The 57671-nt window shown below is 54.0% G+C and carries 52 protein-coding genes, 6 tRNA genes, 1 other RNA gene and 1 pseudogene (2 of these 60 cut by a window edge); 29 read left to right on the top strand and 31 right to left on the bottom strand.

Going from position 1 to position 57671, the window contains the following annotated elements; all coding sequences use genetic code 11:
- The 4 genes from BM373_RS00810 to BM373_RS00795 form a co-directional block, all read right to left on the bottom strand.
- On the bottom strand, positions 1-236 hold the 5' portion of the coding sequence (locus BM373_RS00810) for a PTS mannose/fructose/sorbose/N-acetylgalactosamine transporter subunit IIC (RefSeq protein ID WP_090458333.1). The gene continues 544 nt to the left of window position 1, outside the view; 236 of the gene's 780 nt are visible here — the first part of the coding sequence; the start codon lies at positions 234-236; the stop codon falls past the left edge of the window.
- A 15-nt stretch (positions 237-251) separates the two neighbouring features.
- Positions 252-722: a PTS sugar transporter subunit IIB gene (locus BM373_RS00805; RefSeq protein WP_090458331.1), complete on the bottom strand. Its 471-nt coding sequence runs from the start codon at positions 720-722 to the stop codon at positions 252-254.
- A gap of 14 nt (positions 723-736) precedes the next feature.
- Positions 737-1159, bottom strand: a complete 423-nt coding sequence (locus BM373_RS00800; protein ID WP_090458328.1) for a PTS sugar transporter subunit IIA — start codon at positions 1157-1159, stop codon at positions 737-739.
- 103 nt (positions 1160-1262) lie between these two features.
- Complete coding sequence (locus BM373_RS00795) at positions 1263-4037, bottom strand: sigma-54-dependent transcriptional regulator (protein ID WP_090458325.1); 2775 nt, start codon at positions 4035-4037, stop codon at positions 1263-1265.
- Positions 4038-4554: 517 nt separating this feature from the next.
- Between BM373_RS00795 and ypdK the strand changes: the two genes are divergently transcribed.
- Entirely contained in the window at positions 4555-4626 is a 72-nt protein-coding gene (gene ypdK / locus BM373_RS21340) for a membrane protein YpdK (RefSeq protein ID WP_099458783.1), read from the top strand.
- 68 nt (positions 4627-4694) lie between these two features.
- Here the strand turns inward: ypdK and alaC are convergent, their stop codons facing one another.
- Positions 4695-5909, bottom strand: a complete 1215-nt coding sequence (alaC, locus tag BM373_RS00790) for an alanine transaminase (RefSeq protein ID WP_090458323.1) — start codon at positions 5907-5909, stop codon at positions 4695-4697.
- Positions 5910-6296: 387 nt separating this feature from the next.
- Here alaC and BM373_RS00785 point away from each other — a divergent pair, with 387 nt between their 5' ends.
- Positions 6297-7994 carry a sensor histidine kinase gene (locus tag BM373_RS00785; RefSeq protein ID WP_090458320.1) on the top strand — a complete coding sequence of 566 codons (1698 nt, stop codon included), beginning with the start codon at positions 6297-6299 and terminating at the stop codon, positions 7992-7994.
- A gap of 14 nt (positions 7995-8008) precedes the next feature.
- Positions 8009-8740 (top strand): LytR/AlgR family response regulator transcription factor, encoded by a 732-nt coding sequence (locus tag BM373_RS00780; protein WP_090458318.1) that lies wholly within the window; start codon positions 8009-8011, stop codon positions 8738-8740.
- 2 nt (positions 8741-8742) lie between these two features.
- Here BM373_RS00780 and glk read toward each other — a convergent pair whose 3' ends face one another.
- Positions 8743-9708, bottom strand: a complete 966-nt coding sequence (gene glk / locus BM373_RS00775; RefSeq protein ID WP_090458316.1) for a glucokinase — start codon at positions 9706-9708, stop codon at positions 8743-8745.
- A 243-nt stretch (positions 9709-9951) separates the two neighbouring features.
- On the opposite strand from glk, the gene mgrA reads away from it, so the two are divergent.
- Both mgrA and BM373_RS00765 read left to right on the top strand, forming a co-directional pair.
- Positions 9952-10950 (top strand): L-glyceraldehyde 3-phosphate reductase, encoded by a 999-nt coding sequence (mgrA, locus tag BM373_RS00770; protein WP_090458314.1) that lies wholly within the window; start codon positions 9952-9954, stop codon positions 10948-10950.
- A 122-nt stretch (positions 10951-11072) separates the two neighbouring features.
- Positions 11073-11414 carry a DUF2502 domain-containing protein gene (locus BM373_RS00765; RefSeq protein ID WP_090458311.1) on the top strand — a complete coding sequence of 114 codons (342 nt, stop codon included), beginning with the start codon at positions 11073-11075 and terminating at the stop codon, positions 11412-11414.
- An 81-nt stretch (positions 11415-11495) separates the two neighbouring features.
- Here BM373_RS00765 and BM373_RS00760 read toward each other — a convergent pair whose 3' ends face one another.
- Positions 11496-12731 (bottom strand): Nramp family divalent metal transporter, encoded by a 1236-nt coding sequence (locus BM373_RS00760; protein ID WP_090458309.1) that lies wholly within the window; start codon positions 12729-12731, stop codon positions 11496-11498.
- Positions 12732-13081: 350 nt separating this feature from the next.
- Between BM373_RS00760 and BM373_RS00755 the strand changes: the two genes are divergently transcribed.
- Positions 13082-14269 (top strand): NupC/NupG family nucleoside CNT transporter, encoded by a 1188-nt coding sequence (locus tag BM373_RS00755; RefSeq protein WP_090458307.1) that lies wholly within the window; start codon positions 13082-13084, stop codon positions 14267-14269.
- 75 nt (positions 14270-14344) lie between these two features.
- Here BM373_RS00755 and BM373_RS21905 read toward each other — a convergent pair whose 3' ends face one another.
- The 4 genes and pseudogenes from BM373_RS21905 to BM373_RS00740 all read right to left on the bottom strand — a co-directional run bounded on the left by BM373_RS21905 (position 14345) and on the right by BM373_RS00740 (position 16941).
- Entirely contained in the window at positions 14345-15556 is a 1212-nt protein-coding gene (locus tag BM373_RS21905) for a GGDEF domain-containing phosphodiesterase (protein ID WP_318392108.1), read from the bottom strand.
- Positions 15557-15610: 54 nt separating this feature from the next.
- Positions 15611-16528 (bottom strand): annotated as a pseudogene (locus BM373_RS21900) (MASE1 domain-containing protein); the annotation flags it as partial.
- Between the two features lie 221 nt (positions 16529-16749).
- A tRNA-Ala gene (locus BM373_RS00745) sits at positions 16750-16825 on the bottom strand.
- 40 nt (positions 16826-16865) lie between these two features.
- A tRNA-Ala gene (locus BM373_RS00740) sits at positions 16866-16941 on the bottom strand.
- A 217-nt stretch (positions 16942-17158) separates the two neighbouring features.
- Here BM373_RS00740 and BM373_RS00735 point away from each other — a divergent pair.
- Together BM373_RS00735 and BM373_RS00730 are read left to right on the top strand one after the other, a co-directional pair.
- Positions 17159-17512 (top strand): YfeC-like transcriptional regulator, encoded by a 354-nt coding sequence (locus tag BM373_RS00735; protein ID WP_090458301.1) that lies wholly within the window; start codon positions 17159-17161, stop codon positions 17510-17512.
- A 1-nt stretch (position 17513) separates the two neighbouring features.
- A complete protein-coding gene (locus BM373_RS00730; protein WP_090458299.1) occupies positions 17514-17909 on the top strand; it encodes a YfeC-like transcriptional regulator in 396 nt (131 codons plus the stop codon).
- Between the two features lie 52 nt (positions 17910-17961).
- Here the strand turns inward: BM373_RS00730 and gltX are convergent, their stop codons facing one another.
- On the bottom strand, positions 17962-19377 hold the full coding sequence (gltX, locus tag BM373_RS00725) for a glutamate--tRNA ligase (protein WP_090458297.1): 1416 nt from the start codon (positions 19375-19377) through the stop codon (positions 17962-17964).
- 257 nt (positions 19378-19634) lie between these two features.
- Here gltX and BM373_RS00720 point away from each other — a divergent pair.
- From BM373_RS00720 to BM373_RS00690, 7 genes are all read left to right on the top strand, one after another.
- Positions 19635-19710 (top strand) — tRNA-Val (locus tag BM373_RS00720).
- A 43-nt stretch (positions 19711-19753) separates the two neighbouring features.
- A tRNA-Val gene (locus tag BM373_RS00715) sits at positions 19754-19829 on the top strand.
- A 35-nt stretch (positions 19830-19864) separates the two neighbouring features.
- Positions 19865-19940: transfer RNA gene (locus tag BM373_RS00710), tRNA-Val, on the top strand.
- Positions 19941-19944: 4 nt separating this feature from the next.
- A tRNA-Lys gene (locus BM373_RS00705) sits at positions 19945-20020 on the top strand.
- Positions 20021-20049: 29 nt separating this feature from the next.
- Positions 20050-20175, top strand: a non-coding RNA gene (locus BM373_RS00700) — RtT sRNA.
- A gap of 175 nt (positions 20176-20350) precedes the next feature.
- A complete protein-coding gene (locus tag BM373_RS00695) occupies positions 20351-20692 on the top strand; it encodes a FlxA-like family protein (protein ID WP_090458294.1) in 342 nt (113 codons plus the stop codon).
- Between the two features lie 172 nt (positions 20693-20864).
- On the top strand, positions 20865-21869 hold the full coding sequence (locus BM373_RS00690) for a bile acid:sodium symporter family protein (RefSeq protein ID WP_090458292.1): 1005 nt from the start codon (positions 20865-20867) through the stop codon (positions 21867-21869).
- On the opposite strand, the gene BM373_RS00685 is transcribed toward BM373_RS00690, so the two are convergent.
- The 3 genes from BM373_RS00685 to zipA all read right to left on the bottom strand — a co-directional run bounded on the left by BM373_RS00685 (position 21866) and on the right by zipA (position 25132).
- Positions 21866-22081 (bottom strand): DUF3820 family protein, encoded by a 216-nt coding sequence (locus BM373_RS00685; protein WP_090458290.1) that lies wholly within the window; start codon positions 22079-22081, stop codon positions 21866-21868. The two genes, BM373_RS00690 and BM373_RS00685, sit on opposite strands and share 4 nt — an antisense overlap.
- Position 22082: 1 nt before the next feature.
- Entirely contained in the window at positions 22083-24098 is a 2016-nt protein-coding gene (gene ligA / locus BM373_RS00680; protein WP_090458288.1) for an NAD-dependent DNA ligase LigA, read from the bottom strand.
- A 71-nt stretch (positions 24099-24169) separates the two neighbouring features.
- Complete coding sequence (zipA, locus tag BM373_RS00675) at positions 24170-25132, bottom strand: cell division protein ZipA (protein ID WP_090458287.1); 963 nt, start codon at positions 25130-25132, stop codon at positions 24170-24172.
- 287 nt (positions 25133-25419) lie between these two features.
- Between zipA and cysZ the strand changes: the two genes are divergently transcribed.
- From cysZ to crr, 5 genes are all read left to right on the top strand, one after another.
- A complete protein-coding gene (gene cysZ, locus BM373_RS00670; RefSeq protein WP_090458284.1) occupies positions 25420-26181 on the top strand; it encodes a sulfate transporter CysZ in 762 nt (253 codons plus the stop codon).
- 141 nt (positions 26182-26322) lie between these two features.
- Positions 26323-27294 carry a cysteine synthase A gene (gene cysK / locus BM373_RS00665; RefSeq protein ID WP_090458283.1) on the top strand — a complete coding sequence of 324 codons (972 nt, stop codon included), beginning with the start codon at positions 26323-26325 and terminating at the stop codon, positions 27292-27294.
- A 385-nt stretch (positions 27295-27679) separates the two neighbouring features.
- On the top strand, positions 27680-27937 hold the full coding sequence (ptsH, locus tag BM373_RS00660; protein WP_002913505.1) for a phosphocarrier protein Hpr: 258 nt from the start codon (positions 27680-27682) through the stop codon (positions 27935-27937).
- Positions 27938-27980: 43 nt separating this feature from the next.
- A complete protein-coding gene (ptsI, locus tag BM373_RS00655; protein ID WP_090458281.1) occupies positions 27981-29708 on the top strand; it encodes a phosphoenolpyruvate-protein phosphotransferase PtsI in 1728 nt (575 codons plus the stop codon).
- 40 nt (positions 29709-29748) lie between these two features.
- Entirely contained in the window at positions 29749-30258 is a 510-nt protein-coding gene (gene crr / locus BM373_RS00650) for a PTS glucose transporter subunit IIA (protein ID WP_008803873.1), read from the top strand.
- A 64-nt stretch (positions 30259-30322) separates the two neighbouring features.
- Here crr and BM373_RS00645 read toward each other — a convergent pair whose 3' ends face one another.
- From BM373_RS00645 to BM373_RS00595, 11 genes are all read right to left on the bottom strand, one after another.
- Positions 30323-30976, bottom strand: coding sequence for a DsbA family protein (locus BM373_RS00645; protein WP_090458279.1), 654 nt, complete (start codon positions 30974-30976; stop codon positions 30323-30325).
- A 58-nt stretch (positions 30977-31034) separates the two neighbouring features.
- Entirely contained in the window at positions 31035-31883 is an 849-nt protein-coding gene (pdxK, locus tag BM373_RS00640; protein ID WP_090458276.1) for a pyridoxine/pyridoxal/pyridoxamine kinase, read from the bottom strand.
- Positions 31884-31893: 10 nt separating this feature from the next.
- Entirely contained in the window at positions 31894-32805 is a 912-nt protein-coding gene (gene cysM, locus BM373_RS00635; protein WP_090458274.1) for a cysteine synthase CysM, read from the bottom strand.
- A 112-nt stretch (positions 32806-32917) separates the two neighbouring features.
- A complete protein-coding gene (cysA, locus tag BM373_RS00630; RefSeq protein ID WP_090458272.1) occupies positions 32918-34015 on the bottom strand; it encodes a sulfate/thiosulfate ABC transporter ATP-binding protein CysA in 1098 nt (365 codons plus the stop codon).
- Positions 34005-34880 carry a sulfate/thiosulfate ABC transporter permease CysW gene (gene cysW / locus BM373_RS00625; protein ID WP_090458269.1) on the bottom strand — a complete coding sequence of 292 codons (876 nt, stop codon included), beginning with the start codon at positions 34878-34880 and terminating at the stop codon, positions 34005-34007. The genes cysA and cysW overlap by 11 nt, the downstream gene beginning before the upstream one ends.
- Entirely contained in the window at positions 34880-35713 is an 834-nt protein-coding gene (gene cysT, locus BM373_RS00620) for a sulfate/thiosulfate ABC transporter permease CysT (protein ID WP_090458267.1), read from the bottom strand. The genes cysW and cysT overlap by 1 nt, the downstream gene beginning before the upstream one ends.
- On the bottom strand, positions 35713-36729 hold the full coding sequence (locus BM373_RS00615) for a sulfate ABC transporter substrate-binding protein (RefSeq protein ID WP_090458264.1): 1017 nt from the start codon (positions 36727-36729) through the stop codon (positions 35713-35715). Before BM373_RS00615 ends, cysT begins: the two co-directional genes overlap by 1 nt.
- A 263-nt stretch (positions 36730-36992) precedes the next feature.
- Entirely contained in the window at positions 36993-37892 is a 900-nt protein-coding gene (locus BM373_RS00610; protein ID WP_090458262.1) for a Dyp-type peroxidase, read from the bottom strand.
- A gap of 92 nt (positions 37893-37984) precedes the next feature.
- Positions 37985-38560, bottom strand: a complete 576-nt coding sequence (locus BM373_RS00605) for an RpoE-regulated lipoprotein (protein WP_090458260.1) — start codon at positions 38558-38560, stop codon at positions 37985-37987.
- 64 nt (positions 38561-38624) lie between these two features.
- Entirely contained in the window at positions 38625-39074 is a 450-nt protein-coding gene (locus BM373_RS00600; protein WP_090458258.1) for a DUF2919 domain-containing protein, read from the bottom strand.
- A complete protein-coding gene (locus tag BM373_RS00595; RefSeq protein WP_090458256.1) occupies positions 39061-39486 on the bottom strand; it encodes a GNAT family acetyltransferase in 426 nt (141 codons plus the stop codon). Before BM373_RS00595 ends, BM373_RS00600 begins: the two co-directional genes overlap by 14 nt.
- A gap of 209 nt (positions 39487-39695) precedes the next feature.
- Between BM373_RS00595 and amiA the strand changes: the two genes are divergently transcribed.
- Entirely contained in the window at positions 39696-40568 is an 873-nt protein-coding gene (gene amiA, locus BM373_RS00590; protein ID WP_090458253.1) for an N-acetylmuramoyl-L-alanine amidase AmiA, read from the top strand.
- Positions 40568-41470, top strand: coding sequence for an oxygen-dependent coproporphyrinogen oxidase (gene hemF, locus BM373_RS00585; protein ID WP_090458250.1), 903 nt, complete (start codon positions 40568-40570; stop codon positions 41468-41470). Before amiA ends, hemF begins: the two co-directional genes overlap by 1 nt.
- Positions 41471-41691: 221 nt before the next feature.
- Here hemF and maeB read toward each other — a convergent pair whose 3' ends face one another.
- Complete coding sequence (gene maeB / locus BM373_RS00575; protein ID WP_090458244.1) at positions 41692-43971, bottom strand: NADP-dependent oxaloacetate-decarboxylating malate dehydrogenase; 2280 nt, start codon at positions 43969-43971, stop codon at positions 41692-41694.
- A gap of 281 nt (positions 43972-44252) precedes the next feature.
- Here maeB and tal point away from each other — a divergent pair, with 281 nt between their 5' ends.
- Positions 44253-45203 (top strand): transaldolase, encoded by a 951-nt coding sequence (tal, locus tag BM373_RS00570; RefSeq protein ID WP_090458242.1) that lies wholly within the window; start codon positions 44253-44255, stop codon positions 45201-45203.
- Between the two features lie 20 nt (positions 45204-45223).
- Positions 45224-47218 carry a transketolase gene (gene tkt, locus BM373_RS00565; RefSeq protein ID WP_090458240.1) on the top strand — a complete coding sequence of 665 codons (1995 nt, stop codon included), beginning with the start codon at positions 45224-45226 and terminating at the stop codon, positions 47216-47218.
- Here tkt and BM373_RS00560 read toward each other — a convergent pair.
- Positions 47208-48251, bottom strand: a complete 1044-nt coding sequence (locus tag BM373_RS00560; RefSeq protein WP_090458238.1) for a DUF1176 domain-containing protein — start codon at positions 48249-48251, stop codon at positions 47208-47210. The genes tkt and BM373_RS00560 overlap by 11 nt on opposite strands.
- Before the next feature lie 327 nt (positions 48252-48578).
- Between BM373_RS00560 and narQ the strand changes: the two genes are divergently transcribed.
- Together narQ and acrD are read left to right on the top strand one after the other, a co-directional pair.
- A complete protein-coding gene (gene narQ, locus BM373_RS00555; RefSeq protein ID WP_090458236.1) occupies positions 48579-50276 on the top strand; it encodes a nitrate/nitrite two-component system sensor histidine kinase NarQ in 1698 nt (565 codons plus the stop codon).
- Between the two features lie 169 nt (positions 50277-50445).
- Positions 50446-53562, top strand: coding sequence for a multidrug efflux RND transporter permease AcrD (gene acrD, locus BM373_RS00550; RefSeq protein ID WP_090458234.1), 3117 nt, complete (start codon positions 50446-50448; stop codon positions 53560-53562).
- A gap of 90 nt (positions 53563-53652) precedes the next feature.
- Here acrD and ypfM read toward each other — a convergent pair whose 3' ends face one another.
- The gene (gene ypfM / locus BM373_RS21335) at positions 53653-53712 is read right to left on the bottom strand and encodes a protein YpfM (RefSeq protein WP_100181659.1); all 60 of its coding nucleotides are present in this window, start codon (positions 53710-53712) and stop codon (positions 53653-53655) included.
- Positions 53713-54275: 563 nt separating this feature from the next.
- Here ypfM and BM373_RS00545 point away from each other — a divergent pair.
- Genes BM373_RS00545 through BM373_RS00535 form a run of 3 tightly spaced genes read left to right on the top strand, consistent with a single transcriptional unit; the run spans position 54276 to position 55985 of the window.
- On the top strand, positions 54276-54638 hold the full coding sequence (locus BM373_RS00545; RefSeq protein WP_090458231.1) for an ArsC family reductase: 363 nt from the start codon (positions 54276-54278) through the stop codon (positions 54636-54638).
- 3 nt (positions 54639-54641) lie between these two features.
- Positions 54642-55769: a succinyl-diaminopimelate desuccinylase gene (gene dapE / locus BM373_RS00540; RefSeq protein WP_090458228.1), complete on the top strand. Its 1128-nt coding sequence runs from the start codon at positions 54642-54644 to the stop codon at positions 55767-55769.
- Positions 55770-55796: 27 nt separating this feature from the next.
- Positions 55797-55985 carry a YpfN family protein gene (locus BM373_RS00535; RefSeq protein WP_090458226.1) on the top strand — a complete coding sequence of 63 codons (189 nt, stop codon included), beginning with the start codon at positions 55797-55799 and terminating at the stop codon, positions 55983-55985.
- 169 nt (positions 55986-56154) lie between these two features.
- Here the strand turns inward: BM373_RS00535 and ypfH are convergent, their stop codons facing one another.
- On the bottom strand, positions 56155-56853 hold the full coding sequence (ypfH, locus tag BM373_RS00530; protein WP_090458224.1) for an esterase: 699 nt from the start codon (positions 56851-56853) through the stop codon (positions 56155-56157).
- Positions 56854-56930: 77 nt separating this feature from the next.
- Positions 56931-57671: the final stretch of a tRNA(Met) cytidine acetyltransferase TmcA gene (locus BM373_RS00525; protein WP_090458222.1), read on the bottom strand. The gene runs 1275 nt beyond the window's last position; only the last 741 of its 2016 coding nucleotides appear in the window; the start codon falls outside the window, past its right edge — the gene reads right to left on this strand; it ends in the stop codon at positions 56931-56933.

Genomic DNA, 57671 nt, shown 5'->3' with positions numbered 1-57671 from the left:
GCCACGCCGAGAATACCGCCTGTGACCACATCGGGTGGAATGGATGCGCCGACGGAGAAAGAGCCGATAAATGCCAGCTCAAGCGTCGCCCCCATAATGACGCCGGTTTGCACATCGCCTAATACCAGCCCGGTGAGTAAACCGGTGACAATCGGGCGGGAAATTAAGGATGTGCCTAAGGCGTATTCGGACTGGGCAATAAAGGCCACCAGCCCCAGCAATAATGCTTCTAACATAATGTGTCCCTCACATTAAAAACACTCGGTAAATAATTGTTTTCTGTCGTTAGGCACCTGCCGGATTTCCACTTCCGTACCCGCTTTCACCAGTTCATTCAGTAAGGCAATTTCCTCTGGCAGGACATTTATTGCCTTCGAAATATTCTGGCTCCCCTCTTTGGCTTTAATACCGCCTAAATTAATGCTCTTTATTTCTGGTACTGCGCTGGCCAGACGCCAGGCGTCCTGAACGGATTCCACCACGATAAACAATTTATATTTATCGGTGACGCCGCTTTTGATGGCGGCAATGGCGTCATCAATATTTTTCATGACCAGTTTTACCGCCGGGGGTTTCGCAAGTTTGATGGTGGTTTTACGTAACTCGTCATTCATTACCGCATCGTTGGCAATTAAGATGCAGTCGGCACCGATATACTGGGTCCAGGAAAATGCCACCTGTCCATGGAGTAAACGGTGGTCAACGCGCAGGAGTGTTATCATTTTAATGTCCTCGGTTAAAAGTCTTTATCTGCCAGCAACGCGGCATCCAGCGTTTTATTGCAATACTGAATGCTCTCGCGGGCATTACTCAGGGAGTCGGTAATCAGTAACGGTAATGCTTCATCCTGGGGGGCAATCAGCATTTCAATAATCAGCGGCAAATTAAGTCCGGCGATCAGATGAAAACCGGGGCGCGTAATAAAACGGATAAATTCGTTATTCACGCTGCCGGCAAAAATATCGGTGATGACCACCAGTTCGTCCTGGGCCGGAAATGAGGCCATCAGATGATTAACCTGCTCGGTTAAATCGTCGTTGTCGCCAATATAGGCACAAAGCGTATGGATATTATTTTGCTTGCCGAGAATCAATTCGACGGAATTGAGAATACCGGTAGCAAAGGTGCCGTGACTGGCAAAGATATAGTGTCGTTTCATCCTGACCTCGAAATAAATTCCACCTGTTAACAGGGAAATTGCAACCGCCGTGCCAGAAATAGTGGCACAGGGCGGCGTCGGGATTTTTCAGGAGGCAGAAAGATTAAAACTGTTGATCGTACTGAAGAAATTCTGTTTCCAGATGCAGAATATCGTGGATATAAAACAGCTCCGCTTCGGGGATTTTGACACTATAACTGGCCTCAATGACACTAAAGGCTTCGCGCAGCGCCGGGAGGTGATTTCGTTGACACTGCAAGCGTGCGCCTGAATAGGTCTGAATGGCCGCCTGGCGGATGAGACGCTCAATCAGGCAACTGACGTGAATATAGAGCGCCACCTTGCGATCGTTCGGCACCGCAATCGCGGTCAGATGCTGGTAGCGGGTCAGAAATTGCTCCACCTGATTAATCACTTTGCTGGTATCAAGGATCGTGACCGATTCAATTACCCGTCGCAGGGAGAAGTTTTTAACGATCCGCTCGTTAATCAGGGTGATGTTTTCCGTGGATGTAATCGCGCCAAACAGCGCTAAAAGCGTGTCGTTACCCTGCCCGGAAATCAGCGTATCCAGCGAGATATACGGCACATCCGGAATGCCCGGATCGAGGGTGCCGATCAGCGCCAGCACCTCAAAGCGCGAGAAAATCGGCTCCCGGCGTTTGTTTTCCGCCAGGGTGTCATATTCATACGCCACCACTTCAATGCCCAGTTCCTGCGGAATGCTCGCTTTTAACAGGCTGCTTAAATTGCTGGCAGCGCCGATACCGGTGGCGCAGGTGGTAATAATCGCTTTGGGTTTGTTCAGTTCAGGCCAGATGATGTTGTGCTCAATGGGCAGATCGGCGGCGATTGCATCGGCGATGGTTTCCAGATAATCGCCCTGCAAAATGCGCTCCCCCACATACAGCGCCATACGCGTGGAGACGTTGTTGATGATCACCACCGGCATCGTCACCTGGCGGCTGAAATACTGATGAATGTCATTGAGCGATCCCATATCCACCAGAATCACCAGACTGCTGGCCTGGCTATTGCGCTCCACGTACTCCGTGACCTGCCGGGCGATGGCTTCCGGCGTGACGTCGAGCGGCATATCAAAGGATTCATATACGGTCTGTTTTAACAGCCGGTTGGCCACGTTGGCGATGCTGCTCGCAGTGGCATAACCGTGGGCCAGAATGACCGCTTTGGTAATTAACTGGCTGGCCTGGACGCCGGTTTTGTTGAGCCAGAGCAGCAGTAAAACCCGATCCATGGGCTGAATACGCAGATCCAGCCGCCGGGTGAGCGAGGCCAGCACCTCCTCGCAAAATAGCGTCAGCAGCGGATATTTCTGCGCTAAAAAGTGATCCAGAAGTTTGCAGAGATCGACGTTTAAGCGCGACGGCTCAAGGCTGGAACGATGCACCAGATAGTGCCCGATGGCGTAAATACAGTTGCCGTTAAACTGCACGTTGTAGCTTTTTTCCAGGCGATAAAATTCTTCCCGCACCTGGCTTGTCACCAGCAGCAGCATCTGCGAGCTGGCCTGGTCCTGATTATCGAAGATCAGGCGATCGAACAGGTTTTCGATCTCCTGGCCGATACGCTGCTCAACGTCATCCCACGAGGAGTGCGCCTGGCGATAGTGTTCAAATAGCGTCAGTACGTTCAACTGAACATCGTGAATCAGGTTCTGGGTGGCGTTCTGAGCCTGAAGCAACCACGGCAGGCGGGTGTTTTCATTGAGCACAATCTCCTCGTTATAGCCGCTCGCTGCCTCGTTGAGTACGGAGAGTTGCGCCATCACCGACTCCGGCAGATCGTGAATGGATACCGTCAGCGTCTCTCCCCCGCCCTGTTTGGCAAACGCAGACGCCACCACATATTTGACGACGTTTTTAAGCTCGCCCACATTGCCGCGAAAAACATAGTGCGTCAGCACAGAGAGCAGGCGCGGGCTGATGCGCAGGCCAAGTCCGACCTTTTTGGCTTCCAGCCAGAAGAATTGCAGGATCAGCGCCTCTTTCTCTTTGCGGCTGCGGCTTTCCAGATCCGGCAGCGCCACCTGGATGGGAATGCGGCGAATAAAGGTGGTCAAAAAGGTGCTGTGAATATCTTCGGTGGTGGCGAAAATCAGCCGTACCGACACCTTCCGCCCGGCGGCGGTTTCCCCCACGCGGTAGATTTCGCCCCGGTCGAGCCAGGTAAAGAGTTTCTCCTGCCCTTCCGCATGAAGCCGGTGCACTTCATCAAGAAATAAAATGCCGCCGTCTGCCGCCTCGAACGCCCCGGCTTTATCCTGGCTTGCGCCGGTGAACGCCCCTTTGACATAGCCGAACAGGTTGCTGGCCAAAAGCTCCGGGTTACTGGCGTACTGGGCGCAGTTCAGGCTGACAAAAGGCGCGCTGGCGTCGATCAGTCCGTGAGCGATGGCGTATTCGTGCAGCAGATGCGCCAGATAACTTTTACCGGTGCCGCTGTCCCCGGTGATCAACAGCGGTAGCCCGCCGTCGGGATAAAAAAGCGCAGTTTTGAGTTGTTCAATCGGCTTTTTCAGCGAGCCTTCGTGACCTATCAGCAACGAAAAATGATCCTGCTGTACGCGCTCGCCGTTATTTTCCGCCAGCAAATCGGTGATGCTGGCAAACTCATTTCGCGTGAGCGGGTAAAACTGCTGCTCAAAGCTGGCCTTATGCAGGAAGTAAACCGGGCGGGTATTGATTTTTATCAGCACCCCCTGCGCCACCTGCTGATTGAGGTAGTGGCTGACCGTATTGCGCTGTAGACCAAAACGCTCCGCGAGATGGCTGGCGGTGAAAATGGCGCTAACATCGTGCGGATCGAAAAAATCGGTCTGGTTGATCAGGAAGGTGAGCAAATCATCTTTACGCATCGGGCGGCCCTTTTACTGCAGTGAAAACATCAGCCCTCATGATGCCGCGAAAGGCCGCACGACGAGGATAAACAGCGGGAAGGATTTTGCTTTTGTGGAAGAAAGCACAATAATCATCGTCACTTTTTTGTCACTTCTTTTTCGCTTTGTTTTCGATGCCTCGGCCAAAAATGAGAGATTGCGCACAATTTAACCTTACAAATCAAGCGCAACAAAGGGGGGTTTAGCTTAGAGAAAAATCGTCGCTCAATGGAGATTAATTGATGGGCGAAATTAAACTGTCGCCGTTCCCCGACACTCGCTAAGTGACGGAAACTATTTAGAAAAACCCCTCTTGTACACCCTGAAAATTAAGCGTACATTAGCGCCGTCTGGTGTGACCCACACCCGAAATTCTGAGGTGCTGCTTTAGCAAAATGGGAGATAAATCTCATTTTGAATACCAAAGAGTGACACCTCTCTATACTCAGTCCTGATTGTTCATAATGCATACAGCGTGTGTGCGGAGCGATGAAACGTGAAATATTTTTTTATGGGCATTTCGGTAATGGTCATTGTTTGGGCCGGCACGTTCGCCCTGATGATCTGAGCAAAGTTAATGCAAAAAAACAGGAGCCTTTTGGCTCCTGTTTTTTATCGGCAAAGGGTAGTAAACGATCAGGACTGCGCAGGCAGTACCCCGTCGGCGCGGAACATCGCTTTGATGCCCCTTACCGCCTGACGGATGCGGTCGCGGTTTTCAATCAACGCAAAACGCACGTGGGTATCGCCGTACTCACCAAAACCAATCCCCGGCGAAACGCACACTTTCGCGTCGTTAAGCAGTTTTTTGGCAAACTCCAGCGAGCCCATTGCCGCGTAGTGATCGGGAATTTTAGCCCAGACGTACATCGACGCCTTCGGCATTTCCACCATCCAGCCCGCCTCGTGCAACCCTTTCACCAGCACATCGCGGCGGCGTTTATACTGAGCGGCAATATCAAGCACGCACTGCTGATCGCCTTCCAGCGCCGCAATCGCCGCGACCTGCAGCGGGGTAAACGTCCCGTAATCGTGGTAACTCTTGATGCGCGCCAGCGCATTCACCAGCGTCTTATTACCGACCATAAAGCCGATGCGCCAGCCCGCCATGTTGTAGCTTTTGGAAAGGGTGAAGAATTCAACCGCCACGTCGCGCGCGCCCGGCACCTGCATAATTGACGGCGCTTTCCAGCCGTCGTACACGATGTCGGCATAGGCGAGGTCATGCACCACCAGCACATCGTAGCGTTTTGCCAGCGCGACCACTTTCTCGAAAAACTCCAGCTCTACGCACTGCGCGGTAGGGTTCGACGGGAAACCGAGGATCATCATTTTCGGCTTGGGGTAACTTTCACGAATGGCGCGTTCGAGTTCGTTAAAGAAATCGACGCCTTCCACCAGCGGCACGGAACGCACCTGTGCGCCGGCAATCACCGCCCCATAAATATGAATGGGATAACTGGGGTTCGGCACCAGCACCGTGTCGCCGTGATCGAGCGTCGCCAGCATCAGATGCGCCAGCCCCTCTTTCGAACCAATCGTCACAATCGCTTCGGTTTCCGGATCGATATCCACCTCGTAGCGATCCTGATACCAGCGGGAAATCGCCCGGCGTAAGCGCGGGATCCCTTTTGAGGTGGAGTAGCCGTGAGTATCCGGGCGCTGCGCCACGGTACACAGCTTTTCGACGATATGCGGCGGCGTGGGGCCGTCAGGGTTGCCCATACTGAAATCGATAATATCTTCGCCGCGCCGACGCGCAGCCATTTTCAGCTCAGCGGTAATGTTAAAAACGTAAGGGGGGAGACGATCGATACGCGTAAAGCGACGTTCAGGACTGAATTCAGCCATAGATTCCTCGGATAACGTGAGCGCCCGGACCGTCCGAGCGACGCTGCCACTGTTGTGGCGAGCTATGAACATAGCCCGAAAATTTTCCTGCTGTCGAGAGGCAATAGAAAAAATTTTAACCAGCGGCAAAATGCGGAAGCGCTGTTCGCAGGGATTAAAGATAACGGACTCTATTTGGCTGTAATTAACAAAAAAGCTAACGTGTTGATAAAGTTGTTTTTACATCAACCACGCTATTTACGTTTAACTTCTTCAGACAATGGGCTGCTGGCAACAATCCCCTTTTGATAACAGGGTTTTTCCTCTTTAATTGACACAGAAGTTAACTGGTCATCCGGCGTCAGATTTTTTATCATCCCTTTTTCACGCCATTTACACGAGTTATCCGTGCACGAAATATTTAACATGCTGCTGGCGGTATTTGACCGGGCGGCGTTAATGCTGATCTGCCTCTTCTTTTTGATTCGCATCCGCCTGTTTCGCGAACTGCTGCATAAAACGGCCCACTCGCCAAAAGAACTTCTGGCCGTCACCGCTATCTTCTCCCTGTTTGCGTTGTTCAGTACCTGGTCCGGGGTGCCTGTTGAAGGCTCGCTGGTGAATGTGCGCATTATTGCGGTGATGTCCGGCGGGATTTTGTTCGGCCCCTGGGTGGGCATCATTACCGGCATCATCGCCGGAATACACCGCTACCTGATTGATATCGGCGGTGTGACCGCCATCCCCTGCTTTATTACCAGTATTATCGCGGGCTGTATGGCGGGCTGGATCAGCCGTAAAACGCCGAAAGCACAGCACTGGCGGATTGGCATTGTCGCCGGGATGCTGTGCGAATCCCTGACCATGATCCTGGTGGTTGCCTGGGCTCCTACCATGGATCTGGGGCTGGATATCGTCTCGAAAATCGGCATTCCGATGATCCTCGGCACGGTATGCATCGGCTTTATCGTTTTGCTGGTGCAAAGCGTGGAAGGCGAGCAGGAAGCCAGCGCCGCGCGGCAGGCGAAACTGGCACTGGATATCGCCAACAAAACGCTGCCGCTGTTTCGCCACGTTAACAGCGAGTCCCTGCGCCAGGTCTGCGACATTATCCGCCGTGATATTCACGCCGATGCGGTGGCGATCACGAACGTCGATCACGTGCTGGCCTACGTGGGGATTGGTGAAAATAATTACCGGGACTCCGATGACATCATCAGCCCGACCACCTTTGAGGCGATTAACTCCGGTAAAATCATTATTAAAAACAATGATGAAGCCCACCGCACGCCAGAGATCCACTCTATGCTGGTGATCCCGCTGTGGGAAAAGGGGGTGGTGACCGGCACGCTGAAGATTTACTACTGTCACGCGCACCAGATCACCTCGTCATTGCAGGAGATGGCGGTCGGGCTGTCGCAGATTATCTCCACGCAACTGGAGGTATCCCGCGCGGAGCAGCTACGGGAGATGGCGAATAAAGCCGAACTGCGCGCCCTGCAAAGTAAAATTAATCCTCACTTCCTGTTTAACGCGCTGAATGCGATTTCCTCCTCCATTCGCATGAACCCGGATACCGCCCGCCAGCTCATCTACAATCTGTCGCGCTATCTGCGCTACAACATTGAATTAAAAGACGATGAGCAGATTGATATCAAAAGAGAGCTGTATCAGATCAAAGATTACATCGCCATTGAACAGGCGCGATTTGGCGACAAGCTGACGGTGATTTATGACATCGACGAAGAGGTCACCTGCGTGATCCCAAGTCTCCTGATCCAGCCGCTGGTCGAGAATGCCATCGTGCACGGCATTCAGCCCTGCAAGGGAAAAGGTGTCGTGACCATTAGCGTCGCTGAGTGCGGAAACCGGGTACGGATCGCGGTGCGCGATACCGGCAACGGCATCGATCCGAAAGTCATCGCGCGGGTGGAAGCCAACGAAATGCCCGGCAATAAAATCGGCCTGCTCAATGTGCATCACCGGGTGAAACTGCTGTACGGCGAAGGGCTGAATATTCGCCGTCTGGAGCCTGGCACAGAAATCGCCTTTTATGTGCCGCACCAGCGCACGCCCCTGCCCGCCCCCGTCACGCTGTTGCAGTGATCAGGAGAGAAAAGATGAAAGTCATCATTGTTGAAGATGAGATCCTGGCGCAACAGGAACTGAGCTGGCTGATTAAAGAACACAGCCAGATGGAGATAGTCGGCACCTTTGACGACGGGCTGGACGTGCTGAAATTCCTCCAGCACAACAAAGTCGATGCGATATTTTTGGATATTAATATCCCGTCGCTCGACGGCGTGCTGCTGGCGCAAAATATCAGTCAGTTCGCGCATAAGCCGTTTATCGTATTTATTACAGCATGGAAGGAACATGCGGTGGAGGCGTTCGAGCTGGAAGCCTTCGACTACATTCTCAAGCCGTACCAGGAATCGCGCATTATTACCATGCTGCAAAAGCTGGAAACCGCCTCACAGCAGCAAACCGCCCTGAGCACCACCGGCACGGTAACGCGTGAAAATGACACCATTAACCTGGTGAAAGATGAGCGGATTATCGTGACGTCCATTCACGATATTTATTATGCGGAAGCACATGAAAAAATGACGTTTGTTTATACGCGACGGGAATCGTACGTCATGCCGATGAATATTACGGAGTTTTGTAACAAGCTGCCGCAGGCGCATTTTTTCCGCTGCCACCGCTCGTACTGCGTGAATTTAAATAAGATCCGCGAGATCGAACCCTGGTTTAATAACACCTATATTCTGCGACTGCGGGATCTGGAATTCCAGGTCCCGGTCAGCCGCAGCAAGGTCAAAGAGTTTCGCCAGCTCATGCACCTGTAAATTTACAGGATGTAGCCCAGCGTCTGGCGGATATGCGCCCCGGCACCCAGCAGGCCTGGGTTGTCGTGGACAATCAGATACACCGGGATATCCTGCACGTAGCTTTTAAAGCGGCCTTTATCTTCAAACCCGCCCCGGAAACCGGACGCGGTGAAGAAGTCGAGGAAGCGCGGCACGATGCCCCCGGCAATATAAACGCCGCCGAAGGTGCCGAGCGTTAATGCCAGGTTGCCGCCAAAGCGTCCCATGATCACGCAGAACAGCGACAGGGCGCGGCGGCAGTCAGTGCAGCTGTCTGCCAGCGCACGCTCGGTGATATCTTTCGGCTGTAAGTTTTCCGGCAGGCGGCCGTCGGATTTCACAATCGCGCGGTAGAGATTAACCAGGCCCGGGCCGGAGAGCACACGTTCAGCAGAAACGTGGCCGATTTCAGCGCGCAGTTCTTCGAGGATAATCCCCTCTTCTTCGCTGTTCGGCGCGAAATCCACATGACCGCCTTCACCCGGCAGGCTCACCCAGCGCTTATCGACATGCACCAGATGCGCGACGCCAAGACCGGTGCCTGCGCCGTAAACGGCAATCGGTTTACCTTCTACCGGCTCACCGCCGCCAAATTGCGTCAGATGCTCTTTTTTCAGCATCGGGATTGCCATAGAAACGGCGGTAAAATCGTTAATGATTTCCAGATGGGCAAAGCCGAGGTTCTTTTGCATTTCGGCAATGGAGAAAGCCCAGGTGTGGTTGGTCATTGCCACCCAGTCACCGGTAATCGGGCAGGCAATCGCAATGCTACCGTCTTCCACGCTGATGCCTTTCTCATCGAGATAAACGCGCACCACCGCTTCCAGACTGGGATAATCCAGGCCAGAGTAGGTCTTAGCGTGGGAAATTTCGCCGCTGGCGACGTCACACAACGCTAAGCGGGCGTTAGTGCCACCTACGTCTCCTACTAAAGCATACTTTGTCATTCTTTTACGGCTCCGCTAAAGTCAGAAAAAATCTTTGGCACACTGTAAATTCAAGGCGCTGTAACGACAATGACCATAGCACGAGTGCCCACGGATTATTGAACTTCATCACAGAATAACTTTACCGTTTCAGCAAAGTCTCAAAGATTCCCCCCGCACAGGAAAAGGCGGTGTAATCTTCCCGCTGGTTGCTAGTGTAAACGTATACACAGATTCTCACTTCGGGCTATTGAGGGTAATTGCATGGTTTATCAGGCCGATCCTGAACGTTACCAGAGTATGGAATTTCGCCGCTGTGGCGAGAGCGGATTAAAACTGCCTGCCATATCGCTGGGTCTGTGGCACAACTTCGGTGATGTGACGCTGCTGGAAAACAGCCGCCAGCTTTTGCAGCGGGCATTTGATTTGGGGATCACCCACTTCGATCTGGCCAATAATTACGGCCCACCGCCCGGCTCCGCCGAACGCAATTTTGGCCGCATTATGCAGGAAGATTTAAGCCCGTGGCGCGACGAGATGATCATCTCGACCAAAGCCGGGTACACCATGTGGGACGGACCTTACGGTGACTGGGGATCGCGTAAATACCTGATTGCCAGCCTCAACCAGAGCTTAAAACGCATGGGGCTGGAGTATGTGGATATTTTTTATCATCACCGCCCGGACCCGCAGACGCCACTTAAAGAAACCATGCGCGCGCTCGATCACATTGTGCGTCAGGGTAAAGCGCTGTACGTCGGACTGTCAAATTACCCGGCAGAGATGGCGCGTGAAGCGATTGATATCCTCAACGACCTGGGTACGCCGTGCTTAATCCATCAGCCTAAATATTCGATGTTTGAGCGCTGGGTTGAAGATGGCCTGCTGGATCTGCTCCAGGAAAAAGGCGTCGGCAGCATTGCCTTCTCACCGCTGGCGGGGGGTCAGTTGACCGACCGCTACCTGCACGGTATTCCGGCAGATTCCCGCGCCGCCAGCGGCAGCCGCTTCCTGAATCCCGATCAACTGACCGATGCGACGCTTGAAAAAGTGCGTCAGCTTAACGCCCTGGCGGAAAAGCGCGGTCAGAAGCTGTCGCAGATGGCGCTGGCCTGGGTACTGCGCGAGGATAAAGTGACCTCGGTGCTGATTGGTGCCAGTAAAATCGCGCAACTGGAAGATGCGGTGGGAATGCTGGCGAACCGGCATTTCAGCAAAGAGGAATGCGCGCAGATAGACGCTATTCTGAACGGCGCAAATTAACCGCACTTTTAGCAAAAAATGCTCTCGTTTGCGATTTAAGAGTTAAGCGGATTCGACGGGGCTTTACAGCCTCGTAATATACCGTTAACAGGCCGTTCGGCCCGATCGTGAAGGAGATAACTATGTTCAGGTCACTGATTCTGGCAGCCATTTTACTGACGTCTGCACCGCTGATAGCTAATGCGGGCGAAATCACCCTGTTGCCATCCGTTAAATTACAAATTGGCGATCGGGATAATTACGGTAACTACTGGGACGGCGGCCGCTGGCGTGACCGGGGTTACTGGCATAACCATTACCAGTGGCGCGACAACCGCTGGCGTCCACATGACCGCGGCTATCATCGCGGCTGGGATAAACGCAAAGCCTATGAACGCGGCTACCGTGAAGGCTGGCGCGATCGTGATGACCATCGTGGACGCGGTCCTCGCGGCCACGGTCATGGTCACGGCCATCACCATTAATCCCTTCCTGTGTCGGGTAGGCGCTGCGCTTACCCGACCGCTCTCATCAGCACCTTTTCCCTTTACCACGACGTAGCGTATTTACAGCCCCAGCGCGGTGCCCACCAGCAGCCAGAGATTCAGCACCACCACCAGCACGACAATAATCCAGCCGAGGGTTCTGACCAGTTGCGTGTTTACTAACTCGCCCATCAGTTTCTTATTGCTGGTGAAGACCAGCAGCGGGACCAGCGCAAGCGCAATGCCGAAACTTAACAGCACCTGGCTCATCACCAGAATGCGGGTGGGGTCGAGGCCCATCAGGATCACAATAAATGACGGCATCATGGTGACGACGCGGCGCACCCACAGGGGAATGTGGAAGCGAATAAAGCCCTGCATGACCACCTGCCCGGCCAGCGTTCCCACTACGGTTGACGACAAACCTGCCGCCACCAGGCTCAAACCAAACGTAGTTGCCGCCGCGTGACTCAGTAATGGTTCAAGCGTCAGATAGGCTTCATCGAGATCGGCCACGCCGGTATGTCCGCTGAAGTGAAACGCAGCGGCGGCGGTCGCCATCATCGCCAGGTTAACGAAGCCCGCAATGGTCATGGCGATGGCCACATCCCATTTGGTCGCCGAGTAGCGCTCGCGCGGACTGCCGCCATGCAGATGCTGCGTCAGGGACGAATGTAGATAGATAACGTGCGGCATAATCGTTGCGCCCAGCACCCCGGCGGCGAGAAACACCGCTTCCGTGGTCGGCAGACTTGGGATCAGCATTCCTTTACCGAGGGCCGCCAGCTTCGGCTGTGAGAAGATCAGCTCGACAATATAAGCCGCCGCCACAAACAGCAGTAGCCCGCCGATGACCTTTTCCAGCGGTTTTTGTCCGCGTCGTTGCAGCATAAGGATCAGGAACGTGGCGATGCCCGTAAGCACCGCGCCCTGTAACAGCGAGACGCCAAGAAGCAGCTTAAACCCTATCGCCGCACCGATAAATTCCGCCAGATCGGTCGCCATGGCGATGATTTCCGCCTGCACCCAGTAAAACCACACCAGGGGACGCGGGTAATGATCGCGAATTTGTTCGGCGAGGTTTTTTCCGGTAGCGATACCCAGTTTGGCGGACAGTACCTGAATGAGCATTGCCATCAGGTTAGCCCATACCACCACCCACAGCAGCTTATAGCCGAAACTCGCACCTGCCTGAATGTTAGTGGCAAAGTTGCCGGGATCGATGTAGCCAATGGCAGCAACGAACGCCGGGCCCATCAATGCGAACCGGAGTTTGCGCGCAGCGCGACCGCTGCTTTCAACGCGACTGTCGTTCATTTTTGCCTCAAATATAGCCTTTGCTATGTTTCATGCTAACAAAATGCGAATCATTATCAAGTGCGCCATAATGGTTAAAATTGATTGCTCTGATAGTCTGGAACGATAGCTGAAGTGAATGTTAAGAAAGGGATGAGGCTCGCCGCATTCATGACATCAATTTGTTAAAAGTGTAGCATCATCATGCTGCTTTATGCTTCTTTACTTAACATAACAGAAATGTATGTTTGATCACTATTTTTGAGTTCCGTCACAGGGTCTTACTATAGTGTGGATTTGATCTCGTTTTCTTTATGCTTGTTACATAGAATGTGCACGGAAATTTAACCTGCCTCATATTTGGAGCAAATATGTCCCGCGTTCTGCACTTTGTTCTGGCGCTTGCTGTTGTGGCGTTGCTGGCCTTGTTGTTAAGCAGCGACCGCAAAAAAATCCGCATTCGCTTTGTTGTTCAATTACTTGTCATTGAAGTATTACTGGCCTGGTTCTTCCTGAACTCAGACGTGGGCCTGGGCTTTGTTAAAGGCTTCTCCGAGATGTTCGAAAAACTTCTTGGATTCGCTAACGAAGGGACAAACTTCGTCTTCGGCAAAATGAATGATGAAGGCCTGGCATTCTTCTTCCTGAAAGTGCTTTGCCCTATCGTCTTTATTTCTGCGCTGATTGGTATTCTGCAACACATCCGTGTTCTGCCAATCGTGATCCGCGCTATCGGTACCGTACTGTCAAAAGTCAACGGCATGGGTAAGCTGGAATCCTTTAACGCAGTCAGCTCCCTGATTCTGGGGCAGTCAGAAAACTTCATCGCCTATAAAGATATCCTCGGAAAAATGTCCCGCAACCGCATGTACACCATGGCGGCTACGGCGATGTCTACCGTATCAATGTCTATCGTTGGCGCTTACATGACGATGCTGCAACCTAAATATGTCGTGGCGGCGCTGGTACTGAACATGTTCAGCACCTTTATCGTTCTGTCCTTGATTAACCCGTACCGCGTGGACGAAAGCGAAGATAATCTGCAGATGTCTAACCTGCACGAAGGTCAGAGCTTCTTCGAAATGCTGGGTGAATACATTCTGGCAGGCTTTAAAGTGGCGATTATCGTTGCTGCGATGCTGATTGGCTTCATCGCGCTGATTTCTGCGCTGAACGCCCTGTTCGCGACTGTGTTCGGCATCTCCTTCCAGGGTATTCTCGGTTATATCTTCTATCCGGTTGCCTGGGTGATGGGCGTTCCGTCTCACGAAGCGCTGCAGGTCGGCAGTATTATGGCCACCAAGCTGGTGTCGAATGAATTCGTGGCGATGATGGATCTGCAAAAAATTGCAGGCACCCTCTCCCCGCGCGCGGAAGGCATCCTGTCCATCTTCCTGGTTTCCTTCGCCAACTTCTCGTCTATCGGTATCATCGCCGGGGCGATTAAAGGTCTGAACGAAGAGCAAGGTAACGTGGTATCCCGCTTTGGTCTGAAACTGGTATACGGCTCAACGCTGGTAAGCGTTCTGTCAGCGTCTATCGCGGCACTGGTGCTGTAATCAGCCATAAAAAAACCGGGACTCTTCCCGGTTTTAATTTGCCCGGCGGCGCTACGTTTGCCGGGCATAAACGCCTCAATCTGCCAGCGGCTGCGGCCTGCCGATTAAATACCCCTGAAGATAGTCCACCCCCAGATCCAACAGTATTGCGCGCTGTTCTTCTGTTTCAACATACTCCGCGATGACAGCCAGTGATTTAGCTTTTGCCATCGAGCAAATCGCTTTAACAATCATGGCGTCCATAGATTCACGCGCTATCTCCTTCACAAAGCAGCCGTCAATTTTGACGATATCTGCATTCAGGCGCTTTAACCTTTCGAAGTTGGCGTAGCCAGTCCCAAAGTCATCGATCGCAATCAGGAAGCCGTAATCCTGTAATTGCTGAATATTGTGGAGGCTAATCTCAGCATGGGAAAACGCCTGCTCCTCGGTGATCTCAATGATGACGCTACAGGGTGAAACGCAATAGCGCTGAAAAAGCGCCATCAGTTGCTGGGCGGCATTTTTCTGCATCAGCGTCATGGGCATCAGATTGACGGAAAAACGCACCAGCGGTGAAGGCATGGGGTGTGCCTGTAACCATTGCAGCAGCGTTTCAACAACCTGCATATCAAAGCGAACGCTGAGATTAAACTGGGCGATGATGGGAATGAACTGATCGGGAGTAAGGATTTCGCCGTTACTGATAAGGCGGGTGAGGATTTCGTGATATCCACTGCCATCCGCTTTCTGAATCGGCTGGGCATAGAGTTTTAGCCCGCCCTCTTCCAGCGCCAGCTTTACTTTATGCAGCAACAGAACGCGCTCCGTGGTCTGATCGGAGACCGCGTCCAGACTGGTGGTCAGCGCCATAACGTGCTGCGTTTTGCAGGCCTGCTCCGAAAGCCAGCTCAACTGGCCGAGCATATGGTGCAGGCTTTCACCAGAGCCTTCAATGCGCCCCCAGGAAGCCCCAAATTCCATATCAATGGCGGTGCTGTGCCAGAGAATTTTTCGCCCGTTAAGGAAATTAACCATCTGTTGCAGGCGCGCCGTGGGGTCCTGTCCTTTCAGAACCAGCAGTAATTCGCTGCCGGGGAGCTGGAACAGCTTCTCATTTTTTAACATCATTGGCTGGAGTTCACGCGTGATGGTGCGCTTACAGTGCACGCGCATCATCATGCCGTAATGCCGGCTCAGAAACTCAAGGTTATTCAGGTGCAGACAGCAAACGATATTATAGTCGTGCTTAGCCAGGTGCAGTTCCAGCGCGCGTAAATTGGCTAATCCGGTTAACGGATCGGTCATAGCCTGCGATCGCCAGACCCGCTTCAACCATTCACTGTGATTATATATGTAGGCCATATAAAGAATACAGATGGTCACCGATATCAGCACCGACAGGATAAAAGCGAGGGAATACTCGGTTTGCACACCGTGAAAAAAGTTATGGTTATGGGAGATAAGGAAAAATGCAGTGACAGCCCAACTAAAACAAATCAACGGAGCAGTGAGATGACGAATACCAGACATAAATAAAATGAATATTACTGGTACAAGATATCCCGCTATATATTTCGATTCAAACGGTGCGCAAAGAATAATAACGACCGTGACGACTGCCAGTAACCAGCTTACCGTAAAAAGCCGGTTGTGCGCTGAGAAACTTAATTTAACGCTGCGACGCCAGAATGCACGGGCATAATGCGGATTAACCAGCATTCGCAACGGGTAATAAAACATCATGGAAAAAATGAGCGCTGCACAGATAAGGCTTTGAACGGAAATAATATTATATATAGTTGATGGTGAATCAAAAAAATCTGCAAATGTTGCCGGATATGCCACCCATATTGATGAAATAAACAGGGAGAGCTTAATCGCCGCCGGGGCAAAAAAACCTAACCAGAATATTCGCACGCCCATTTTTTTATTGGGCATACCGTGACGCCAGCGGTTGCCCAGCCGCCAGCGCACGATGGCGCACGCCAGGAGCACCGGAACGAACTGACACAATAACAGTAACGATGCCTGGCTTAACGTCAAATCCATCAGCCAGTTATTGACTAAAGCAAAACTGATTATGAGGGGTGCAATCGCGTGGCGTCCAAAAATAAAAATAAGAGACAGCATTGCGCTTAACGGTAACCAGGCAAGGAAAATATTGACGCCATCCACGCTGGATACGGGAGAAAGGTATTGAGAGAAAGAGACCGTCACCAGGCTCAGAATGAATACAGCAAGAAACACTCTTCCATGGTTGTATATTTTAATTTTCATTAAGGTTAATTATATGATCTCAATCGGCGAAATTTATCTGCCAGAAATAATAGGTTTATTTATGGTGTGAAGCAAGTTATCAAACCGTTCATTACCCTGCGGTGACAAAGGTGATAAACACGCCAGGATTTATTTGCGTTAAATACAGGAAAACTGACTAAGTATGTAGGGTTGAAAAGCAGGCATAAAAAAACCCCCGCCACTGGCGAGGGTTTGAATGTTGGTGGAGCTAAGCGGGATCGAACCGCTGACCTCTTGCATGCCATGCAAGCGCTCTCCCAGCTGAGCTATAGCCCCACAATTTACTTTACGGACCAAATCTGTTGGGTTCAGAATTTGGTGGAGCTAAGCGGGATCGAACCGCTGACCTCTTGCATGCCATGCAAGCGCTCTCCCAGCTGAGCTATAGCCCCATGCGTAAAGCTGTCGTGTTGACGGGCGGCATAATATGAATTCCCTGCTCAGGTGTCAACGGCAAAATCAGCCAGCCCCTGTCAATCGCTGAAAAAGCATGCAAATGAATGAGATTGCGAGCATCCTCGCAACCAGCCGCAGATCACGTCACACTTTCGCGTAAATTGATGGTATAAGATGTTCAACTAATTCCCCTACTTGTAGTCAGGAAATTACATGATCAAGGAACGGATGACGCCGGAAGAGTTAGCAAGACTCACGGGCTATAGTCGCCAGACCATTAATAAATGGGTACGCAAAGAAGGCTGGGTTACGTCACCAAAACCCGGCGTTCAGGGAGGCAAAGCGCGTCTCGTACATGTTAACGATAAGGTACGTGAATTTATCGATAGCGCCCACCGGTCAGCAAACATCAATTTTACCCCAGCGACGGATTCATCGCTCGATGTTTTGCTGACTACTCTGGCACAAGAAATGACACCCTCAGAGCAAAAACAGCTCACATCACTGCTACTGCGTGAGGGAATTAGTGGTTTATTACAACGGCTCGGCATTCGCGACCAACAATAATATGATGAAAATTCCTGAAAAAATGACCACCGAAGAGCTGGCAGAGTATCTCGGTGTGGCAAAGCAAACAGTAAATCGTTGGATCCGGGAACAAAATTGGCCAACAGAAAAATTACCCGGTGTGAAAGGCGGAAGAGCACGACTGATTCTCATCAACCGACCTGTTCACGATTTCATTATGAAAACGTCTATGATGCGCCAGCGTCATTCCCTGACATCGGCAGCGGAACCTATTGCTGAATACAATTACAACAACCTTTCTCCGGCCTTACGTCAGATCTGCACTGTGCTGCAAAATATGACGCCTGTGGAAGAAAAAATGTTGGAGCGGTTTCTGGCACGAGAAGGCCTGCGGGAATTTCTGAAGCGCCTCGATATTTCCGATAGCGAAGAATAAAAAAACGGCAGGGAATTCCCTGCCGTTTTGTTTTACCTGTAGCAGTTGATAATTACTGCTGATTTTCACGCGTGGCGACGTAATCCAGCGCTTTATTAATACGCTCAACGCTGCGGTTTTTGCCAATAGCATGAACGGTCACATCCAGTGCCGGGGACTGCCCTGCCCCCGTTACCGCAACGCGCAGCGGCATGCCGACTTTACCCATTCCCACTTCAAGTTCATCCGCAGTATCCTGTATTGCATGGTGTACGTTTTCTGCCGTCCACTCGGCGATCGCGGCCAGTTTGTCGCGCACGACTTCAAGCGGTTGACGAGCGACCGGGCGCAGGTGTTTTTTCGCCGCGTCGGCATCAAACTCTGCGAAATCCTGGTAGAAATAGTGGCAAGTTTCAGCCATCTCTTTCAGCGTCTTACAGCGCTCACCTAACAGCTTCACCAGATCGGCCAGTTGCGGGCCATTTCGGGTATCAATATTTTGCTGCTCAATATGCCATTGCAGGTGCGTAGCCACATATTCAGGCGCAAGCGTGTTGATATAGTGGTGGTTCAGCCACTGCAGTTTCTCAGTATTGAATGCACTGGCAGATTTACTTACCGCGCCGAGCGAGAACAGGTTGATCATCTCTTCACGCGTGAAGATCTCTTGATCGCCGCTTGACCAGCCCAGACGCACCAGGTAGTTCAGCAGTGCTTCCGGCAGATAACCGTCATCACGATATTGCATAACACTCACTGCGCCGTGGCGTTTAGAGAGTTTTTTGCCGTCGTCGCCGTTGATCATCGAAACGTGCGCATACACCGGTACCGGCGCGTTCAGCGCTTTCAGGATGTTAATCTGACGCGGGGTGTTGTTGATATGGTCTTCACCACGGATCACGTGGGTAATTTCCATATCCCAGTCGTCAACCACCACACAGAAGTTATAGGTTGGCGAGCCATCGGTACGGCGAATGATCAGATCGTCCAGCTCCTGATTACTGAATTCGATCGGTCCACGGATCTGATCGTCAAAAATAACGGAACCTTCCTGCGGGTTAGCGAAACGCACCACGCAAGGCTCATCATCAGCATGATGTTCATGCCCGTGGCGGCAGCGGCCGTCATAACGCGGTTTTTCGCCTTTCGCCATTTGCTCTTCACGCAAGGCTTCCAGACGCTCTTTCGAGCAATAGCATTTATAAGCGGTGCCGACTTTCAGCATGTCATCAATAACGGCGTTATAACGATCAAAACGTTTGGTCTGGAAATACGGGCCTTCGTCCCATTCCAGGCTCAGCCAGTTCATGCCGTCCATAATGGCTTCAATAGCCTCGGGCGTGGAGCGCTCAAGATCGGTGTCTTCAATACGCAGCACAAACTCACCATCATGGTGACGTGCAAAAAGCCAGGAATAGAGAGCAGTACGCGCACCACCGACATGCAGATAGCCGGTCGGGCTTGGCGCGAAGCGAGTTTTGATTTTCATTAAATGGCCTTACGTTGATAAAGATGCCGACAACCGGCAAATGCTGGAAAAGAGAATGGGCAATATTCTATCACCGTGGGCTGATTCCTCAATGTTGTTACTCTAAACGCGCCATCAAATCCGCTTTTTGTTTAGAAATCATGCATACGCGATGGTTTAACTGCCGCATTGTTTAATTTTACGACGAACAAACAAAATCTGTAGAAAAGGCGTTGACTCATTTTCAACTCTCCCTATAATGCGACTCCACACAGCGGGGGTGATTAGCTCAGTTGGTAGAGCATCTCCTTTACACGGAGGGGGTCGGCGGTTCGAGCCCGTCATCACCCACCATCTACTTTACGTAGACTCGCAGTGTAGATAAGAATTTGAGATTGGGCGATTAGCTCAGTTGGTAGAGCATCTCCTTTACACGGAGGGGGTCGGCGGTTCGAGCCCGTCATCGCCCACCATTCTCAAACACTCTTATTAGTGGCAGTACCGAAATGGGTGATTAGCTCAGTTGGTAGAGCATCTCCTTTACACGGAGGGGGTCGGCGGTTCGAGCCCGTCATCACCCACCATTTCGGGTCGTTAGCTCAGTTGGTAGAGCAGTTGACTTTTAATCAATTGGTCGCAGGTTCGAATCCTGCACGACCCACCAATGTAGAAAGGCACCCTAAAGGTGCCTTTTTGCTATGCGTGATATGCAGGATGAGAACCTGCCGCAGGTTCGTGTCGAACGCAGTGAGACAACGGAGCCGCCTGCGGCGACGGCCCGAAGGGCGAGCGAAGCGAGTCATCCTGCACGACCCACCAATGTAAAAAGGCACCCTAAAGGTGCCTTTTTGCTATCTGCAAAAGCCAAAAATTCGAACCTGCCGTTCACGACTCCAGCATTAATGCCAGTAGCGCTCATTTATATTCATTTTTCCCGACTCAAGCTCTGAAGCGTACTGCCGATAATCCTTATTTACGGCAAAAGGAGACATGAATGACCACGATTTCCGTATCCACACCCTCTGTCCAGAGCGGCTCCAGCAGCGACGCTGCATCCGGTGGTAACGATCTGGCCTCGCAGATTGCTCGCCTGACTAAGCAAATCAACAAACTTACTGCCCAGTTAAAAGATCTTGCTAACAGCAGCGGTACAACGGACGAAAAGCGTAAGCAGCAGGAACTGATCCAGAACCAGATCAAAATGCTGCAATCGCAAATTGCCCAGTTGCAACGTCAGCAGGCACAGGAAGCGCAGGCTAAACAAGAACAGAAGCAGGCCCGCACCGAAGGCGTAAATTCCCCTTCCGCCGAACATCAAATCGATATTTATGTCTGATTGCTCAGGCGGTAAATAAAATTCAGGCTTCGGTTAACCGCCGGGCCTGTTCTGTCCTTCCGCAATATCTTATTTCCTGCAAAGTTAAACATTTGTTAACTGACTTGATAAATCAGTTTTATTTCTCCGCCGTAAGAAAGCACAATGCGGTTATCTGCTTTCAGGAGACTTTATGAAATTTTTTCGCATCCTTGATCCCTTTACCCTGACGCTGATTGTCACCGTCTTACTCGCTTCCTTCTTTCCGGCACGCGGCGGTTTTGTGCCCTTTTTCGAAGGCCTGACGACGGCGGCGATTGCGCTGCTCTTCTTTATGCATGGCGCAAAACTCTCCCGCGAGGCCATTATTGCGGGTGGTAGCCACTGGCGGCTGCATTTGTGGGTGATGTGCAGCACCTTTGTGGTGTTCCCGGTACTGGGTGTGCTTTTTGCCTGGTGGAAGCCGGTAAATGTCAGCCAGGAGTTGTACACCGGTTTTCTCTACCTCTGTATTCTGCCCGCTACCGTTCAGTCAGCGATCGCTTTTACATCGCTGGCCGGAGGTAATGTCGCGGCGGCGGTCTGTTCAGCGTCAGCGTCCAGTCTGCTGGGGATATTCCTGTCGCCGCTGTTGGTGGGGCTGGTGATGGATATGCACGGCGCGGAAGGCAGCCTGGAACAGGTCGGTAAGATCATGCTGCAACTGCTGCTGCCGTTTGTCCTCGGACACCTCTCCCGACCGTGGACAGGAGCGTTTGTGGCCCGGAATAAAAAGTGGATTTCCAAAACCGATCAGACATCGATTTTGCTGGTGGTCTATTCCGCTTTCAGCGAGGCCGTGGTCAATGGCATCTGGCATAAAGTCGGCGTCGGTTCGCTGCTGTTTATCGTTATTGTCAGTCTGGTGCTGCTGACGATTGTGATTGCGGTGAATATTGTGGCTGCACGCAGTTTCGGTTTTAACAAGGCCGATGAAATTACCATCGTGTTCTGCGGCTCGAAGAAAAGTCTCGCCAATGGTATCCCGATGGCGAACATTCTCTTTCCGACGTCAGTGATTGGGATGATGGTGCTGCCGCTGATGATATTCCACCAGATCCAGTTGATGGTCTGCGCGGTGATGGCGCGTCGCTATAAGCGCCAGACGGAGAAATTACAGGCGCAGGAAGCCGCTGCTTCCCACGCTGCAAAGGGTTAAGGCCGCTTCAGGGGCTGCACCAGATGCGTCAGCCCCTCGCTTTTGATTAACAAAGTGAATGCCATTAACTGACCCAGATGCCCGGCAGGAAATTCATCTTTGCGGGCAAACCAGAGCAAATACTCCTCCGGTAAATCGATCAGCCTGCGGCCTTTATATTTACCGAACGGCATGATGGTATTGGCAATCTCAATCAGTTGCGCCTTATCCATATTACGCGCCCAGCAGCCGGAGCATCTCCGCCTCGTCGATAACCTCAATACCCAGTTCCTGCGCTTTGGCAAGTTTAGAACCTGCCGCTTCACCAGCAATGACCAGGTCGGTTTTCTTCGAGACGCTACCCGCCACTTTTGCGCCAAGTTCAATTAACCGCGCTTTGGCATCATCGCGTGACATCTGACTCAGGCTGCCGGTGAGCACCACGGTTTTCCCGGCAAACGGGCTGTCGATTTCGTCGGCGTTAACCACCAGCGGCGCAGGCCAGCGAATGCCTTCTTTAAGCAACTGCTGAATGACTTCACGGTTACTCTCTTCGGCGAAGAAGTTAAACACGTGCGTCGCCACGACAATGCCAACGTCAGGGACTTTTTGCAGATCGTCAATGGATGCTGCTTCCAGCGCCTCAAGGGTGCCGAAGTGCGCTGCAAGGCCAGCCGCTGTTGCCTCACCCACTTCACGGATACCCAGCGCGTAGAGGAAGCGGGCAAAAGTCGTGTCTTTGGCTTTATCCAGCGCATTGACCACGTTTTGCGCCGACTTCGGCCCCATGCGATCAAGCCCTGTCAGCTTACCTGCCGTGAGAGTGAAGAGATCGGCAGGCGTATGGACGTATTCTTTCTCAACAAGCTGGTCGATAATTTTATCGCCCATGCCGTCCACATCCATCGCCCGGCGGGAGACGAAATGCTTCAGAGACTCTTTGCGCTGTGCACCACAGATTAAGCCGCCGGTGCAGCGTGTGACCGCTTCGCCTTCCACCCGCTCCACGTCTGAACCGCATACCGGGCACTGCGCCGGGAAGACGATTTCACGCGTCTCCTGTGGGCGCTCCGATTCAATCACGTTCACCACCTGCGGGATAACATCTCCCGCGCGGCGGATCACCACTTTGTCACCGATACGCAGCCCAAGGCGGGCGATTTCATCGGCGTTATGCAATGTGGCGTTACTGACCAGCACGCCCGCTACCTGCACAGGCTCCAGCCGCGCTACCGGCGTTATGGCCCCGGTACGCCCGACCTGGAATTCCACATCGCGCACAAAGGTCATTTGCTCCTGTGCCGGGAATTTAAAGGCTACTGCCCAGCGCGGCGCGCGGGCGACGAAGCCAAGCTGCTCCTGTAAATCCAGCGAATCAACCTTGATCACCACGCCGTCAATATCAAAGCCCAGCGTCGGGCGGTCGGCGGCAACCTGATGATAAAAATCCAGCACCGCTTCCGGGGTATCGCAAATCCGAATGCGTTCGCTGACCGGTAACCCCCAGGCCCTGAATTGTTGCAAGCGCCCAAGATGGCTACGCGGCAGCTCTCCGCCTTCAAGAATGCCTACGCCGTAGCAGAAGAAAGTAAGTGGTCGTTTCGCCGTAATACGGGGATCAAGCTGGCGCAGTGAACCGGCCGCGGCATTACGAGGGTTTGCAAAGATTTTCCCCCCGTTGCGGCGGGCGTCTTCATTGATTTTCTCAAACCCAACCTGTGGCAAAAAGACTTCACCGCGTACTTCGAGGCGGGCCGGAATGTTGTCACCGTGCAGCTTCAGCGGAATAGCGCGGATCGTACGCACGTTGGTTGTGATGTCCTCGCCCGTTGTGCCATCACCGCGTGTGGCGGCGCGGATCAGCACGCCATTTTCATACAGAATACTGACCGCCAGGCCGTCGAGTTTCAGTTCGCAGCAATAGCTTAAGGCATCGGTACTTTTGAGTCTGTCCTGCACCCGTTTATTAAATGCCAGGAAACTCGCTTCATCAAAGACGTTGTCCAGCGACAGCATCGGGACTTCATGGCGCACCTGAGTAAATGCACTTAACGGCGCGGCCCCGACGCGCTGCGTGGGCGAATCCGGGGTAATCAAATCCGGGCGCAAGGCTTCCAGCTCACGCAGTTCGCGCAGCAGGCGGTCATATTCGGCGTCTGGGATCTCCGGCGCATCCATGACGTGATAGAGATATTCATGGTGGCGAAGCGTGGTTCGCAGTTCAGTCAGTTGTTGTTCGATTGATTCCATAACGCACCATCAATAATAAAAACCCCCGACAGGCGGGGGTTCAGGAGGGGTTTCAGACGCTCAGATGAAAATCAGGCGTTGGCGTCTTTTACTTCGCGAATTCTGTCCTGATACTCACGCAGCTTCTGCGGCGTCATCATGCGGCGTTGATCGTCAAGGACCATGCCACCGACTTCATCAGCGATATACTGCGCAGACTGAAGCATCAGCTTAAAGTTTTGCAGCTCGTCGCCATAAGACGGCACCTGCATAAAGATAGTCACACCCGGGGTGCTGAAGTTACCGGTCATTTCCGGATCGAACGTACCCGGGTTAACCATATTCGCCAGGCTGAACAATGCCGGTCCGCTACCGTCCGGGCTAAGATGACGATGGAAAATGTTCATATCGCCAAACATAAATCCGGCCTGCTGGATACTGTTAATCAGCAGTTCGCCATTAAGCTCAGTGCCCTGATGCGCCGCCACGCTCATAACAATAACCGTTTCTTTCGGCTTTGGTTTAGCGGCAACGGGCTCTTCTACGACAGGTGCTGGCGCAGGAGCAGGTTCGGGCTCTGGCTGATAAGAAGGCGCAGGTGCAGGTTGCGGCGCAGGCTGCTGAACAGGCTGAGGTTCAACTCGAGGCGTAACGGGCTGCGGTTGTGGCTGCTGCTGTTGCACTGGCGGCGATGACGGCGATGACGGCATGACAGGCTCTTCGCGCTGTACCGGTGCCGCAGGGCGCGGTTGTGCAGACGCATAAGGCGGCTGGTACTGGTGCTGAGGCTGGCGAGGAGCTTCTTGCTCCTGGCTGGCATGCTGGGCAGGGTTCACCCGGTGAACACGCACTTCACCCACGCCATCATCGACGTCATTTTCGCCTTCATCATCGAAGGATTCATCATCGTCACGACGCGACTTCATGCGCTTCAGTGGGCGATCGCGGAACATGGACGAACGCTCTTTCCTGCTGGTCCAGAAACCGTGAACCAGTAAAGCAAGTATGGCGATCGCGCCAACAATGATTAATATCAGACGCAAATCCTGCATCATTATATTCTCTGTTGTTCTAACACCTTGCCACCACGGCAAACATTTACTCACTAAGAGTATTTGCCGATTACCTCAAGTGCAAGTGTGCACATGACTTTCACCGCATAAAGATGAATAAAATCGTGCTTTTTGCTGTTTTTTCGAACATTTCCGAACGGGTCAGTGCAATTTACCGCTGAATGACATCAGGATGCGGCTACGCTTGCTGTCACTTGAAGGACATCGGGTATAAACGGATACTGTAGCCCGATACTTTCCAGGGCTTGATAAAAGGAGTATAGCCTCATATGGGTTTATCATCTGCAACCACACCGCGCAGTGGCGTCTGGTATTTTTCACAGGGCTGGAAGCTCATCACCCTGCCCGGCATTCGTCGCTTCGTTATCATGCCGCTGCTGGTCAACATCGTGCTGATAGGCTGCGCCTTTTTCTGGTTATTCAGCCAGCTGGATAGCTGGATCCCTTCCCTGATGAGCCATGTCCCCGACTGGCTGCAATGGCTGAGCTATCTGCTTTGGCCGATTGCCGTGGTGTCCGTGGTACTGGTCTTTGGCTACTTTTTTTCTACTATAGCGAACTGGATTGCAGCCCCCTTTAACGGACTGCTGGCAGAACAGCTTGAAGCGCGTCTGACCGGAGCCACACCGCCGGATACGGGTATTTTTGGTATCGTCAAAGATGTACCGCGTATTATGAAGCGTGAATGGCAAAAGCTGGCCTGGTATCTCCCGCGCGCGCTACTACTGCTGATCCTCTATTTCATCCCTGGAATCGGGCAGACGCTGGCCCCGGTGCTGTGGTTTTTATTCAGCGCGTGGATGCTGGCGATTCAGTATTGCGATTACCCGTTCGACAACCATAAAGTGCCGTTTAAAGAGATGCGCACTGCCCTGCGCGCGCAAAAGGCGACAAATATGCAATTTGGCGCGCTAACCAGCCTGTTTACGCTGATCCCGGTACTGAACCTGGTCATTATGCCGGTCGCGGTTTGCGGTGCGACGGCGATGTGGGTTGATTGTTATCGCTCAAAACATGCGCGCTGGCACTGAGTGGATTATTCCACTTCTTATTCCATACTTATCACCATTATTTCTCATCAGCATATAGATATGCGAAATCCGTACTTCCGCATATTCCTTAACCGCGTATGCTGATGACGTTCCCAAAATTCATACAGTTAAGGACGGGCTATGAGCAAGATTTTTGAAGACAACTCGTTGACTATCGGTCATACGCCGCTGGTCAGACTGAACCGCATCGGTAATGGACGCATCCTGGCGAAGGTCGAGTCCCGCAACCCAAGCTTCAGCGTCAAATGCCGTATCGGTGCCAATATGATTTGGGATGCCGAAAAACGTGGTGTGTTAAAGCAGGGCGTCGAACTGGTCGAGCCCACCAGCGGTAACACCGGTATCGCGCTGGCGTACGTTGCCGCCGCGCGCGGTTACAAACTGACCCTGACCATGCCTGAAACCATGAGTATTGAACGCCGTAAGCTGCTTAAAGCGCTGGGCGCAAATCTGGTGCTGACCGAAGGCGCAAAAGGCATGAAAGGCGCGATCCAGAAAGCCGAAGAGATCGTTGCCAGCGATCCGGCAAAATACCTGCTGCTCCAGCAATTCAGCAACCCGGCGAATCCGGAAATTCATGAAAAGACCACAGGCCCGGAGATCTGGGAAGATACTGATGGTCAGGTCGACGTGTTCATTTCTGGCGTGGGTACCGGCGGTACGCTGACTGGTGTGAGCCGTTATATCAAGAATACCAAGGGTAAAACTGACCTGGTGACCGTGGCCGTTGAGCCGACTGATTCTCCGGTGATCACCCAGGCGCTGGCGGGCGAAGAGCTCAAGCCAGGCCCGCATAAAATTCAGGGTATCGGCGCGGGCTTTATTCCGGGCAACCTGGATCTGAAGCAAATCGACAAAGTGGTCACCATCACCAATGAAGAAGCGATCAGCACTGCACGTCGCCTGATGGAAGATGAAGGCATTCTGGCCGGGATCTCCTCCGGTGCTGCCGTGGCTGCTGCGCTGAAATTGCAGGAAGACGAGGCCTTTACCAATAAGAATATTGTGGTTATCCTGCCTTCTTCTGGTGAGCGCTATCTGAGTACCGCACTGTTTGCGGATCTCTTTACCGAGAAAGAATTGCAGCAGTAACGCCCTCGCTTAAATCTGCGCAAAAAAGCACCTGTTAAGGTGCTTTTTTGTGGAGTACGTCAAACTTTCTACTCTCCCGCCATTGATCAGCCCCACAGGGTCTGGTATTTAAGCAGCACATTTATTTCGATGCGCGAAATTAATCGTTTTGTGACTTAACGCCAGCTGAATCGATTTAATGATTTGGTTGAAGTCTTGCTTTCGCGGCATAATGTTTGAAGGCGATACTTTCGCCATCGGCCAGAAGTTTTTCAGCTCCGGATTGCGTTATACAGGCTTCTGCGCCACGTTCCGTTACCGCCGGTGCTAACAATACAGGCTAAAGTGAAGCCGCCAGGCTAGACTTTAGTTCCACAACACTAAACCTATAAGTTGGGGAAATACAATGTTCCAGCAAGAAGTTACCATTACCGCTCCGAACGGTCTGCACACCCGCCCTGCTGCTCAGTTTGTTAAAGAAGCGAAAGGCTTCACATCTGAAATCACTGTGACTTCCAACGGCAAAAGCGCGAGCGCAAAAAGCCTGTTCAAACTGCAAACTCTGGGCCTGACTCAGGGCACCGTTGTAACCCTGTCCGCTGAAGGTGAAGACGAGCAAAAAGCAGTTGAGCATCTGGTTAAACTGATGGCAGAACTCGAGTAAGTTCGCGGTTCTTTTTAAAATCAGTCACAAGTAAGGTAGGGTTATGATTTCAGGCATTTTAGCATCCCCGGGTATCGCTTTCGGCAAGGCACTGTTGCTGAAGGAAGACGAAATCGTCATTGACCGGAAAAAAATTTCTGCCGACAAGGTTGATCAGGAAGTTGAGCGTTTTCTGAGCGGTCGTGCCAAGGCATCAGCGCAACTGGAAGCCATTAAGACTAAAGCTGGCGAAACTTTCGGTGAAGAAAAAGAAGCCATCTTCGAAGGCCACATTATGTTGCTCGAAGATGAGGAGCTGGAGCAGGAAATCATAGCCCTGATTAAAGATAAGCACATGACCGCCGACGCTGCGGCCCATGAAGTTATCGAAGGTCAGGCCACTGCTCTCGAAGAGCTGGATGATGAATACCTCAAAGAACGTGCGGCTGACGTGCGTGACATCGGTAAGCGCCTGCTGCGCAACATCCTGGGTCTGGCAATCATTGATTTAAGCTCCATCAAAGATGAAGTTATCCTGGTTGCAGCGGATTTAACCCCGTCTGAAACCGCACAGCTGAACCTGAACAAGGTGCTGGGCTTCATCACCGATGTTGGCGGCCGTACCTCTCACACTTCCATTATGGCGCGTTCGCTTGAACTGCCTGCGATTGTGGGTACCGGCAGCATCACCTCTCAGGTGAAAAACGACGACTATCTGATCCTTGATGCGGTTAACAACAAAGTTTACGTTAACCCGACTAACGAAGAGATCGAAACCCTGCGTAACGTACAGGCTCAGGTCGCAGAAGAGAAAGCCGAACTGGCGAAGCTCAAAGATCTGCCGGCCATCACGCTGGATGGTCACCAGGTTGAAGTCTGTGCAAACATCGGCACCGTGCGTGACGTTGACGGCGCAGAGCGCAATGGCGCTGAAGGTGTTGGCCTGTACCGTACCGAATTCCTGTTCATGGATCGCGACTCTCTGCCGACTGAAGAAGAGCAGTTCCAGGCGTACAAAGCCGTTGCTGAAGCCTGTGGCTCACAAGCGGTTATCGTCCGCACCATGGACATTGGCGGCGACAAAGAGCTGCCGTACATGAACTTCCCGAAAGAAGAAAACCCGTTCCTGGGCTGGCGTGCCGTGCGTATCGCGATGGATCGTAAAGAGATCCTGCGTGACCAGGTTCGCGCCATCCTGCGTGCCTCTGCGTTCGGCAAACTGCGCATCATGTTCCCGATGATCATCTCCGTGGAAGAAGTGCGCGTGCTGAAAAAAGAGATCGAAATCTACAAGCAAGAGCTGCGTGACGAAGGTAAAGCCTTTGACGAGAGCATTGAAGTTGGCGTGATGGTAGAAACACCTGCCGCCGCGACAATTGCGCGTCATCTTGCGAAGGAAGTTGATTTCTTTAGTATTGGTACAAATGATTTAACGCAGTATACGCTGGCAGTTGACCGTGGTAATGATATGATTTCACATCTTTACCAGCCGATGTCACCGTCTGTTCTCACACTTATTAAACAAGTCATTGATGCTTCTCATGCAGAAGGCAAATGGACTGGTATGTGTGGTGAGCTTGCAGGCGATGAACGTGCTACACTTCTGTTGCTGGGGATGGGTCTGGATGAATTCAGTATGAGTGCCATTTCTATCCCGCGCATTAAGAAGATTATTCGTAACACGAACTTCGAAGATGCGAAGGTATTAGCAGAGCAGGCTCTTGCTCAACCGACAACGGACGAGTTAATGACGCTGGTTAACAAGTTCATTGAAGAAAAAACAATCTGCTAATCCACGAGATGCGGCCCAAATTACTGCTTAGGAGAAGATCATGGGTTTGTTCGATAAACTGAAATCTCTGGTTTCTGACGATAAGAAAGATACCGGAACCATTGAGATTATTGCTCCGCTGTCTGGCGAGATCGTCAATATTGAAGATGTGCCAGATGTCGTGTTTGCTGAGAAAATTGTTGGTGACGGCATTGCTATCAAACCAACCGGCAACAAAATGGTTGCGCCTGTAGACGGCACCATTGGCAAAATCTTTGAAACCAACCATGCTTTCTCTATCGAATCCGATAGCGGCATTGAGCTGTTCGTTCACTTCGGTATTGATACCGTTGAACTGAAAGGCGAAGGTTTCAAACGCATCGCCGAAGAAGGCCAGCGTGTGAAAGTTGGCGATCCGGTCATCGAATTCGACCTGCCGTTGCTGGAAGAAAAAGCCAAGTCTACCCTGACGCCGGTTGTTATCTCCAACATGGACGAAATCAAAGAACTGATCAAACTGTCTGGTAGCGTGACTGTGGGTGAAACCCCGGTTATCCGCATCAAGAAGTAATTCGGACGGTTAACGTTGTTGTAAAACCCGGAAATGTTCTGCATTTCCGGGTTTTTTATGCATCTCATTTAGCAGTCAAAAAGTCCTGTAGCGTCTTTTTCCACGCATCAACATTTCCCAGATAGTGCCCGGCCTGAAGAACATGGTATTTCCCATGACGATCTTCCAGCACGAAAGTGGGAAATCCTGAACCGTTAACGCGGGCAAGTAACATTCGACTCTGAGTAATGTGCGTCTGCAACGCCCCATTGTTGACCGTTTTCATTTCTTCGCTAAATGCGACAGCATCCAGAACCATATCCGCTGCCAGCTTCTCAAGCACGGGCAGATCCGCAACGCGCAGTCCGTGCTGATAATGCGCGGTCTGAATACGATGCAGCATCGCAAGGCCCGCGCCCGCCAGATTTTCCGCCGCCAAAATCGCGCTGGTAGGTGGCGCTGAATCCATGATAGCGGACGTATCCAGCAGCAGACCGTTGATATAGGCGTCGCCAAAAAGTTGCCCGGTCATGGCTGCAATACGGGTATCCGATTTAACGACATGCTCCCGCCAGTGCGCATCAATCTTCCGACGGTTGCTGCCTGTTAACATGCCTCCCGCGTGCAGCGCGATGGATAAATCCGGGACCGTTTGCGCCGCATCCACCAGCGGCGCAGCGCCGTAGCACCATCCGCAAAGCGGGTCATAAATATAATGTAGAGTTGTTGTCGCCTTCATTGTTTCTCCTTAGCGGGGGGATCCCTGTTATCACTACAAAATTTTTCGTCTGTCGGGCTTAATCTATACGGCCAGTTGGCGGCAGAATCAATTCATCACAGCCACATTGCTGCGTCCAGCTCATCACTTCCAGTACGCGCTCTGCGGCATTGCGCGTTGCGGTCGCGAGCGCATTGCCTTTCACCAGCCCGCTCACCAGCTCGGCGCAGAAAAGATCGCCCGTTCCTTTTAAATCCGTTTTCACACGCGGGTGTTCAATCACGTCCACGCTTTCCGCGGTAACCACCGCAACGTTGATCGTCTCTGCCGTCTGACCGGGGGCACTGGTAATGACAATCCATTTCAGCGTATCGGAGAGCAGCGATTTTGCCGCCTCAACCGCTTCATTCAGCGTGTGACAGGATTTACCGCTGAGCACTTCCAGCTCAAACACATTCGGCGTCAGCCCCTGCGCCAGCGGCAGCAGATGCTGACGATAGGCTTCCGGCAGTTCAGGTTTCACGTAGATCCCGCTGTCCGTGTCGCCTATCACCGGGTCGACCAGGATAAGCAGTTCCGGGTGCTGCGCTTTCAGCGTCTTCAGCCAGCCTGCCAGCAGTGCAATCTGCTCACCGTTACCCATATAGCCCGTGGTAACCGCCCGCACCTGACGCAGCGCCTCGCGCTCGGTTAACGCCTGCAAATAGCCGCTGAACCATTCGGTTGGGATCACCCCGCCGTAAAAAGTGTCGTAATGCGGCGTATTGCTGAGCAACACCGTGGGGACGGCAATCACATTGAGATTATGACGTTTGATGGTCGGCACGCCGATGCTGTTCCCCACGCTGCCATACACCACCTGCGACTGCACGGCGACAATATCCGCCTGCATCGCTCTGCTTTTATCATTGAACAACACCATGTCCATCACAGCCTCCTTAAATACCCGCACCCTGAGAATAACTTTCCTCACCGAACACGCCGGTGGAGAGATACCGGTCGCCCCGGTCGCAAATGATTGCCACGACAACCGCGCCCGGCGTCGCCCGCGCCACGCGCAGTGCACCCGCGACCGCGCCGCCGGAGCTGACGCCGCAGAAAATGCCTTCACGGACGGCCAGCTCGCGCATGGTATTCTCCGCCTCGCGCTGATGAATATCCAGCACCTCATCCACCAGCGTGGCGTTGAAGATCCCCGGCATATATTCCGCAGGCCAGCGACGGATGCCCGGAATGCTGCTCCCCTCTTCCGGTTGCAGGCCCACAATGGTCACCGCTTTCGGCTGCTCGCGCAAAAAACGCGACACCCCGGTAATGGTGCCGGTGGTGCCCATGCTGGAAACAAAATGGGTGAGCCGACCGCCGGTTTGCTGCCAGATTTCCGGCCCGGTGGTGGTGTAGTGTGCATAGGGATTATCGGGATTATTAAACTGGTCGAGCAGCTTTCCTTCGCCGCGCTCCGCCATCGATAGCGCCAGATCGCGCGCGCCTTCCATTCCCTGCTCTTTGGTGACCAGAATGAGTTCCGCGCCATAGGCCCGCATCGCAGCCCGGCGTTCCTGACTCATGTTGTCCGGCATTAAAAGCTTCATGCGATAACCTTTAAGCGCCGCGATCATCGCTAACGCAATGCCGGTATTGCCGCTGGTCGCTTCGATCAGCGCATCGCCGGGTTTGATTTCCCCGCGCTTTTCCGCCTCAACGATCATCGAGAGCGCGGCGCGATCTTTTACCGATCCCGCAGGATTATTGCCTTCGAGTTTGACCCAGATTTCACTGCCGTTTTCTGGCCCCATGCGCTGGAGTTTGACCAGAGGAGTATTACCGATGGTGTGTTCTAATGTGTTCACAAACGCAATCCAATAAAAAGCCCGGCTGCGTTACGCTGACCGGGCCTACAGAGAGTATGTTGTAGGCCGGGCTGGCGAAAAGCCACCCGGCAAAAACCAGTCCTTTAACCTATCAGGCGCTCTGAGTGAGAGCAAGCTCCTCATCGCGCGTTTCGATGCGTTGATCGCCATGATATAAGCGGGCATTTTGCAGGCCGACAAACAGACGCTCGCCGCGCGCTGGCGCATCATCGCCGCGCAGGACTACCGCCAGCGGTTCGTCGTACCAGCCCAGCGGCTGCACCACTAGTTGAGTAAAGTGACCCTTCGGACTGGCTTCCAGCACCTGCACCGGCAGCGGTGAATCGAGGCTGGTGCGGCGGCTGATGTCCACTTCCCACGGACGCAGGAACAGATCGACCTCGCCCTGATGCGCCGGGGTGTACCCCAGCGGCCAGCGGTGTGCACCGACGTGGAACTGTCCGCCACGAATGGTACCCTTCAGGCGATTGACTTCGCCCATAAATTCCAGCACAAAGCGGGTGGCCGGTTCGCGCCAGACCTGTTCCGGCACATCCACCTGCTCAATATTCCCCTGGCTCATGACCACCACGCGGTCGGCCACTTCCATCGCCTCTTCCTGATCGTGAGTCACGAACACGCTGGTAAACTTCAGCTCTTCGTGTAACTGACGCAGCCAGCGGCGCAACTCTTTACGCACCTGCGCATCCAGCGCGCCGAAGGGTTCGTCGAGCAGCAAAATCTGCGGGTCGGGTGCCAGCGCACGGGCCAGCGCCACACGCTGTTTCTGCCCGCCGGACAACTGCGCCGGATAGCGATCCGCCAGATGAGCGAGCTGCACCATCTCCAGCAGTTTGGTAACTTTGGCTTTAATCGCGGCGGCGTTCGGACGCTCACGACGCGGCAGCACCGTCAGGCCAAAAGCGATGTTGTCGAACACCGTCATATGGCGGAACAGCGCGTAATGCTGAAACACGAAACCCACTTTACGATCGCGCGCATGCAGGCGGCTGACGTCAGTGCCCTGGAAGCGAATGCGCCCGCTCGACTGATGTTCAAGCCCGGCAATAATGCGCAGCAGCGTGGTTTTCCCGGAGCCGGACGGCCCCAGCAGCGCCACCATTTGACCGGAAGGAATATCCAGCGAGATATCATTCAGCACCTGGGTGCGACCAAATGACTTCTTAATATTGGCAATCTCAATGCTCATGATTTCCCTCCTGTTGCGCGCGTTTCTCTTGATTGTGCAAACGCCACTGCAACCCACTCTTTAAAAACAGGGTCAAAATAGCCATTAACGTCAGCAGGGCGGCAGCGGTAAACGAGCCGACCGTGTTGTAATCCTGCTCCAGCAATTCTATCTGTAACGGCAGCGACAGCGTTTCGCCGCGAATCGAGCCAGACACCACCGACACGGCACCAAACTCACCGATGGCACGGGCATTGGTCAGCACCACGCCGTAGAGCAGCGCCCAGCGGATATTTGGCAGCGTGACGCGCCTGAACATCTGCCAGCCCGACGCGCCGAGCAAAATCGCGGCTTCGTCTTCATGGCTGCCCTGACTTAACATCACCGGCACCAGTTCGCGCACCACAAACGGACAGGTCACGAAAATCGTCACCAGCACCATACCGGGCCAGGCGAACATCACCTGAAGATTGTGCTCATCCAGCCAGCCACCGAGCGGGCCGTTAGAGCCGTAAAACAGCAGATACACCAGTCCCGCCACCACCGGCGAGACGGCAAACGGAATATCCAGCAGGGTCAGCAGCAACTGGCGGCCACGGAAATCAAAGCGCGTCACCAGCCAAGCCAGCAGAGTGCCAAACACCAGGTTTACCGGCACGGTGATCAGCGCGATCAACACCGTCAGCCAGATGGCGTGAAGCATGTCCGGATCGGCGAGGTTTTGCAGCACCGGCATCAGGCCTTTGCTGAACGCCTGCACGAAGATATAAACCATCGGCACCACCAGAATCAGTGCCGAAAGCACCATCCCGGTGGCGATAAGAGCCCATTTACCCCAGTTAATCCGGGGCCTGTCATAGCGATTCAATTGCGTTACGTCCGCCATCAGTGACCTACCACACGTCGACCAAAGCGACTTTGCAATGTATTGATAGAAAACAGCAGGAGCAGCGAGGCCGCGAGGATCACCGATGCAATCGCGCTTGCCGCCGGGTAATCAAATTCCTGGAGGCGCACAAAAATCATCAGCGAGGTTACTTCTGTTTTCCAGGCGATGTTCCCGGCGATAAAAATCACCGCGCCAAATTCACCGAGGCTGCGGGTAAACGACAGCGCCACGCCCGCCAGCAGCGCCGGGGAGAGTTCCGGCATTACCACCTTCCAGAAACTTTGCAGACGCGTTGCGCCCAGCGTTTCGGCAGCTTCTTCATATTCCGGGCCTAACTCTTCCAGCACCGGCTGCACGGTACGCACCACAAACGGGATGCTGGTGAAGGCCATCGCCACGGCGATGCCAAGCCAGGTGTAGGTGACTTTAATATCGAACTGCGCCAGCCATTGACCGTAAAAGCCGTTCACCGAAAAGAGCGATGCCAGGGTCAGGCCGGCTACTGCGGTCGGCAGCGCGAAGGGTAAATCCATCAGCGCGTCTAACAGCGTGCGGCCCGGAAAACGATAGCGCGTGAGGATCCACGCCATCAGCAGGCCAAACACGCCGTTGAAAATCGAGGCCACGAACGCCGACAGCAGCGTGACTTTATAAGCCGCCACCACCTGTGGATTGGTCACAACTTCCCAGTACTGCGCCCAGCTCATTTCGGAAAGCTGCATGACCAGCGCGCTCAGCGGCAGTAATAAAATCAGGCAGACAAACAGCAAACTGGTGCCGAGGCTTAAGGTAAAGCCTGGCAGCACCCGTTTGGTGGTCAGAGCAAACATTAGCTACGCCCCGCCGCCAGCAGCTTGTCCAGTTCGCCGCCGCTGGTGAAGTGGGTTTTCATCACCTCAGGCCAGCTACCAAACTTATCTTCCACGCGGAACAGTTCGGTCTGCGGGAATTTGTCTTTCAGCTTTTCCATCACCTGCGGGTTGTTCACGCGGTAGTAGTAGTCAGTAATGATGGTCTGCGCCTGCGGGCTGTAGAGCCAGTTCAGATAGGCTTTGGCAGCTTTTTCCGTGCCGTTGGCTTTCACGTTTTTGTCCACCCATGCGACCGGGAACTCGGCGAGAATGTTCACCTTCGGCACCACCACTTCGAAGCCCTGCGCTTCATACTGCTTGCGGATGTTGTTCACTTCGGATTCAAAGGTGATCAGCACATCGCCCAGACCGCGCTCAACAAAGGTGGTAGTCGCACCGCGGCCGCCGGTATCAAACACTTCGACGTTTTTCAAAAACTGAGTCATGAACTGTTCGGTTTTGGCTTTATCGCCGCCGTCGGCTTTATCAGCTGCACCCCAGGCCGCGAGATAGGTATAGCGCGCGTTACCGGAGGTTTTTGGATTCGGGAAAATCAGCTTTACGTCGCTGCGTACCAGATCGTTCCATTCATGGATATTCTTCGGGTTGCCCTTACGCACCAGGAACGCCATGGTGGAATAGAATGGCGAGCTGTTATTCGGCAGACGGCTCTGCCAGTCAGCCGGGATCAGCTTGCCTTTGTCATGCAGGATCTGCACGTCTGTCACCTGGTTATAGGTCACCACATCGGCTTTCAGCCCCTGCAAAATCGCCAGCGCCTGCTTCGAGGAGCCCGCATGGGACTGCTTGATAGTCAGTTTGTCGCCACCGTTATCTTTCGCCCATTGTTGCTCAAAGGGCGTATTCAGGGCGGCGAACAGCTCGCGGGACACATCATATGAGCTGTTGAGCAGTTCAGTTGCCTGCGCCTGCGCCACCAGCAACACGGATGCTGCCAGCGTCAGATATCCTTTTTTCAGTAATTTAACGGCCATTGCGCACCCTTATAGTTGTGATGACGATCAGCACACAGTTTATTTATAAGCAGTACGAAAGGAGTAACGGTTTTATATACCGTTTGGTGATTTGCAAGTTGAAAAGGGAATAAGTGTGAGGGGGACCCTCACCCTAACCCTCTCCCTGAGGGAGAGGGAACGGATCGAGCGCAGACTTGCCCTTCCCCCTCTCCCTCAGGGAGAGGGTTCACCCACTTTTCCCCCTCTCCCTCAGGGAGAGGGCCGGGGTGAGGGTGAGAGCGTTACAGCGCCAGCAACCGCTCAAGCGACGGCGCAAAATAATACCCGCCGGTCACCGGGCGGGTGAAACGCAGCATAGCGTCGCGCTTGCCGTCGGTATCGCCGAACATACTCAGCAGTTGCTGTTCGATGTTATACAGTCGTGCGCAGTAGGCGCAGAAATAGAGGCCATGGGTGCCGCTCGCCGTGCCGTACGGCAGGCTCTGGCGCACAATCTTCAACCCCTTGCCGTCTTCTTTCAGATCAACACGCGAGAGGTGGGACGTTACCGGACGGTCATCACCGTCAATCTCTTCGTTGGCGACTTTGGTGCGGCCAATCATCATCTCCTGATCGTGCACGCTCATGCGGTTAAGCTGCTTGAGGTTGTGCTCCCAGCGCTGGACAAACACGTAGCTGCCACCCGCGTCTTCACCCTCTTTAATCACGGCCACGTCGGTGCGTTTCTCTACGCCCGCCGGGTTTTCGGTGCCGTCCACAAAGCCGCTGAGATCGCGATCTTCCACCCAGCGGAAACCGTGCACTTCATCTTTGACCTCCAGCGCATCGCCAAAGGCTTCCAGTGCGGCCTGCGCAACGGAAAAGTTCACGTCATGACGTAAGGAAAGAATATGGATCAGCACGTCGTACTGCGTGGCCGGAGCCAGGCCTTTGCCGTAAGGAACGAAATCTTTCAGTTCCTGCGCCCCGACACCGCCACTCAGCGCGCGCCAGGTCGTATGACCAAAGGCGACAACTGCACCGAGATTCGCCTCCGGTAATGCCGCCTGGAAGGTCGCCAGTTTATCGGCGAAAATTTTGCTGCCTTCGCGCAGGGCGTTAACGTCGCCCTTCACATTCGCTTCGATCCAAATCGCCGCACGGCAGTGTTCTGGCAAGATGCCGCTCTGACTCTGGGACATACGTTCTCCTGAAAAAAAGATGCCACGCAACCGTGGCATTGATGGGCGCATTGTACCCGCTTTTTTTCGCAGACTGGATGATCCCAGGCAAATTAACGACGCCAGATAATTTTGCTCAGCGTCCAGGTTTTCAGGGCGTCGTCGGCAGGCATTAATCCTTCCGGGCCGCTCCATTCGCCGGTAAACAGATAGCTGATATGCTGGCTGCCCTTCGCTTTACAGATCACGCCGTTATTGTCATCACCAGTGGCTTTTTCACAGTTGCCGTAGGCTTTGTCGTAGAGATCGCTGAATGGCAGGCCGATCTCCTCACCTGTTGCGGTAGTAATGTCACGGTCCATCACGTCGACGCGGCTGACTTTGCCCTCTTCCCCGTTAATGACCAGCGCGACTTTGTCGTCTTTCAGCGCTTCGTAATAGCGAACGACGGCACCGTTAGCGGTTTTCATGCCGCTGCGCAGACGATATTCGCCGTCGAGGGCATCGTTGATCGCCGCTTCTTCCAGGGCCGTTTCCGCCGTCAGGCCGCCAACGCCCTCTTCCGTCACTTCTGTTGATGAGCCAAACCAGCTCATGGGATTTGCCGCCGACCAGTTCACCGACGAGAGCGTGGAGCAACCGGTCAGCGCCAGGGGCAGAACGCATAAGAGTAAACGCAGCGATTTCATGAAGACTTCCTTCTTAATTAATTCAACGCCAGTTGGAGTGCAGGAACGGCAAAAAGTGCCCGTCTCATTCTGTGTCGGCACGAAAGCAGGCGCGCAGACGGCGGTTAGTGAGCAGCCACCACAGCGCAAACAGGTCAGCCATCAGCAGCGTAAGCCCAATGCCGGTGAGGCTCTCTCCCGTGAACCATAACAGCGGCTGCCAGAGTAATAAGATCGTCTGGGCGCTGATTAACAGGCTACGCAATACGCGCCACCCGCGCGGAAATTGCTGGCGGCGACCGCTAAAAATAAAGGCCAGCACCGCCGGGATACCGGGGATAAGACCGAGCCAGAAGTTATCGTGATCGGGATAGAACAGCGTTAACAGCGACGCCCCCTGCTCCCGTGACGATCCGGCAATAATAAACAGCACCCAGGTCCGCGCCTGAAGCAGCAGCAGGCACCAGAACAAAAACGGCAGCCGCAGCCGCCCGTGGTGGTCAAAATCAGAGGGAAAAAACTCAGTACTCTTCATCTTCGATCAGGCGCTTACCCAGATTCAGCACGTCCGAATGTTCATAGCCCAGACGTTCATACATGCCGAGCACCACATCATTATCTTCCCGCACCATAATCTGAATTTTCGGGCAGCCGCGGGCAATAAGCTTTTTCTCAAGGCGATTAAGTAAAGCATTGGCAATACCGCGTCCGCGATATTCCGGATGCACGCCCAGATAATAAGCAGAACCGCGATGGCCGTCATAACCGCCCATTACCGTTCCCACCACTTCACCGTTGACTTCAGCCACCAGAAACAGGCTGACATCGTGATTAACCTTACGCTCGATATCCATTTCTGGATCGTTCCAGGGGCGCAGGAGTTCACAGCGCTCCCACAGGGTGATGACTTCCTCGAAATCTGCCTGGCGAAATACGCGAATCTCCATGATATGACCTACCCCATTGGCTTAAAACGTTGATTATGGCGTGAAGTGCCGTTGAAGCCAATATCCGACGAAATCAGCACGAAAAAATGCCATAATACGGCTTGTCATGTATTGAAATGAAAAGTAAAACAATTCTTAACAAGGATTGTCGCAACGGATAACACGATACGCTATAACACCAGGGATTCATTTTTTATACTTCAGGCCGTATGAGCACATTCAAACCATTAAAAACACTAACGTCGCGTCGTCAGGTACTGAAAGCTGGTCTTGCTGCGTTGACCCTCTCCGGCATGTCGAAAGCCATCGCAAAGGAAGAAGCCCCGTTAAAAACTGCTAACGGCCACAGTAAACCCAAAGCTAAAAAGCGGGGGGCAAAGTACGTTGTTGTGCTCGATCCCGGCCACGGCGGGATTGATACCGGCGCGATTGGCCGCAACGGTTCTAAAGAAAAGCACGTGGTGCTGGCGATTGCCAAAAACGTGCGTTCGCTTTTGCGCAGCCAGGGGATAGATGCCCGTCTGACGCGCTCGGGCGATACTTTCATCCCGTTATACGATCGCGTGGAGATTGCCCACCAGCACGGCGCGGATCTGTTTATGTCGATCCACGCTGACGGCTTTACTAATCCCAGCGCCGCCGGGGCTTCCGTGTTCGCGCTATCGAATCGCGGGGCCAGTAGCGCCATGGCGAAATACCTCTCCGACCGGGAAAACCGCGCCGATGAGGTCGCCGGAAAAAAGACCACCGATAAAGATCATCTCCTGCAACAGGTGCTGTTCGATCTGGTGCAGACGGACACCATCAAAAACAGCCTGACGCTCGGCTCACATATCCTGAAGCAGATTAAGCCCGTCCACCGGTTGCACAGTAAGCACACCGAGCAGGCGGCGTTTGTGGTATTAAAATCGCCTTCTGTGCCCTCGGTGCTGGTCGAAACCTCGTTCATCACCAACCCGGCGGAAGAAAAGCTGTTAGGCACCACGGCGTTTCGCCAGAAAATTGCCAGCGCGATTGCTTCAGGCGTAGTGAGTTATTTCAACTGGTTTGATAACCAGAAAGCACATGCGAGAAAACGTTAATGACCAAACCCGACGCCAGCCTGGTGAAAGCCTTTCTGCTGACGCTTCAGGATGACATCTGCCAGCGGCTGTCCGCTGTGGATGGCACCCCGTTTACAGAAGACAACTGGCAGCGCGACGCAGGCGGCGGCGGTCGCACCCATGTGTTGCGTAATGGCGGCGTCTTTGAGCAGGCGGGCGTTAACTTCTCTCACGTCTATGGCGCGGCGATGCCCGCTTCCGCCACCGCGCACCGCCCGGAACTTGCCGGACGCAGCTTTGAAGCCATGGGCGTCTCGCTGGTGGTGCATCCGCATAACCCTTATGTGCCGACCAGCCACGCCAACGTGCGTTTTTTCATTGCGGAAAAACCGGGCGCGGACCCGGTCTGGTGGTTTGGCGGCGGGTTCGATCTGACGCCGTTTTACGGGTTCGAAGAGGACGCCATTCACTGGCACCGTACCGCGCGGGATCTGTGCCAGCCTTTTGGTGAAGACGTTTACCCGCGTTATAAAAAGTGGTGCGACGAGTACTTCTTCCTGAAGCACCGTAACGAGCAGCGCGGCATCGGCGGACTGTTTTTTGACGATCTCAACACGCCCGATTTTGAGCACTGCTTCGCGTTTATGCAGGCAGTGGGCGAAGGCTACACGGATGCGTATCTGCCGATTGTCAGGCGGCGAAAAGCGATGGCTTTTGGCGAGCGCGAGCGGGATTTCCAGCTCTACCGCCGGGGCCGTTACGTGGAGTTTAATCTGGTGTGGGACCGGGGCACGCTGTTCGGCCTGCAAACCGGCGGGCGCACGGAATCGATTTTAATGTCGATGCCGCCGAAAGTGGCGTGGGAGTATAACTACCAGCCGGAAGAAGGCAGCCCGGAGGCTGCGTTGAGTGAGTTTATTCGGGTAAGGGAGTGGGTTTAATTCCCCCTCACCCCGGCCCTCTCCCTCAGGGAGAGGGAGAAAAGCGAGTCCGTGCTCAGTTTAGGGAGAGGGAGAAAGGCGAGTCCGCGCTCAGTTTGTCCCCTCACCCCGGCCCTCTCCCTTAGGGAGAGGGAGAAAGGCAAGTCCGTGTTCAGTTTGCGCTCGATCTGTCCCCTCTCCCTGAGGGAGAGGGTTAGGGTGAGGGTAAAAACCCCCAACACTCACAGCGGCTGCGTCTGCGCCTCTACCACCGCCAGCGCCACCATATTCACAATCCTGCGTACCGACGCAATTGGTGTTAACACATGCACTGGCTTCGCCACGCCCATCAGCACCGGTCCGACAGTCACGCCTTCAGAACTGGAAACTCGGAGTAAGTTGTAACTAATCCGCGCCGCCTCAACGTTCGGCATCACCAGTATATTGGCTGAGCCTTTCAGCGGGCTGTCGGGCATGCGCTCGTTGCGAATGCTTTCCACCAGCGCGGCATCGCCGTGCATCTCGCCGTCGATCATCAAATCCGGGGCACGCTCGCGGATCAGCGCCAGCGTCTGGCGCATTTTGCAGGCCGCCGGGGAATTGGATGAGCCAAAGTTCGAGTGCGACAGCAGCGCCACGCGGGGTTCGATACCAAAGCGACGCACGGTTTCTGCCGCCATCAGCGCGATTTCAGAGAGCTGTTCCGGCGTCGGATCGTCGTTAACGTAGGTGTCGGTGATGAAGGTGTTGCCGCTTGGCAGCAGCAGCGCGTTCATTGCGCCCGCCGTCTGCACGCCGTCACGATAGCCAAACAGATCTCTTACCACGCTGAAATGCTCATGGTAATCGCCGATGGTCCCGCAGATCAGCGCATCGGCTTCACCACGCTGCACCATGATCGCACCGATCACCGTACTGTTACTGATCACCGCCCGCTGCGCCTGCTCCTGGGTAATGCCCCGGCGCTTCATGATCTGGTAATACTCATTCCAGTACTCTTTAAAGCGTGGATCGGATTCGTTGTTAACGATCTCAAAATCCACGCCCGGCCTGATTTGCAGCCCAAGTTTCTGAATGCGCATCTCAATGACGCCCGGACGACCAATCAGAATCGGCTTCGCCAGCCCCAGGGTAATCAGTTCCTGCGTGGCGTGCAGCACCCGCGCTTCCTCACCTTCTGCCAGCACCACGCGTTTCGGGCTGGTGCGCGCCTGGGAGAAAATCGGCTTCATGAACAGATTGGTTTTGTAGACGAACTCGGTCAGCTTATCGATGTAAGCGTCAAAATCCTGGATAGGGCGCGTCGCCACGCCGGAGTCCATCGCCGCCTTCGCCACGGCAGGCGCGATCTTCACAATCAGACGCGGATCGAAGGGTTTCGGGATCAGGTATTCCGGGCCGAAGCTCAGATCCTGATCGCCATAGGCCGATGCCACCACTTCGCTTTGCTCCGCGTGGGCCAGTTCAGCGATAGCGTGAACCGCCGCCAGTTTCATTTCTTCGTTGATGGCGGTTGCGCCCACGTCCAGCGCGCCACGGAAGATGAACGGGAAGCAGAGCACGTTGTTGACCTGATTCGGGTAATCGGAACGGCCGGTACAGATGATCGCATCCGGGCGCACCGCTTTCGCCAGCGGCGGCAGAATTTCCGGTTCCGGGTTGGCCAGTGCGAGGATCAGCGGCTGACGCGCCATCTCTTTCACCATCTCCGGCGTTAGCACCCCAGGTCCTGAGCAGCCGAGGAAAATATCGGCATCCTGCACCACATCAGCCAGCGTGCGCTTGCCGTTGTCGTCCACCGCGTAGGCGGCTTTGGTTTCCGCCATGTTTGGCTCGCGACCTTTATAGATCACCCCTTTCGAGTCGCAGACCACGATGTTGTGCTTCTGCATACCGAGCGCCACCAGCAGGTTCATACAGGCGATGGCCGCCGCGCCCGCGCCGGACACCACCATGCGCACGTCGGAGAGATTTTTCTCCACCACCCGCAGGCCGTTTAAAATCGCTGCCGTGCTGATGATCGCCGTGCCGTGCTGATCGTCGTGGAACACCGGAATGTTCATCCGCTCGCGCAGTTTGGTTTCTATGTAGAAGCACTCCGGCGCTTTGATGTCTTCCAGGTTGATGCCGCCGAACGTCGGTTCCAGCGCGGCCACTACGTCAATCAGTTTGTCGGGATCGTGCTCATCCACTTCAATGTCAAACACGTCAATCCCGGCGAATTTTTTAAACAGTACGCCCTTGCCTTCCATCACCGGTTTGCCTGCCAGCGCGCCGATATTACCCAGCCCCAGCACCGCAGTACCGTTAGAGATCACCGCCACCAGATTGCCGCGCGCGGTATATTTGTACGCTGCCAGCGGATCTTTTTCGATTTCAAGGCAGGGTGCAGCCACGCCTGGCGAGTAGGCCAGCGCCAGGTCACGCTGCGTTGCCAGCGGTTTGGTGGGGGAAACCTGAATTTTTCCCGGGATCGGGAACTCGTGGAAATCAAGAGCACTTTGTTTTAACTGGTCATCCATTTTAATGATCCTTTCACGTATCGTTAGTAGGGTAGAAGCGTGATAGCTATCCTGATGCACCGCCCAGTATCCCCTTCTGGCGATCGATAAACTTTGAACGCTGCCATACTCTCATCAATCCAAAAGCAAATTTGTTATCAATTTATAACAACCCTGTTACGTCCCTTTTGCCAGCAAGCCGGTGTCCGTCTGCTATGCTTTTTTGTTAGGCACGTGAACCGCTTCACAAAAGTGTGACTGAACACACTCACGTAAGTGATTGCTTTTAAGGAGAATTGAGAATGAACTATTTAGACGGCATTAAACAATTCACTACCGTGGTTGCCGACAGCGGTGATATTGAGTCGATTCGTCACTATCAGCCGGAAGACGCCACCACCAACCCTTCCCTGCTGCTGAAGGCCGCCGCGCTGGATCACTTCTCCCATCTGGTAGACGACGCGCTGGCTTACGGCAAATCGCGCGGCAGCACTCAGGAACAGCAAGTGGCAGAAGCCAGTGACAAACTGGCGGTCAATATCGGTGCAGAAATTCTGAAAAGCATCCCTGGCCGTGTTTCAACGGAAGTTGACGCCCGCCTCTCTTTCGATAAAGAAAAAAGCATCGCCAAAGCCCGCCGCCTGGTAGAACTCTATCAGGAGCAGGGTGTTGATAAATCGCGCATTCTGATCAAACTCGCCTCCACCTGGGAAGGCATTCGCGCCGCAGAAGAGCTGGAAAAAGAGGGCATCAAATGTAACCTCACCCTGCTCTTCTCCTTTGCCCAGGCACGCGCCTGTGCCGAAGCGGGTGTGTATTTGATCTCGCCGTTTGTCGGCCGTATTTACGACTGGTACAACGACCGCAAGCCGATGGAACCCTATGTAGTGGACGAAGATCCGGGCGTAAAATCCGTGCGCAATATCTACGATTACTACAAGCGTAACCGCTATGAAACCATCGTGATGGGCGCAAGTTTCCGCCGTCTGGAGCAAATCCTGGCGCTGGCAGGCTGCGACCGCCTGACCATCTCCCCGGCGCTGCTCAAAGAAATGCAGGAAAAAGAAGGCACGGTCGAGCGCAAACTGGTGCCCTCGTCACAAACCTTCCAGCGTCAGGAAAAGCTGACCGAAGCGCAATTCCGCTGGGAACATAATCAGGATCCGATGGCCGTGGACAAACTCGCCGATGGCATCCGCCTGTTCGCCGTTGATCAGCGCAAACTTGAAGATCTGCTCGCCGCTAAACTGTAACTTTTGCCATGGAGTGAACTATGTCTCGTAAAGAGCTTGCCAATGCCATTCGCGCCCTCAGTATGGATGCGGTACAAAAAGCAAATTCCGGTCATCCGGGCGCGCCGATGGGCATGGCCGATATTGCCGAAGTATTATGGAACGATTTTCTCAAACACAATCCGACCGACCCGACGTGGTATGACCGCGACCGCTTTATTCTCTCCAACGGTCACGCGTCAATGCTGCTCTACAGCCTGCTGCACCTTTCCGGCTACGATCTGCCGATTGAAGAGTTAAAAAACTTCCGTCAGTTGCACTCTAAAACGCCGGGACACCCGGAAATTGGCTACACGCCGGGCGTTGAAACCACGACCGGGCCGCTGGGCCAGGGGCTGGCGAACGCTGTAGGTCTGGCGATTGCGGAGAAAACTCTCGCCGCGCAGTTTAACCAGCCGGATCACGAGATCGTCGACCACTTCACCTACGTCTTTATGGGCGATGGCTGTCTGATGGAAGGGATTTCCCACGAAGTCTGCTCGCTGGCGGGCACGCTGGGACTGGGCAAGCTGATCGGCTTCTACGACCATAACGGCATCTCCATCGATGGTGAAACCGAAGGCTGGTTCACCGACGATACCGCTAAACGCTTTGAAGCCTACCACTGGCACGTGGTGCACGAGATTGACGGGCACGACCCGGAAGCGATCAAAAAAGCGATCATTGAAGCCCAGAGCGTAAAAGATAAACCGTCGCTGATTATCTGCCGCACGGTCATCGGCTTTGGCTCACCGAACAAATCCGGTAAAGAAGAAGCGCACGGTGCGGCGCTGGGTGAGGAAGAAGTCGCCCTGACCCGTCAGAAACTGGGCTGGAAATACCCGGCATTTGAAATCCCGAAAGAGATTTATCAGGCGTGGGATGCCCGCGAAGAGGGCGAAAAAGCCCAGCAATCGTGGAAAGAAAAGTATGCCGCGTATGAAAAAGCGCACCCGGAACTGGCCGCTGAATTTACCCGCCGCATGAGCGGTGGCCTGCCGGAAGAGTGGGAGCAGCTTACCCAGTCTTATATCGAAAAATTGCAGGCGGAACCGGCGAAAATCGCCACCCGCAAAGCCTCGCAAAACGCCCTGAACCAGTACGGTCCGGCCTTGCCGGAACTGCTCGGCGGTTCTGCGGATCTGGCCCCCAGTAACCTGACCATCTGGTCTGGCTCGACGTCGCTGAAAGAGGACGCCGCCGGGAATTACATTCACTACGGCGTGCGTGAATTCGGCATGACGGCGATTGCCAACGGTATCGCCCACCACGGCGGTTTTGTGCCGTACACCGCCACCTTCCTGATGTTTGTGGAGTATGCGCGTAACGCCGCGCGTATGGCCGCGCTGATGAAAGCCCGGCAGATCATGGTGTATACGCATGACTCCATCGGTCTGGGCGAAGATGGCCCGACGCACCAGGCGGTGGAACAGCTTGCCAGTCTGCGTCTGACGCCGAATTTCAGCACCTGGCGTCCGTGCGATCAGGTCGAAGCGGCAGTGGGCTGGAAACTGGCAATTGAGCGGCATAAAGGCCCGACCGCGCTGATCCTCTCCCGTCAGAATCTGGCGCAGATGGACCGCACGCCTGAGCAGGTGAAAGCCATCGCGCGCGGCGGTTATATCTTAAAAGATGCCGACGGCACGCCGGATGTGATCCTGATCGCCACCGGGTCGGAAATGGAAATCACCGTTAAAGCGGCTGAGAAACTGACTGAAGAAGGCCACAAAGTGCGCGTGGTGTCGCTGCCATCAACGGATATTTTCGATGCGCAGGATGAGGCGTACCGGGAATCGGTTCTGCCGTCAGATATCGCCGCCCGCGTTGCGGTGGAAGCGGGCATTGCCGATTACTGGTACAAGTATGTCGGCCTGAAAGGGGCCATTGTGGGGATGACCGGCTACGGTGAATCCGCGCCGGCCGATAAGCTGTTCCCGTACTTCGGCTTTACCGTCGAGAACGTGGTCGCCAAAGCCAAAAAAGTGCTTAACGTGTGATCCACAGTGTGGGCCAGGCATCTGGCCCATGCCAGTTATCACAGCTCGGTTCTTCCGCATAACGCACCAGGCGAAAACGCTGGCCGTTAAACCGCCAGCGCGTCTGGATGCCGCAGTCCGTTAATCCGCGACCTTTCGCAAGCGTGGTCAGTTCGCGGGTTTTCGCATCAAATCCCGCATTCATCAATTCCATTTCTTCATTGCCGCTGCCCGGTGTAAAAGGCAATTGCAGTTTCACCACCCGCGAGGCATACGGCTTTTTACGTGACACCAGCCAGGCCAGATCGACGGTGTTATAGGCCCCGGCTTCGCAGCCAATCATCAGCAGCGCTTTATCATCCGTTAATGCCGTTACGCGCACTTCGCGGCGGGCCGGATCGAGCGAACACTGGGTGTTGTTCATCCGCCAGCTACCGTAATCCAGCAGATCGTTAAGTTCTTCACGCGTCAGCGGCGTGGGCGTCGGGTTGACCAGCGCCACCTCTTTTAATGGCGGTGCAGGCGGAACGCTGAGCGGCGGACTGCCGCCTTTATTGATCCAGGCAGTTTCACTCCCGCCGCGCTTTTGCTGGGCGTCGATAAACAGCAGCGCCGCTTTTAAGCCCACCAGCGAAATCGTGCCTTCGCCATCTTCTAAAGTAATGGCCTGGGCATTCTGAATGGTTTGCAAAAAGTCGTTAATCGCGGAGCCATTATCGGTGACTAAATGCCACGGAGAGAGATTCCAGTGCGCGACATCAAGCACCAGGGGTTTATCGTCAAGCAACAATCTGGGGGCAATCGGCGGGACGGAGGCAGACGGCGTTTCAAGACCGCCCAGATCGATACGCAGCGTCGCGTCGGTACGCGCGCCCGCACTGCGCGCCAGCGTTAATACCAGCCCCTGATGCTCACCGGTGTTACGCGCCACGCAAAAATTCTGATTGTTGCAGGTCACCTGCCAGTCAGAAAAAGATTGTTGGCCGGGCGCAGCCAACGACGAAAACGCCGCAAGCAGGCCAGAAAAGAAAAGCATCAGAACGCGATAACGCATGAACGGTACAACCCCAGGGAAAATATGCACATTGCAAACATGCGTATCTTCGTCACCCGGGCACACATCCTCAATCGGATTTATCGGATAGATTTATTTAAAATGCACGTTTTTAACCCCATTAAAATCAAGCTCTTAAAGATTTATTCTTAATAATTGTAACGATATCACCGCGTTAGCGCCTGAGTCTGACGGATGTTTTACCTTCCCTTTTCTGGCCGTCGGACGGCCGAATAAAAGGATTCATGCCCGACTGCTTTTCTGCTCTAATAAACCCGGTTATTGGTGCTGGTTTTCTCAATCACTGAACCTTCAGGGATCCCATCTGTGAGAGTGAAGCGTCCTGTTTCGGCAAGCCTCGCAAGGGCTTTTTTCTGTATTGTCCTGCTCTCGCTACTCTCAACCGGTGTGGCGCTGATGACGCTCGCCAGCAGCCTGCGCGATGCCGAAGCCATTAATATCGCGGGTTCCCTGCGGATGCAGAGCTATCGCCTGGGCTATGATTTACTCCGCCAGTCGCCCGATCTCAGTGCTCATCGCGCCCTTTATCAGCAAACGCTGAATGCCCCGGTGCTGCAAAACATCAACCGCGGCTATGTGCCTGACGCAGTAAAATCCCACTACGCCGAACTTCATGTCACCTGGCAGGAGATGGACCGCCACCTCGCAGAGGGCGATATCAACTGGTATCAAAACAATATCAGCGGCTATGTGGATAAAATCGACCGCTTTGTGCTCGCCCTCCAGCACCATGCCGAATTTAAGATGCTGATGGTGGTGGTGATTTCGCTGCTCGGCGTGATTGGTATTTTTACGCTTGTGTTCTTTACCCTGCGCCGCATCCGTCTGCGGGTGGTCAATCCGTTAAAAGAACTGATGATTGCCAGCCAGCATATGCAGCAGGGGAATTTTGATGTCCCGCTGCCGGACTCACAGCTCGATAACGAACTGGGGCAACTGACCGTGACCTTTAACCAGATGGCCGGGGAGTTGCGTAAGCTCTACACGTCACTGGAAGCCACGGTTGCGGAAAAAACGCAGGATCTGCACGAAGCGCATCGTCGCCTTGAGGTGCTGTACCAGTGCTCGCAGGCGCTGAACACCAGCCAGATTGATATCCAGTGTTTCCGCCATATTTTGCAAATCGCCCGCAAGCATGAAGCTGCCAGTTACCTGGAGCTTAACGTCGGTGATAACTGGAGTTTAAAAGAGGGCAAGCTACAGCCGGATGTGCAGATCAACGCACAGACCGTGGGGATGCAGGAAACGGAACTGGGCGAATTGCGCTGGCAGAGTACGGATACCTCATCCGGGCAGTTGATGCGCAACGTCGCGACTATTCTTGGGCGCGGGCTGTACTTTAATCAGGCGCAGAAACACTATCAGCAACTGCTGTTAATGGAAGAGCGCGCCACCATCGCCCGTGAACTGCATGATTCGCTGGCGCAGGTGCTCTCCTATTTGCGCATTCAACTGGCCCTGCTCAAGCGCGCGGTACCGGCGGAAAACACCCCGGCGCAGACCATTATTGATGATTTTTCCCGCGCGCTGAACGATGCGTACCGTCAGCTACGTGAACTGCTCGGCACCTTCCGCATGACCCTTTCGCAAACGGATCTGCCCTCCGCACTGCGGGAAACGCTCGATTTACTTCAGGGCCAGACCTCCGCCCGCATCACCCTGGACTGTCGTTTGCCCGCCCTCGCCCTTGACGCCCAGCAGCAAATGCATCTGTTACAGATCGTGCGTGAAGCGGTGATTAACGCCATTAAACACGCCCAGGCGCGCGACATCACCGTAAGCTGCGTGACCGCCCCGGACGGCCAGCACACGGTGCAGATCCGTGATAACGGCAAAGGCATGACCAGCGATGAAGAGCCGGAAGGCCACTACGGGCTGAATATTATGCGCGAACGCGCGGAGCGACTGGGCGGCACCTTAACCTTTTCGCAGCCACAGGGTGGCGGCACGCGGGTCACCTTCCAGTTTTATTCGCCGGAGCAGGTATGGCGTCACCAGACGTAAAGAGAACCCGGCGCGACTGTGCATGCAGCACAATTGCAAAGTTATACGTTGATTGAGCACGATAATTTACACTTTCTCCTTTTTTTCTCCACGTTTAGTGAGCCTTATACCGCTACATTGTGGTGAGCAATGTCGAAAAAAATGAAAAGCAAATGAGGTCGTATTCCTGATGGCGAATTTCTTTATTGATCGCCCCATTTTTGCCTGGGTGCTGGCAATCCTGTTATGCCTGACCGGAACCCTGGCGATCGTTTCGCTACCGGTTGAACAATATCCCGATCTCGCCCCACCTAACGTCCGTATTTCCGCCAACTATCCTGGCGCTTCTGCACAAACGCTGGAAAATACCGTCACCCAGATCATCGAGCAGAATATGACCGGCCTCGATAATCTGATGTACATGACCTCGCAAAGCAGCAGCACCGGCCAGGCGTCGGTTACGCTCAATTTTAAAGCCGGTACTGACCCCGACGAAGCGGTGCAGCAGGTGCAAAACCAGTTGCAGTCCGCGCTGCGTAAACTGCCCCAGGCAGTGCAAAATCAGGGCGTGACGGTGCGTAAAACCGGGGATACCAACATCCTGACCATCGCTTTTGTTTCTACCGATGGCTCAATGGATAAGCAGGATATCGCCGACTACGTTGCCAGTAATATTCAGGATCCGTTAAGCCGCGTGAACGGCGTCGGTGATATTGACGCCTACGGTTCACAGTATTCGATGCGCATCTGGCTCGATCCGGCGAAGCTGAACAGCGTTCAGCTTACCGCTGGCGATGTCACCGACGCCATTGAAGCCCAGAACGCGCAGATCGCTGTCGGGCAACTCGGCGGCACACCTTCTGTTGATAACCAGGCGCTCAACGCCACCATTAATTCTCAGTCACTGCTGCAAACGCCCGAGCAGTTCCGCGATATTACTTTACGGGTCAATCAGGATGGCTCGGAAGTACGGCTGGGCGATGTGGCAGAGATCGAAATGGGCGCAGAGAAATATGACTATCTCAGCCGGTTTAACGGCAAGGCCGCCTCAGGTCTGGGGGTGAAACTGGCCTCCGGCGCGAATGAGATGGAAACCTCTAAACTTGTCATCGCCCGCCTGAACGAGCTGGCGAACTATTTCCCGCATGGCCTTGAGTACAAAGTCGCCTACGAAACCACCTCCTTTGTGAAGGCGTCGATTATTGATGTGGTGAAAACGCTGATCGAGGCCATCGCGCTGGTGTTCCTGGTGATGTACCTGTTTTTGCAAAACTTCCGCGCCACGCTCATCCCGACCATCGCCGTGCCGGTGGTGCTGTTTGGCACCTTTGCGGTGCTCTACAGTTTTGGCTACAGCATTAACACCCTGACTATGTTTGCCATGGTGCTGGCGATTGGCCTGCTGGTGGATGACGCCATTGTGGTAGTGGAAAACGTCGAGCGCATTATGTCGGAGGAAGGGCTTTCTCCGCGCGACGCGACGCGTAAATCGATGGGTCAGATCCAGGGCGCGCTGGTGGGTATCGCCATGGTGCTGTCGGCGGTGTTTGTCCCGATGGCGTTTTTTGGCGGCACGACCGGGGCGATTTATCGCCAGTTCTCGATAACGATTGTGGCAGCCATGGTGCTGTCGGTGCTGGTCGCGCTGATCCTCACGCCCGCCCTGTGCGCCACGCTGCTTAAGCCGCTCAACAAAGGTGAGCACCACGGGCAGAAAGGGTTCTTTGGCTGGTTTAACCGCATGTTTAACCGCAATGCGGATCGCTATGAATCCGCCGTGGCGAAGATCCTCCATCGCAGCGTCCGCTGGATGCTGATTTACGGCCTGCTGCTCGGCGGCATGGTGTTCCTGTTTTTACGCCTGCCGACCTCGTTTTTACCGCAGGAAGACCGCGGGATGTTTACCACTTCCGTGCAGCTCCCGAGCGGCTCAACGCAGCAGCAGACGCTAAAAGTGGTGCAGAAAGTCGAAGACTATTTCTTCACGCACGAAAAAGAAACCGTCACTTCAGTGTTTGCCACCATCGGTTCTGGCCCCGGCGGGAACGGGCAAAACGTGGCGCGCATGTTTGTGCGACTGAAAGACTGGGAAGAACGCGATCCCTCCACCGGTAGCTCGTTTGCCATTATCGAGCGGGCGACCAAAGCCTTTGCGAAGATCAATGAAGCGCGGGTGTTCGCCAGCAGTCCGCCTGCCATCAGCGGGCTGGGCAGTTCGGCGGGCTTTGATATGGAGTTGCAGGATCATGCGGGAGCCGGACATGACGCGCTGATGGCGGCGCGCGACAGGCTGCTGGAAATGGCCGCTGACAACAAACAGCTTACCCGCGTGCGTCACAACGGGCTTGATGACAGCCCGCAGTTGCAGGTCGATATCGATCAGCGCAAAGCGCAGGCGCTGGGCGTGTCGATTGAAGATATTAATGACACCCTGCAAACCGCCTGGGGCTCCAGCTACGTGAACGATTTCATGGATCGGGGCCGCGTGAAAAAGGTCTATGTACAGGCCGCCGCGAAATACCGCATGCTGCCGCAGGACATTAATCTGTGGTACGTGCGTAATAACGCCGGCAGCATGGTGCCCTTCTCCGCCTTTGCTACTTCGCGCTGGGAAACGGGTTCACCGCGCCTGGAGCGCTACAACGGCTATTCGGCGCTGGAAATTGTTGGTGAGGCCGCCCCCGGCGTGAGTACCGGTACGGCGATGGACGTGATGGAAAATCTGGTCAGCCAGTTGCCCGGCGGATTTGGTCTGGAATGGACAGCAATGTCTTATCAGGAGCGGCTCTCCGGTGCGCAGGCTCCGGCGCTGTACGCCGTCTCGCTGCTGGTGGTGTTTTTATGCCTTGCCGCCCTGTATGAGAGCTGGTCGGTGCCGTTCTCCGTCATGCTGGTCGTGCCGCTTGGGGTGATTGGTGCCCTGCTCGCCACCTGGATGCGCGGGCTGGAAAACGATGTTTATTTCCAGGTGGGCCTGCTGACGGTTATCGGCCTGTCGGCGAAGAACGCCATTCTGATCGTCGAGTTTGCTAATGAGATGAATGCCAAAGGGCAGGATCTCCTCTCAGCGACGCTGTTTGCCTGCCGCCAGCGCTTGCGCCCTATTCTGATGACCTCGCTGGCGTTTGTGTTTGGCGTATTGCCGATGGCGACCAGCAGCGGCGCGGGTTCTGCCAGCCAGCATGCGGTGGGCACCGGCGTGATGGGTGGGATGATTTCAGCTACCATTCTGGCGATTTATTTTGTGCCGCTGTTTTTTGTGCTGGTGCGTCAGCGCTTCCCGCTTAAAGAACGCCCGACCACGTAAGCCAATAAAAAAGGCGACTTGAGAAAGTCGCCTTTTAATACATTATATTGTTTTTTTAAGTGCTTCTTGCGATACAACTTTTAGTGGAAATTATTTACGAAGCATACCTTCGATAAAATCTTTCCAGTTCCCCAGTTCATGCTCAATCATATACTGCCTCTCTAATTATTATGCGTATTCTACGAAATCAAAACGGTATTGTGAAGATAATTTACTCAATCGCTAATTTCCTCCCCCGACCTGTTCTACTGCTCTGAATTAACTATGAGCTGTTACGCGTTTAATTAATGTGACTTATAGCAACATTCCGAAACATGCGGTAGAAACGTTTCGCTGGCGTGACGCAGTTCAAAAAATGCCCGCTTTCCCCGCGTTTAGCCGGATTGGCCCCGGTGGCTGAATTAAGCCCTTAAATGCAAAAAATTCTCAAAAAGAAATAGCCTGAAGTTATTCTGAATATTTATTACGCGAGTTAATAACCCTGCTTATTAATTTCCGCAGGCTCTCTTATTTAATTTCATAGAGATACTTGGAAGGGGTTGAACATTGTGACTGAATCAATATGCTGCTATTAATTAGCAGCACGATTATTCTTAGGCTTAAGCCCAGGAATGTATATTAAATTGCCCGGATGCTTATTCAAATTAGTTGAGCACTTAACGCAAATCGGCGCAAACTGATTCACAAACTTAATATCACAGGCAGGTTAACTGATGACGGATACCACCCTTTACGGGATCAAAAATTGCGACACCATTAAAAAGGCACGCCGCTGGCTGGATGACCATCATACGCCGTACCGTTTTCATGACTATCGTGCGGATGGCTTAGATGAAGCATTATTACGCCAGTTTGTGGCTGAACTCGGCTGGGAGGCGCTGCTGAACACGCGGGGCACTACCTGGCGTAAACTGGATGCCGAACAGCGCGAAAGCATTACCGATGCTGATAAAGCGGTGGCATTGATGCTTGAAATGCCAGCAATTATCAAACGCCCATTGCTCTGCGCGCCTGGTAAGCCTATGCTGCTTGGTTTCAAAGAATCCAGCTACGAGCAGTATTTTAACGAGGTGTAGTCTATGTCATGCCCGGTCATTGAGCTGACGCAACAGCTTATTCGCCGCCCTTCCCTGAGCCCCGATGATGCGGGATGCCAGGCGTTGATGATTGAGCGTCTTCGCGCTATCGGTTTTACCATTGAGCCTATGGATTTTGGCGATACGCAAAACTTTTGGGCATGGCGCGGACAGGGTGAGACGCTGGCTTTCGCCGGTCATACCGATGTGGTGCCGGCGGGCGATGCCGATCGCTGGATCAATCCACCGTTTGAACCCACTATCCGCGACGGAATGCTGTTTGGCCGTGGCGCAGCCGACATGAAAGGCTCGCTGGCCGCGATGGTTGTCGCCGCTGAACGTTTCGTCGCGCAGTTCCCGAATCATAAAGGCCGCCTTGCATTTCTGATCACCTCCGACGAAGAAGCCAGCGCAACGAACGGCACGGTGAAAGTGGTTGAGGCGCTCATGGCGCGCAACGAACGCCTTGATTACTGTCTGGTGGGGGAACCTTCCAGCACCGAAGTAGTGGGTGACGTGGTGAAGAACGGTCGTCGTGGCTCGATGACCTGTAATCTGATTATTCATGGTGTGCAGGGGCACGTAGCCTACCCTCATCTGGCCGATAACCCGGTGCATCGCGCCATGCCAATGCTCAACGAACTGGTGGGCATCGAATGGGATAGCGGCAATGAATATTTCCCACCGACCAGCATGCAAATCGCTAACATCCAGGCCGGAACGGGCAGCAACAACGTGATCCCAGGCGATCTCTACGTCCAGTTCAACTTCCGGTTCAGTACCGAATTAACCGACGAGATGATTAAATCCCGCGTGGCGGCGCTGCTGGATAAACACCAGTTGCGCTACACCGTGGACTGGTGGATCTCCGGTCAGCCTTTTTTGACCCAGCGCGGTAAGCTGGTGGATGCGGTCGTGAACGCTATTGCGCACTATAATGAAATTAAACCGCAGCTATTAACCACCGGCGGTACCTCCGACGGGCGCTTTATTGCCCGCATGGGCGCACAGGTGGTGGAACTCGGGCCGGTTAACGCCACCATTCATAAAATTAATGAATGTGTGAACGCAGCCGATTTGCAACTGCTTGCCCGGATGTATCAACGAATTATGGAACAGCTTGTCGCCTGATAAGCGTTTCTGAGTGAGGAAATGAGCATGGAATGGCTGGCAAAGTACTGGTGGATTTTAGTCCTGGTTTTTCTGATCGGCGTACTGCTGAACGTGATTAAAGACTTAAAGCGTGTCGATCATAAAAAGTTTCTCGCCAACAAACCCGAGCTTCCGCCGCATCGTGATTTTAACGATAAGTGGGATGACGAGGACGACTGGCCGAAGAAGAAATAGGGTGCGTTTTTAAACCCTCACCCTGGCCCTCTCCCTTAGGGAGAGGGAATAAATAGTGCACCGTGCGGGTTTTCCCCCTCTCCCCTGGCGAAAGGGACGAATCGTGCACCGTTCAGGTTTTCCCCCTCTCCCCTGGGGAGAGGGCCGGGGGTGCGGGGTACATCCCCTCTCACATAAACTCAACGATATCATCATCATTCGGCTTACTGCCGCTCAACGCCTCGTCAAAATAGTGCTTCGGCACGGTATAGCGCAAATGATCCAGCGCGAGCTGCATGCTGCGCTCATCAATGGCATGACCCAAATCATCAACGATATCCAGCGTCACATCGCCTCCGATCATCTGCAGCGCTTCCTGAGCCGCCACCGCAAACGAAAGGTCGATGACCGGATCTTCACCGCCGTGGATCAAGTGAATGGTGGTGGCCGTGCTGCCGCTGACCGGCAACGTAGCGTAGCGACCATTAAACGCGATGACTCTTGAGGCCAGCCCCGGCTGCGCTTTGATGCTCTCCAGCGACATAATCGATCCCTGCGAAAAGCCAATGAGCGCTGTGGCCTGCGGGCCGACGCCGCTCTGTTTCTGCCAGTGACGTACCGTCTCAATAAACTGGGGCATGATCGCGTCAACGCGCGCCTGACGGTTTTCCTCCGTCACGCCCTGCACGGAAAACCACTGCCGCGCCGGGGCCGGGCCGCACGGCTCTGCGCCGCCAATACTGACAATCAGCGCATCCGGAAACAGGGGTGCAAACCAGCTACCGAGCTGCCCCATCGCCACCGGGTTATCGCCGACGCCGTGAAATAACAGCAGTAACTGTTGGGCGGGGGTTTCCGGGCTTTGAACGACAAAATGGTCATGTTTCATGGCAGTCTCCTTAATTCAATAACGCCAGTGTACGCCGCGAGGTGTTAATGACCATGACAATTAACTGAATGAGTTTGTTAAAAAAGTTGCAGCTTAGCGATGCGTTCTTCAAGTTGCAGGCAGCGCGTTTCGTCAAGGGTTCGCAGCGCCATGGCCGTCTCCTGCCGCTGCGTCGCCAGCAGCGCTTTACGCCCGGCAAGTCGCAAACGGCTACAGATTTCAGCCTCATCACGCCCCTCTTCCAGCTGCGCGCGCACGCCGGCGAGCGGGAGAGGGTCATGCGCCAGCAAACGCGTCAGCGCGCCACGGGCGGCGGATAACGGGCGATGGGCAAAAGCAAAGCCGCCCAGCTCCAGCCAGTCGTCATCATTAAGGGTAGTCTGCTCTGCCACCGGCAGGGGTAAGTTTTCGTCCCGCCATGGGGCCAGCCCCGGCAAATCGCGCGCCAGCCGCTGCTGTTCTCTTTCTACCAGCGCCCGTCCGGCGTCGGTAAGCGGAATAACCGCCATCGCCGTGTAGCAGCCGCTGCTCGCCTCCCGGTAACTGCCTAGGCGCACTAACCGGAAGCCACAGCGCTGCCAGAAACGCCAGAGTTCGCGGGTGTAGCCAAAGCTGACCGAGAGATAATCGCAGTCCGGCGAGCGGGATTTTACATGTTCAATTAATTGCTCCCCGATGCCCTGTCGCTGGCGATACGGGTGTACGGCAATCCGGCTGATGCGTTTGCCCGAAAGCGTTGCAGCGAGTGGACTGGCTCCGTGTGCAGCCAGCGATTGCGCCACCAGATTCCCGCGCGGCCTGCGCAGTCCTGCCCACAC

It is taken from the genome of Enterobacter sp. kpr-6, from assembly GCF_900116015.1.
Lineage (GTDB): Bacteria > Pseudomonadota > Gammaproteobacteria > Enterobacterales > Enterobacteriaceae > Enterobacter_D.
The sequence above is the reverse complement of the archived record's forward strand: the minus strand, read 5'-3'. Positions and strand labels throughout refer to the sequence as shown.

What these genes read in the sequence shown, in the direction of transcription:
- BM373_RS00615 (WP_090458264.1), bottom strand. Translation starts at nt 36,729, where the DNA reads ATGGCCGTTAAATTACTGAAAAAAGGATATCTGACGCTGGCAGCATCC.
- BM373_RS00605 (WP_090458260.1), bottom strand. Translation starts at nt 38,560, where the DNA reads ATGAAATCGCTGCGTTTACTCTTATGCGTTCTGCCCCTGGCGCTGACC.
- tal (WP_090458242.1), top strand. Translation starts at nt 44,253, where the DNA reads ATGAACTATTTAGACGGCATTAAACAATTCACTACCGTGGTTGCCGAC.
- crr (WP_008803873.1), top strand. Translation starts at nt 29,749, where the DNA reads ATGGGTTTGTTCGATAAACTGAAATCTCTGGTTTCTGACGATAAGAAA.
- BM373_RS00730 (WP_090458299.1), top strand. Translation starts at nt 17,514, where the DNA reads ATGATGAAAATTCCTGAAAAAATGACCACCGAAGAGCTGGCAGAGTAT.
- BM373_RS00685 (WP_090458290.1), bottom strand. Translation starts at nt 22,081, where the DNA reads ATGGATAAGGCGCAACTGATTGAGATTGCCAATACCATCATGCCGTTC.
- BM373_RS00765 (WP_090458311.1), top strand. Translation starts at nt 11,073, where the DNA reads ATGTTCAGGTCACTGATTCTGGCAGCCATTTTACTGACGTCTGCACCG.
- tkt (WP_090458240.1), top strand. Translation starts at nt 45,224, where the DNA reads ATGTCTCGTAAAGAGCTTGCCAATGCCATTCGCGCCCTCAGTATGGAT.
- BM373_RS00755 (WP_090458307.1), top strand. Translation starts at nt 13,082, where the DNA reads ATGTCCCGCGTTCTGCACTTTGTTCTGGCGCTTGCTGTTGTGGCGTTG.
- BM373_RS00690 (WP_090458292.1), top strand. Translation starts at nt 20,865, where the DNA reads ATGAAATTTTTTCGCATCCTTGATCCCTTTACCCTGACGCTGATTGTC.
- BM373_RS00805 (WP_090458331.1), bottom strand. Translation starts at nt 722, where the DNA reads ATGATAACACTCCTGCGCGTTGACCACCGTTTACTCCATGGACAGGTG.
- BM373_RS00800 (WP_090458328.1), bottom strand. Translation starts at nt 1,159, where the DNA reads ATGAAACGACACTATATCTTTGCCAGTCACGGCACCTTTGCTACCGGT.
- acrD (WP_090458234.1), top strand. Translation starts at nt 50,446, where the DNA reads ATGGCGAATTTCTTTATTGATCGCCCCATTTTTGCCTGGGTGCTGGCA.
- hemF (WP_090458250.1), top strand. Translation starts at nt 40,568, where the DNA reads ATGACCAAACCCGACGCCAGCCTGGTGAAAGCCTTTCTGCTGACGCTT.
- ptsI (WP_090458281.1), top strand. Translation starts at nt 27,981, where the DNA reads ATGATTTCAGGCATTTTAGCATCCCCGGGTATCGCTTTCGGCAAGGCA.
- BM373_RS00545 (WP_090458231.1), top strand. Translation starts at nt 54,276, where the DNA reads ATGACGGATACCACCCTTTACGGGATCAAAAATTGCGACACCATTAAA.
- ligA (WP_090458288.1), bottom strand. Translation starts at nt 24,098, where the DNA reads ATGGAATCAATCGAACAACAACTGACTGAACTGCGAACCACGCTTCGC.
- ptsH (WP_002913505.1), top strand. Translation starts at nt 27,680, where the DNA reads ATGTTCCAGCAAGAAGTTACCATTACCGCTCCGAACGGTCTGCACACC.
- amiA (WP_090458253.1), top strand. Translation starts at nt 39,696, where the DNA reads ATGAGCACATTCAAACCATTAAAAACACTAACGTCGCGTCGTCAGGTA.
- BM373_RS00735 (WP_090458301.1), top strand. Translation starts at nt 17,159, where the DNA reads ATGATCAAGGAACGGATGACGCCGGAAGAGTTAGCAAGACTCACGGGC.
- pdxK (WP_090458276.1), bottom strand. Translation starts at nt 31,883, where the DNA reads ATGGACATGGTGTTGTTCAATGATAAAAGCAGAGCGATGCAGGCGGAT.
- BM373_RS21905 (WP_318392108.1), bottom strand. Translation starts at nt 15,556, where the DNA reads ATGACCGATCCGTTAACCGGATTAGCCAATTTACGCGCGCTGGAACTG.
- cysK (WP_090458283.1), top strand. Translation starts at nt 26,323, where the DNA reads ATGAGCAAGATTTTTGAAGACAACTCGTTGACTATCGGTCATACGCCG.
- gltX (WP_090458297.1), bottom strand. Translation starts at nt 19,377, where the DNA reads ATGAAAATCAAAACTCGCTTCGCGCCAAGCCCGACCGGCTATCTGCAT.
- BM373_RS00645 (WP_090458279.1), bottom strand. Translation starts at nt 30,976, where the DNA reads ATGAAGGCGACAACAACTCTACATTATATTTATGACCCGCTTTGCGGA.
- mgrA (WP_090458314.1), top strand. Translation starts at nt 9,952, where the DNA reads ATGGTTTATCAGGCCGATCCTGAACGTTACCAGAGTATGGAATTTCGC.
- dapE (WP_090458228.1), top strand. Translation starts at nt 54,642, where the DNA reads ATGTCATGCCCGGTCATTGAGCTGACGCAACAGCTTATTCGCCGCCCT.
- BM373_RS00795 (WP_090458325.1), bottom strand. Translation starts at nt 4,037, where the DNA reads ATGCGTAAAGATGATTTGCTCACCTTCCTGATCAACCAGACCGATTTT.
- BM373_RS00600 (WP_090458258.1), bottom strand. Translation starts at nt 39,074, where the DNA reads ATGAAGAGTACTGAGTTTTTTCCCTCTGATTTTGACCACCACGGGCGG.
- BM373_RS00780 (WP_090458318.1), top strand. Translation starts at nt 8,009, where the DNA reads ATGAAAGTCATCATTGTTGAAGATGAGATCCTGGCGCAACAGGAACTG.
- maeB (WP_090458244.1), bottom strand. Translation starts at nt 43,971, where the DNA reads ATGGATGACCAGTTAAAACAAAGTGCTCTTGATTTCCACGAGTTCCCG.
- cysW (WP_090458269.1), bottom strand. Translation starts at nt 34,880, where the DNA reads ATGGCGGACGTAACGCAATTGAATCGCTATGACAGGCCCCGGATTAAC.
- zipA (WP_090458287.1), bottom strand. Translation starts at nt 25,132, where the DNA reads ATGATGCAGGATTTGCGTCTGATATTAATCATTGTTGGCGCGATCGCC.
- alaC (WP_090458323.1), bottom strand. Translation starts at nt 5,909, where the DNA reads ATGGCTGAATTCAGTCCTGAACGTCGCTTTACGCGTATCGATCGTCTC.
- glk (WP_090458316.1), bottom strand. Translation starts at nt 9,708, where the DNA reads ATGACAAAGTATGCTTTAGTAGGAGACGTAGGTGGCACTAACGCCCGC.
- cysT (WP_090458267.1), bottom strand. Translation starts at nt 35,713, where the DNA reads ATGTTTGCTCTGACCACCAAACGGGTGCTGCCAGGCTTTACCTTAAGC.
- BM373_RS00695 (WP_090458294.1), top strand. Translation starts at nt 20,351, where the DNA reads ATGACCACGATTTCCGTATCCACACCCTCTGTCCAGAGCGGCTCCAGC.
- BM373_RS00535 (WP_090458226.1), top strand. Translation starts at nt 55,797, where the DNA reads ATGGAATGGCTGGCAAAGTACTGGTGGATTTTAGTCCTGGTTTTTCTG.
- BM373_RS00595 (WP_090458256.1), bottom strand. Translation starts at nt 39,486, where the DNA reads ATGGAGATTCGCGTATTTCGCCAGGCAGATTTCGAGGAAGTCATCACC.
- cysA (WP_090458272.1), bottom strand. Translation starts at nt 34,015, where the DNA reads ATGAGCATTGAGATTGCCAATATTAAGAAGTCATTTGGTCGCACCCAG.
- ypfH (WP_090458224.1), bottom strand. Translation starts at nt 56,853, where the DNA reads ATGAAACATGACCATTTTGTCGTTCAAAGCCCGGAAACCCCCGCCCAA.
- BM373_RS00760 (WP_090458309.1), bottom strand. Translation starts at nt 12,731, where the DNA reads ATGAACGACAGTCGCGTTGAAAGCAGCGGTCGCGCTGCGCGCAAACTC.
- cysZ (WP_090458284.1), top strand. Translation starts at nt 25,420, where the DNA reads ATGGGTTTATCATCTGCAACCACACCGCGCAGTGGCGTCTGGTATTTT.
- BM373_RS00610 (WP_090458262.1), bottom strand. Translation starts at nt 37,892, where the DNA reads ATGTCCCAGAGTCAGAGCGGCATCTTGCCAGAACACTGCCGTGCGGCG.
- BM373_RS00560 (WP_090458238.1), bottom strand. Translation starts at nt 48,251, where the DNA reads ATGCGTTATCGCGTTCTGATGCTTTTCTTTTCTGGCCTGCTTGCGGCG.